The sequence below is a fragment of the Arthrobacter sp. TWP1-1 genome, from assembly GCF_049897845.1.
Classification (GTDB): Bacteria; Actinomycetota; Actinomycetes; order Actinomycetales; family Micrococcaceae; genus Specibacter.
Map to the genome: position 1 here is coordinate 115344 of NZ_JAFCXC010000006.1, position 57671 is coordinate 173014.

The 57671-nt window shown below is 56.3% G+C and carries 50 protein-coding genes and 4 pseudogenes (2 of these 54 cut by a window edge); 23 read left to right on the plus strand and 31 right to left on the minus strand.

The features are described 5' to 3' along the window. The 4 genes from ACP7B9_RS12280 to ACP7B9_RS12295 all read left to right on the plus strand — a co-directional run. Window positions 1-1180: the 3' portion of a nucleotide sugar dehydrogenase gene (locus ACP7B9_RS12280; RefSeq protein ID WP_425863750.1), read on the plus strand. Its footprint begins 230 nt before the window's first position; 1180 of the gene's 1410 nt are visible here — the last part of the coding sequence; the start codon falls outside the window, past its left edge; the stop codon is at window positions 1178-1180. A gap of 40 nt (window positions 1181-1220) precedes the next feature. Next, on the plus strand, window positions 1221-2228 hold the full coding sequence (locus tag ACP7B9_RS12285) for a GDP-mannose 4,6-dehydratase (RefSeq protein WP_425863752.1): 1008 nt from the start codon (window positions 1221-1223) through the stop codon (window positions 2226-2228). 107 nt (window positions 2229-2335) lie between these two features. Then, on the plus strand, window positions 2336-4276 hold the full coding sequence (locus ACP7B9_RS12290; protein WP_425863754.1) for an S-layer homology domain-containing protein: 1941 nt from the start codon (window positions 2336-2338) through the stop codon (window positions 4274-4276). A 308-nt stretch (window positions 4277-4584) separates the two neighbouring features. Further along, window positions 4585-5208 (plus strand): hypothetical protein, encoded by a 624-nt coding sequence (locus tag ACP7B9_RS12295; RefSeq protein WP_425863756.1) that lies wholly within the window; start codon window positions 4585-4587, stop codon window positions 5206-5208. A 6-nt stretch (window positions 5209-5214) separates the two neighbouring features. Here the strand turns inward: ACP7B9_RS12295 and ACP7B9_RS12300 are convergent, their stop codons facing one another. Continuing rightward, a complete protein-coding gene (locus tag ACP7B9_RS12300; protein WP_425863757.1) occupies window positions 5215-6312 on the minus strand; it encodes a chitinase in 1098 nt (365 codons plus the stop codon). 505 nt (window positions 6313-6817) lie between these two features. On the opposite strand from ACP7B9_RS12300, the gene ACP7B9_RS12305 reads away from it, so the two are divergent. Both ACP7B9_RS12305 and ACP7B9_RS12310 read left to right on the plus strand, forming a co-directional pair. Beyond that, on the plus strand, window positions 6818-8173 hold the full coding sequence (locus ACP7B9_RS12305; protein ID WP_425863759.1) for a polysaccharide deacetylase family protein: 1356 nt from the start codon (window positions 6818-6820) through the stop codon (window positions 8171-8173). A gap of 179 nt (window positions 8174-8352) precedes the next feature. Next, on the plus strand, window positions 8353-9597 hold the full coding sequence (locus ACP7B9_RS12310) for a glycosyltransferase (RefSeq protein ID WP_425863761.1): 1245 nt from the start codon (window positions 8353-8355) through the stop codon (window positions 9595-9597). 45 nt (window positions 9598-9642) lie between these two features. On the opposite strand, the gene ACP7B9_RS12315 is transcribed toward ACP7B9_RS12310, so the two are convergent. Beyond that, complete coding sequence (locus tag ACP7B9_RS12315) at window positions 9643-10590, minus strand: hypothetical protein (RefSeq protein ID WP_425863763.1); 948 nt, start codon at window positions 10588-10590, stop codon at window positions 9643-9645. 488 nt (window positions 10591-11078) lie between these two features. Then, on the minus strand, window positions 11079-11225 hold the full coding sequence (locus tag ACP7B9_RS12320) for a hypothetical protein (RefSeq protein ID WP_425863765.1): 147 nt from the start codon (window positions 11223-11225) through the stop codon (window positions 11079-11081). Window positions 11226-11445: 220 nt separating this feature from the next. Here ACP7B9_RS12320 and ACP7B9_RS12325 point away from each other — a divergent pair, with 220 nt between their 5' ends. The 4 genes from ACP7B9_RS12325 to sufU all read left to right on the plus strand — a co-directional run bounded on the left by ACP7B9_RS12325 (window position 11446) and on the right by sufU (window position 15909). Continuing rightward, window positions 11446-12927 carry a polysaccharide pyruvyl transferase family protein gene (locus tag ACP7B9_RS12325; protein ID WP_425863767.1) on the plus strand — a complete coding sequence of 494 codons (1482 nt, stop codon included), beginning with the start codon at window positions 11446-11448 and terminating at the stop codon, window positions 12925-12927. Further along, the gene (locus tag ACP7B9_RS12330) at window positions 12924-13949 is read left to right on the plus strand and encodes a glycosyltransferase family 2 protein (RefSeq protein ID WP_425863768.1); all 1026 of its coding nucleotides are present in this window, start codon (window positions 12924-12926) and stop codon (window positions 13947-13949) included. The genes ACP7B9_RS12325 and ACP7B9_RS12330 overlap by 4 nt, the downstream gene beginning before the upstream one ends. Before the next feature lie 182 nt (window positions 13950-14131). Next, on the plus strand, window positions 14132-15451 hold the full coding sequence (locus ACP7B9_RS12335) for a cysteine desulfurase (RefSeq protein ID WP_425863770.1): 1320 nt from the start codon (window positions 14132-14134) through the stop codon (window positions 15449-15451). Next, the gene (sufU, locus tag ACP7B9_RS12340; RefSeq protein WP_425863772.1) at window positions 15448-15909 is read left to right on the plus strand and encodes a Fe-S cluster assembly sulfur transfer protein SufU; all 462 of its coding nucleotides are present in this window, start codon (window positions 15448-15450) and stop codon (window positions 15907-15909) included. The genes ACP7B9_RS12335 and sufU overlap by 4 nt, the downstream gene beginning before the upstream one ends. 87 nt (window positions 15910-15996) lie before the next feature. Here sufU and ACP7B9_RS12345 read toward each other — a convergent pair whose 3' ends face one another. From ACP7B9_RS12345 to ACP7B9_RS12365, 5 genes are all read right to left on the minus strand, one after another. Next, the gene (locus ACP7B9_RS12345) at window positions 15997-16620 is read right to left on the minus strand and encodes an LPXTG cell wall anchor domain-containing protein (RefSeq protein ID WP_425863773.1); all 624 of its coding nucleotides are present in this window, start codon (window positions 16618-16620) and stop codon (window positions 15997-15999) included. A gap of 195 nt (window positions 16621-16815) precedes the next feature. Then, entirely contained in the window at window positions 16816-18699 is a 1884-nt protein-coding gene (locus ACP7B9_RS12350) for a DUF4012 domain-containing protein (protein ID WP_425863774.1), read from the minus strand. A gap of 5 nt (window positions 18700-18704) precedes the next feature. Continuing rightward, the gene (locus ACP7B9_RS12355) at window positions 18705-20018 is read right to left on the minus strand and encodes a UDP-glucose dehydrogenase family protein (protein ID WP_425863776.1); all 1314 of its coding nucleotides are present in this window, start codon (window positions 20016-20018) and stop codon (window positions 18705-18707) included. A 67-nt stretch (window positions 20019-20085) separates the two neighbouring features. Beyond that, a complete protein-coding gene (locus tag ACP7B9_RS12360) occupies window positions 20086-21528 on the minus strand; it encodes a sugar transferase (protein WP_425863778.1) in 1443 nt (480 codons plus the stop codon). 20 nt (window positions 21529-21548) lie between these two features. After that, window positions 21549-23021: a polysaccharide biosynthesis tyrosine autokinase gene (locus tag ACP7B9_RS12365; protein WP_425863779.1), complete on the minus strand. Its 1473-nt coding sequence runs from the start codon at window positions 23019-23021 to the stop codon at window positions 21549-21551. Window positions 23022-23697: 676 nt separating this feature from the next. Between ACP7B9_RS12365 and ACP7B9_RS12370 the strand changes: the two genes are divergently transcribed. Further along, window positions 23698-24000 (plus strand): transposase, encoded by a 303-nt coding sequence (locus tag ACP7B9_RS12370; protein ID WP_425863781.1) that lies wholly within the window; start codon window positions 23698-23700, stop codon window positions 23998-24000. Between the two features lie 261 nt (window positions 24001-24261). On the opposite strand, the gene ACP7B9_RS12375 is transcribed toward ACP7B9_RS12370, so the two are convergent. The 5 genes and pseudogenes from ACP7B9_RS12375 to ACP7B9_RS12395 form a co-directional block, all read right to left on the minus strand. Next, window positions 24262-25383 (minus strand): glycosyltransferase family 4 protein, encoded by a 1122-nt coding sequence (locus ACP7B9_RS12375; RefSeq protein ID WP_425863783.1) that lies wholly within the window; start codon window positions 25381-25383, stop codon window positions 24262-24264. Beyond that, window positions 25383-26756: a lipopolysaccharide biosynthesis protein gene (locus tag ACP7B9_RS12380; RefSeq protein ID WP_425863785.1), complete on the minus strand. Its 1374-nt coding sequence runs from the start codon at window positions 26754-26756 to the stop codon at window positions 25383-25385. Before ACP7B9_RS12380 ends, ACP7B9_RS12375 begins: the two co-directional genes overlap by 1 nt. A 5-nt stretch (window positions 26757-26761) precedes the next feature. After that, a complete protein-coding gene (locus tag ACP7B9_RS12385; protein ID WP_425863787.1) occupies window positions 26762-27682 on the minus strand; it encodes a glycosyltransferase family 2 protein in 921 nt (306 codons plus the stop codon). Next, the gene (locus ACP7B9_RS12390) at window positions 27669-28985 is read right to left on the minus strand and encodes an O-antigen ligase family protein (protein WP_425863789.1); all 1317 of its coding nucleotides are present in this window, start codon (window positions 28983-28985) and stop codon (window positions 27669-27671) included. Before ACP7B9_RS12390 ends, ACP7B9_RS12385 begins: the two co-directional genes overlap by 14 nt. Before the next feature lie 1672 nt (window positions 28986-30657). Continuing rightward, window positions 30658-31250, minus strand: a pseudogene (locus ACP7B9_RS12395) (IS110 family transposase); the annotation flags it as partial. Window positions 31251-31701: 451 nt separating this feature from the next. Between ACP7B9_RS12395 and ACP7B9_RS12400 the strand changes: the two are divergent. From ACP7B9_RS12400 to ACP7B9_RS12415, 4 genes and pseudogenes are all read left to right on the plus strand, one after another. Continuing rightward, window positions 31702-32725, plus strand: a pseudogene (locus ACP7B9_RS12400) (IS110 family transposase). 59 nt (window positions 32726-32784) lie between these two features. Beyond that, a complete protein-coding gene (locus ACP7B9_RS12405) occupies window positions 32785-33201 on the plus strand; it encodes a hypothetical protein (protein ID WP_425863791.1) in 417 nt (138 codons plus the stop codon). A gap of 633 nt (window positions 33202-33834) precedes the next feature. Next, window positions 33835-34917, plus strand: a complete 1083-nt coding sequence (locus ACP7B9_RS12410) for a glycosyltransferase (RefSeq protein WP_425863877.1) — start codon at window positions 33835-33837, stop codon at window positions 34915-34917. Beyond that, the gene (locus ACP7B9_RS12415) at window positions 34917-35843 is read left to right on the plus strand and encodes an NAD-dependent epimerase/dehydratase family protein (RefSeq protein WP_425863793.1); all 927 of its coding nucleotides are present in this window, start codon (window positions 34917-34919) and stop codon (window positions 35841-35843) included. Before ACP7B9_RS12410 ends, ACP7B9_RS12415 begins: the two co-directional genes overlap by 1 nt. 16 nt (window positions 35844-35859) lie before the next feature. Here the strand turns inward: ACP7B9_RS12415 and ACP7B9_RS12420 are convergent, their stop codons facing one another. The 11 genes and pseudogenes from ACP7B9_RS12420 to ACP7B9_RS12470 all read right to left on the minus strand — a co-directional run bounded on the left by ACP7B9_RS12420 (window position 35860) and on the right by ACP7B9_RS12470 (window position 41889). Continuing rightward, on the minus strand, window positions 35860-36264 hold the full coding sequence (locus tag ACP7B9_RS12420) for a hypothetical protein (RefSeq protein WP_425863795.1): 405 nt from the start codon (window positions 36262-36264) through the stop codon (window positions 35860-35862). 432 nt (window positions 36265-36696) lie between these two features. Then, complete coding sequence (locus ACP7B9_RS12425) at window positions 36697-36999, minus strand: transposase (protein WP_425863797.1); 303 nt, start codon at window positions 36997-36999, stop codon at window positions 36697-36699. Window positions 37000-37059: 60 nt separating this feature from the next. After that, a complete protein-coding gene (locus ACP7B9_RS12430; protein ID WP_425863799.1) occupies window positions 37060-37362 on the minus strand; it encodes a transposase in 303 nt (100 codons plus the stop codon). 168 nt (window positions 37363-37530) lie between these two features. Continuing rightward, window positions 37531-37782 (minus strand): transposase, encoded by a 252-nt coding sequence (locus ACP7B9_RS12435; RefSeq protein WP_425863800.1) that lies wholly within the window; start codon window positions 37780-37782, stop codon window positions 37531-37533. Further along, entirely contained in the window at window positions 37766-38200 is a 435-nt protein-coding gene (locus ACP7B9_RS12440; RefSeq protein WP_425863802.1) for a hypothetical protein, read from the minus strand. The genes ACP7B9_RS12435 and ACP7B9_RS12440 overlap by 17 nt, the downstream gene beginning before the upstream one ends. Before the next feature lie 456 nt (window positions 38201-38656). Then, window positions 38657-39280 carry a low molecular weight phosphatase family protein gene (locus ACP7B9_RS12445; protein WP_425863804.1) on the minus strand — a complete coding sequence of 208 codons (624 nt, stop codon included), beginning with the start codon at window positions 39278-39280 and terminating at the stop codon, window positions 38657-38659. A 9-nt stretch (window positions 39281-39289) separates the two neighbouring features. Further along, window positions 39290-39754, minus strand: a complete 465-nt coding sequence (locus ACP7B9_RS12450) for a VanZ family protein (RefSeq protein ID WP_425863805.1) — start codon at window positions 39752-39754, stop codon at window positions 39290-39292. Between the two features lie 5 nt (window positions 39755-39759). Beyond that, window positions 39760-39966, minus strand: coding sequence for a hypothetical protein (locus ACP7B9_RS12455; RefSeq protein WP_425863807.1), 207 nt, complete (start codon window positions 39964-39966; stop codon window positions 39760-39762). Next, the gene (locus ACP7B9_RS12460) at window positions 39954-40106 is read right to left on the minus strand and encodes a hypothetical protein (protein ID WP_425863808.1); all 153 of its coding nucleotides are present in this window, start codon (window positions 40104-40106) and stop codon (window positions 39954-39956) included. Before ACP7B9_RS12460 ends, ACP7B9_RS12455 begins: the two co-directional genes overlap by 13 nt. A gap of 186 nt (window positions 40107-40292) precedes the next feature. After that, window positions 40293-40703: pseudogene (gene manB / locus ACP7B9_RS12465) on the minus strand (phosphomannomutase/phosphoglucomutase); the annotation flags it as partial. Between the two features lie 40 nt (window positions 40704-40743). Continuing rightward, a complete protein-coding gene (locus ACP7B9_RS12470) occupies window positions 40744-41889 on the minus strand; it encodes a mannose-1-phosphate guanylyltransferase (RefSeq protein ID WP_425863810.1) in 1146 nt (381 codons plus the stop codon). A gap of 1691 nt (window positions 41890-43580) precedes the next feature. Here ACP7B9_RS12470 and ACP7B9_RS12475 point away from each other — a divergent pair. Then, entirely contained in the window at window positions 43581-43808 is a 228-nt protein-coding gene (locus ACP7B9_RS12475) for a hypothetical protein (protein ID WP_425863811.1), read from the plus strand. 208 nt (window positions 43809-44016) lie between these two features. Here ACP7B9_RS12475 and ACP7B9_RS12480 read toward each other — a convergent pair whose 3' ends face one another. Next, window positions 44017-44214 carry a hypothetical protein gene (locus tag ACP7B9_RS12480; protein WP_425863812.1) on the minus strand — a complete coding sequence of 66 codons (198 nt, stop codon included), beginning with the start codon at window positions 44212-44214 and terminating at the stop codon, window positions 44017-44019. A gap of 483 nt (window positions 44215-44697) precedes the next feature. On the opposite strand from ACP7B9_RS12480, the gene ACP7B9_RS12485 reads away from it, so the two are divergent. Next, window positions 44698-45699, plus strand: coding sequence for an acyltransferase family protein (locus ACP7B9_RS12485; protein ID WP_425863879.1), 1002 nt, complete (start codon window positions 44698-44700; stop codon window positions 45697-45699). A 379-nt stretch (window positions 45700-46078) separates the two neighbouring features. On the opposite strand, the gene ACP7B9_RS12490 is transcribed toward ACP7B9_RS12485, so the two are convergent. Then, window positions 46079-46312, minus strand: coding sequence for a hypothetical protein (locus tag ACP7B9_RS12490; RefSeq protein WP_425863814.1), 234 nt, complete (start codon window positions 46310-46312; stop codon window positions 46079-46081). Between the two features lie 1828 nt (window positions 46313-48140). Beyond that, window positions 48141-48278 carry a hypothetical protein gene (locus ACP7B9_RS12495; protein ID WP_425863816.1) on the minus strand — a complete coding sequence of 46 codons (138 nt, stop codon included), beginning with the start codon at window positions 48276-48278 and terminating at the stop codon, window positions 48141-48143. 445 nt (window positions 48279-48723) lie between these two features. Here ACP7B9_RS12495 and ACP7B9_RS12500 point away from each other — a divergent pair. Then, window positions 48724-49572 (plus strand): annotated as a pseudogene (locus ACP7B9_RS12500) (S-layer homology domain-containing protein); the annotation flags it as partial. Window positions 49573-49754: 182 nt separating this feature from the next. Here ACP7B9_RS12500 and ACP7B9_RS12505 read toward each other — a convergent pair. From ACP7B9_RS12505 to galU, 4 genes are all read right to left on the minus strand, one after another. Further along, window positions 49755-50123, minus strand: coding sequence for a hypothetical protein (locus tag ACP7B9_RS12505; protein ID WP_425863818.1), 369 nt, complete (start codon window positions 50121-50123; stop codon window positions 49755-49757). 242 nt (window positions 50124-50365) lie between these two features. Continuing rightward, a complete protein-coding gene (locus ACP7B9_RS12510) occupies window positions 50366-52081 on the minus strand; it encodes a sensor histidine kinase (RefSeq protein WP_425863820.1) in 1716 nt (571 codons plus the stop codon). Window positions 52082-52202: 121 nt separating this feature from the next. Next, the gene (gene nhaA, locus ACP7B9_RS12515; RefSeq protein ID WP_425863822.1) at window positions 52203-53501 is read right to left on the minus strand and encodes a Na+/H+ antiporter NhaA; all 1299 of its coding nucleotides are present in this window, start codon (window positions 53499-53501) and stop codon (window positions 52203-52205) included. Window positions 53502-53598: 97 nt separating this feature from the next. Further along, on the minus strand, window positions 53599-54528 hold the full coding sequence (gene galU, locus ACP7B9_RS12520) for a UTP--glucose-1-phosphate uridylyltransferase GalU (RefSeq protein ID WP_425863823.1): 930 nt from the start codon (window positions 54526-54528) through the stop codon (window positions 53599-53601). 327 nt (window positions 54529-54855) lie between these two features. Between galU and ACP7B9_RS12525 the strand changes: the two genes are divergently transcribed. The 5 genes from ACP7B9_RS12525 to ACP7B9_RS12545 all read left to right on the plus strand — a co-directional run. Continuing rightward, window positions 54856-55398, plus strand: coding sequence for an alternate-type signal peptide domain-containing protein (locus ACP7B9_RS12525; RefSeq protein WP_425863825.1), 543 nt, complete (start codon window positions 54856-54858; stop codon window positions 55396-55398). A gap of 76 nt (window positions 55399-55474) precedes the next feature. Further along, window positions 55475-56068, plus strand: a complete 594-nt coding sequence (locus ACP7B9_RS12530; RefSeq protein WP_425863826.1) for a hypothetical protein — start codon at window positions 55475-55477, stop codon at window positions 56066-56068. An 11-nt stretch (window positions 56069-56079) separates the two neighbouring features. Beyond that, entirely contained in the window at window positions 56080-56691 is a 612-nt protein-coding gene (locus ACP7B9_RS12535) for a signal peptidase I (protein ID WP_425863828.1), read from the plus strand. Then, window positions 56688-57524 (plus strand): hypothetical protein, encoded by an 837-nt coding sequence (locus ACP7B9_RS12540; RefSeq protein WP_425863829.1) that lies wholly within the window; start codon window positions 56688-56690, stop codon window positions 57522-57524. Before ACP7B9_RS12535 ends, ACP7B9_RS12540 begins: the two co-directional genes overlap by 4 nt. Next, a protein-coding gene (locus tag ACP7B9_RS12545; RefSeq protein ID WP_425863831.1) for a hypothetical protein crosses the window boundary here: on the plus strand, window positions 57521-57671 show its start. Its footprint extends 824 nt past the window's final position; the window shows 151 of its 975 coding nt (coding positions 1-151); it begins with the start codon at window positions 57521-57523; its stop codon lies off the right edge, out of view. Before ACP7B9_RS12540 ends, ACP7B9_RS12545 begins: the two co-directional genes overlap by 4 nt.

Genomic DNA, 57671 nt, shown 5'->3' on the forward strand with positions numbered 1-57671 from the left:
GCGCGTGGTAGGTCTGGATGTTTCAGAGCGGCGGTTGACAACCATCCGTAACCAGCAGGCCGACCTGCTGGATTCGGACAAGGTCCGGCTGAGCGAAGCCCTGACTGATCCGAATTTTGTCATCAGCTCTGATCTGTCCCTCGTGTCCCAGGCAGCCGCAGTGGTTGTCTGTGTTCCCACCCCGGTGGACCCGTATCTGATCCCGGATCTGAGCATTCTCCGTTCGGCTTGTGCCGCAGTAGTGGAACACGCCGTTGCCGGGCAGCTGCTCATGCTGACCTCCACTACCTATGTTGGTTCCACTCGTGACATGCTGGCGCAGCCATTGGCCGAGCGCGGTCTGATCGCAGGAAGCAACATCTTCGTGGCATTCTCTCCGGAACGAATCAACCCAGGCGTGGACTCCTTCTCCCATGAAGATGTGCCCCGCGTTGTTGGTGGCGTCACCGAAAGCTGCGGGAAGGTGGCCGAAGCCCTGCTCAAGACGGTGACCAAGTCCGTCTATGTTGTCCCCTCGGCGGATGCCGCGGAAATGACGAAGCTCGTGGAAAACACTTTCCGTGCTGTCAACATTGCGTTGGCCAACGAATTCGCTGACATCTGCCAGGCATTGAACATCGAGGTCATCGACGTCATCAACGCCGCCTCGACCAAGCCTTACGGGTTCATGCGCTTCACGCCCGGACCCGGCGTCGGCGGACATTGCATTCCTTGCGACCCGCACTACCTCTTGTGGCAGCTGCGTAAGTCAAGGATGGTCAGCCCCGTGATCGAGAGCGCCATGGCCGGCATCGCCAGCAGGCCCCACCACGTTGTGGAGCGGACCCGCCGGATTCTTTCTGACCGCGATCACCGGGTCAGCTTTGCGAGGATCTTGATCGTGGGAGTGGCCTACAAGCCCGACGTCGAGGACCTCCGTGAGTCTCCAGCCTTGGAAATCATTGCAGCCCTCGCTGCCGAGGACGCCGATGTGGCCTACGTGGACCACTGGTGCCCAACGGCTCCCGATGGCAAGGGTGGCGTTTTGGTCTCGGTGGAGAACCCGGCTGAGTGGCAGCCGGACGTGGTGATCGTGCACACCCGGCACACCGGCGTCGACCTGAAGTGGCTTGAGGACGTGCCAGTTGTCCTGGACACCACCTACCAGCTGCCGCCGGCAAAGAACATCGTCAGGCTTTAGAAATGCCCGGGCCATCCATAACTGTAGGGAAGGACTTGAGATGAAAACAGCAATTACCGGCGGGGCAGGGTTCATAGGTGGCCATTTGGTTGAGCACCTGTTGGCCCAAGGCGACGAGGTATCCGTTTTGGACAACTTTTCCACTGGTCGGATCGAAAACCTTCAGGGCGTGTTGGAACACCCCAGGTTTCATCTGACCGAGGGAAATATCTTGGACAAGGTGGCCGTGGAGAATTTGGTGCAGGGTGCCGACAGGGTCTTTCACTTGGCAGCCGCAGTTGGTGTGACGCTGATTGTGGATCACCCCTTGGAGAGCTTGCGTACCAACATCCATGGCACCGAAGTGGTTCTGGACGCGGCGCTCAATTCGGGGGCGAGCCTGCTGTTGGCGTCCACGAGTGAAATCTACGGAAAGAACGTCTCCGACAGCCTCGATGAAGAGTCAGATCGCATTCTCGGGTCAGCGTTGAAGTCCCGTTGGACCTACGCGGCGGCTAAGGGAATCGATGAGGCGTTTGCCTATTCCTACTGGCGTGAATTTGGATTGCGGGTTGCCATTGTGCGCCTGTTCAACACGGTGGGACCGCGCCAAACGGGCCGATACGGCATGGTGGTTCCGCGGTTGATCAAGCAGGCCCTGGCCGGCGAACCGCTGACCGTTTACGGGGACGGCTTGCAGACCCGGTGTTTCTCCTTCGTTGGAGACATCGTGCCGGCCATCACCCGGATCTCGGCGGAACCAAGCGCCTATGGCAACGCCTTCAACCTCGGCGGATCCTACGAAATCTCCATCCTGTCCCTGGCCCAGCGAATTGTTGAGCTGTTGGACAGCCCCAGTGAGATCATCTTTGTCCCATATGCCGAGGCCTATGCCGAAGGCTTTGAGGACATGCGCCGCCGAGTCCCGAACAATTCCAAGTCACGGGCATTGGTTGGCTTTGATCCCCAAACCACCCTGGATCAGATCATCCTCAGCGTGGCCGATGAGCAGCGTAGCTCGACGGTCCCAGAACCGGCAAAGAGAAAAGCGGAGGTGGTCTCGAATTAGTTTCGTCCCTGGAAAGACAGCGGCGGGGGACTGTCGCACAAGGATTTCCACCATTTCAAGAATCGACAAAAACCGTGAACATAGAGCCAGAAAGAAAGGGCAAGGCTATGGTCTCCAATGCATCACCCACCCGAGAAACCAAGACCTCTAACTTCCACAAAAGTCGCGTAATCGTCGCTGGATTGACGTTGGCGCTCACCGCTTCCACGATCGGCTTCGTGGCACCTGCCGCACAAGCCGCCGTCCCCAGCACCGTCACCCTCACCTTCGATGATGCCAACCTGGATCAGTTGGGGGCCGCAACATTCATCAACAACCTGGGCATGAAGGGCACGTTCTTCACCCCGTCAGGTTACATTGGGTCACCGAACTACATGAGCGTTTCTCAGGTTCAGGCCCTCCAAGCCGCTGGGAATGAGATTGGCGGCCACTCGGTTACGCACCCGGACCTCACCACCATGAATGTCGATGAAGTCACTCGACAGGTCTGCACTGACAGGGTCAACCTGGCAAACATGGGCCTGGACATCCAGAACTTCGCCTACCCCTTCGCGTCAGAGAACGCTGCGGTGGAATCAATCGTTCAGCAGTGTGGCTACAACTCCGCACGTGGCTTGGGCGATGTCAGGAGCAAGTCAGCGGAATCTGCAACGTTCCCGTTCTTTGAAACCATTCCGCCAGCGAACGCCTATGTGACGGGTGCACCGGATCAGGTGGACAACACCTGGACTCTGCTGGATCTGCAGAACCTGGTCACGAACGCAAACGCTAATGGCGGCGGCTGGGTTCAGTACACCTTCCACCACATTGGTGACGGCATTGATCCCGGGTCAGGCGTTGCTGATCCGCTCACTGTTTCCACGGCGCTCTTCCAGGAATTCTCTACCTGGCTTGCCGGACAGGTCACGGCCGGAACCGTTGTTGTCAAGACGGTCAAGGGAGTCATCGGCGGCACTACCAAGCCGCTGCTCGCAGGTCCGGCCGCACCAGCTGCGACAACCCTCGGAAACCTGATTCAGAATCCCAGCATGGAAACACCTGGCCCGAACGATTCACCGTATCCAAACTGCTGGGCTCCCGGGTCCTACGGCGCGAACACACCGGTCTACACGGCGGTTTCACCAGGTCACGGTGGAACGGCAACGGCTGCACGGCAGATTGGGCTTTCCAACTACGTCAGTGGTGACGCGAAATTCCTTCAGCAGATGGATCTGGGGCAGTGCGCACCGAGTGCTACACCCGGAAAAACCTACTTGGCCAAGGCCTGGTACAAGGCCAGCGGTCTTACCCAGTTTGAGGCTTACTACCGCACGGGTCTAGGCAACTGGGTCTACTGGACGGCCAGCCCAATGTTCGCGGCATCATCCACAGAATGGGCACAGGCCAGCTGGATCAGTGAGCCCGTTCCTGCAGGAGCCACGGCTATCTCGATCGGTCTGAACATCTTGGCAAATGGAACGCTCATCACCGATGACTATGAACTGTATGACACAGCAACGGTGAGAAGCTTCACGGACGTCCCCGCAACAGCGAACTTCTACAAGGAAGTCAGCTGGGCATCCAATAACCTGATCACCACCGGTTACCTGGATGGCACCTTCCGGCCGCTGCAAAACATCGACCGCAACGCCATGGCCGCCTTTATGTACCGCCTGGCCGGCAGCCCCGCCTATACGCCACCTGCAGTCTCACACTTCAAGGACGTTCCGCCCACTGGGCCGTTCTACAAGGAAGTGAACTGGCTGTACGACCAAGGAATCACGACGGGTTACGCGGATGGGACATTCCGCCCGTTTGATTCCGTCAACCGTGATGCGGTGGCAGCCTTCCTCTACCGGATGAACGGCAAGCCAGCCGTTCCCGCCAACGCTCCAACGTTCGTGGATGTTAGAACCACCACCCCGTTCTACAACGAGATCAGGTGGCTGGCCGCTACGGGAATCACCACAGGCTATCCCGGCAATCTGTACAAGCCGATACAGCCCATCGCCCGTGATGCCATGGCAGCATTCGTATACCGCTACAACCAGAATTTCCCGAAGGGTTAGCGGAAATTCACCAAAATAACAGCTGCGGGGTTGGTGTGGGGGAGTAGGATTCCCTCACACCAAGCCCGCAGTTTTTTGGCACTAAGGTCGCTTTGAAAATAGCTCCGGTTGACAACTTTTAGGACAGGAAGCAAGTGAATGCCACGATTTCCCGGCCAGCCGTCACGCCCCAACAGACACGGCGGCGGCCTTATCGAAGGCAGTTGGCAGGGCTCCTTGCCTGCGGTCTGGCGCTCCTGATGACGTCGGCTTGCTCTCGAGATTCCGAATTTGCCCAGGGCGGCAACTATCCGTGGCACCGAAACATTGTGGCTACCACGTTCTGGGTTGGCGAGGTCTTCGATCCCACGGCTGCCGACGGCAGTCAGGTGTATTCAACCTATGACGACGATTGGGAAGCCAGTTACGGCGGCTGTGACGGCGTTCTAACCCCCGAGTGCAGCACTGAGCCTAGGACGGCCGGCAATGGCTACATGCCCTCCTCGATGACGCCGAAAGAGAATCCTTTTTATCTGGATTTACCGTACGACGACGTCAACGATCCTGTGGCTTTTGCCGAACGTTCCACGGTGATCCCGTGGGCAAACGAGCCAGGTTATGCCGGCCAGGAAACGAATAAGAATTTTAGTTACATGAAAAACCGTTGGGTCAAGCTCGTGATGAATGATCGAGTTTGCTTTGGCCAGGTAGAAGACGCTGGCCCTGGGCAATATCATGACGCCAAGTATGTTTTTGGATCCAATAATGCACGGCCGGCCAACAAGGCCTTCAACCGTGCAGGCATGGATGTTTCACCGGCCATCAATGGGTGCCTGGGCTTCAGTGAGCTGGACGGGCAGGATGACAAGCTCAGCTGGCAGTTTGTGGATGAGGCTGATGTGCCTGCTGGTCCCTGGCTGACCATCGTAACTACCAGCCAGGTCAACAACTAAAGGCCTTTACTTGAACCTGTCCGTGAATGGTTCACCAAGGATGTTGCTGAAGACCCCGTTGTCCTGAGTGACTCCACTGCAGGTGTGCGGGGCGATGACGGGGTTTAGGGTTGCCGTGGCGCACTGGATGTCCCGGTTGTTGGACCACTGGGACATCCGCCCAACGTTCTTGGATTGGGCAAATTCCGCGAATTGGGTGGCGTCCTGCACAGTGAAAACGTCGGCGGTAATTTCGTTGGTGCCAATCATGGGCGTCAAACCAATTTTGGCCCATACGGCCGCATCATCGAGCCCAAGTCCGGCGCGCTGGTAGATGATGCCCAATTGGGAGTGCGCCGCAACCGCCGCAGCCTCCGACGCCTGGAGCATACTCTGACCGGCAATCCTGCTGGCACCGTAGTTCATGGTCATGATATTCACCCCGGCCAGATCCACTCCCTCGCTGAGCATTTGTTCGATCTCTGCCACGCCTTCATCGGTGAGGCCACGGGGGGAGACGGGCAGGGTAAGCCAGACATCCAACGGCTTGCCTCGATCGGCCCGGTCCTTTTGTATCTGGGCCACTGCCTGGGCCCGCCGTGCGCCAGCAACGGAATCTTGAAGATTATCGCCCTCTATATCAAAGTCCACCGTTGAGACCTCGTAACGGTCGATCACCCTTTGGTAGGCGTTTTGCAGGGATGGGAGGTCAATGCAGGATGTGGCAAGTTCCGTGCTGGCTGCCCCGCCAAACGATATGGCCGCGCGCCCGCCGTTCTTGCGTAACTTTGCGATCTTGGCATCCAAATCGAGCAATGTGCCGGCCTGATCAAGGCTGTAGTGCGTACCCCAATGAGGTTCACACGGATTGGCTGGATCCGCCACGATGAAGGAAAGCAGCACGTTTTTGGTATGTGCGGAAGTGGGCGTTTCGAAGGCCAGAGGCGGCGCCAAAGTGACATCAACGTAACCGGCAAACCAGGGTTTTGTTTCAATTTCCCGGTTTCGCAAAACAAAAATGCCGACAACCACCAGCACCGCGATAAGCAGAAAGCTGGTTACAGCCACAATACGCCGCACGTCCGGAGTCGATATTGCAGCCCGGAGATGCTTTCCGCTTGTCAATGCGTCTCCTAAGGTCTCAGCTGTGGCCTGCGTATTTGCGCATAAAGTCACGGCCTCTAATCGCGAAACCGACGACGCTTACGCAATTGTAGCGGTCTGCGAGGTGCGTCCCATGCCTGAATTTACAATATGTAATTCCCGAGTGTCGAAATACGTCTGGACAAGTAGTCACACGGATATTTAAAAGTCTTACGCGCAGCGGTCCGGACATTTGCGGGAAAAACAGGTAGTAGCTACTCGTGTTCGGCGCGCAGCGGCTTCATAGACTGAATTATCGGTGAATCCATTGGATGTACCGAGCCAGCAGGTCTCACATCAACGCGTGAATTGCAGACACGGGCCAACTGTTCGAGGAAGGCAGTTGGCGGAGAGTATCAAGGCGGGATAACCGGGGGCTAGGGTGGATCCAAGAGTTGAACGTGGCAGCAATGATCGTGGCAACACAAAACGTGGCACCACAAAGCACGGCATTGCGCGCGTCAAACCATCCAGGCGCAGGAATAGATTGCCCGTAGCTGCAATCGTTGCGATCGGGCTCTGCTTTACAGGAGCGGTAGCGCTGACGGCCTCCGACGATCCCGAACCATCCAACGCACAGCCGCAGAACACAGTGAACATCGTGACGAGGGCGCCAACGCTGTCAAACGTTAGCCTGACCTTTGATTCCGGAACAGCTGCACAAATGACACTGGCGCGAACAGTCATCAAATATGGGCTGCACGGGACGTTCTTTATCAACAGCGGGTTTGTTGGTGCAAAAGATTACATGACCCGGAACGACCTGCAGGAACTCGCCAACGCTGGCCAGGAAATAGGTGGCCACACTGTCACCTTGGCCGATTTGTCCGCCGTGACTGCTGATGAAGCCGTACGCCAAGTGTGCGATGACCGGGTCAACTTGAATGAGTGGGGATTCAAGGTCAGCTCATTCTCTTACCCATTTGGAAAGCTCACCCCGGAAGCCCAAAAGATTGTGATGGACTGCGGCTTCAATAGTGCCCGAAGTACCGGCACATTGTTGGGAAAATTTGGCTGTGATGGTTGTGCCACCGCCGAGACCGTCATTCCAAAGGATGTGTTTGCAACCCGGGCAACGGCGAACATTGACGGTCAATGGACGTTGGCAGAGATGCAGGCCGCAGTCACTGACAGCGAGGCCACAGGAAGCTGGCTTCAACTAGTATTTGGTGTCACGGATGAGAATCCTGACAAACAGCCCATCAAAGCAGAGGTGTTTGACGCGTTTTGCGCCTGGTTGGACGAGCGGACGGCCCAAGGCACATCGGTACGCACGGTGCACGAGATGATCGGGAAAAAGGCGGCTCCAGTAGTCGCCGGCCCCGTGAAAGCTCCGGCACCTCAGGGCGTGAATGCACTGCAAAATCCTGATCTGGAAACGCCAGGGGCCTGGAATCTTCCCAAGTGCTGGCAGTCTTCCTCCTACGGGAAGAACACCCCAACATTTAGCAAGCTCTCGCCTGGCCCCACTGGGAGTACTGGCGCAAATTTGCAGGTGACAAATTATGAATCAGGTGATGCGAAGGTTTTGCAGAAACTGGACTTGGGCGAATGCGCACCCAGCGTCATTGTTGGGCACACTTATTCGCTAGGTGCGTCGCTGATTTCCACCGAGCGGACGCAGATTGAACTCTACATTCGGGACAAGGTGGGCAAATGGACGTATTGGACAGCCAGCCCCTACTATCCTGCCGGCACCGACCCGATTCGCTACGAGTGGGTTACCCCGCCAATTCCTGAAGGGGCCGTGGCGCTGAGCTTTGGCTTCAATCTTTTTTCCAATGGAGTGATCGTCACCGATGACTACACCATGTTTGACTCCACAGGGGAGAACGCCCAGTGATCATCGTTTATATAATTCTGGTTCTTGGTGTGAGCACAATTTTCTGGTCCTGCATGGGGTTGTTGCGGGCCTTTCTGGAACGGTCAACGGGGCTGGCCGATTGGCTCGGAGCCGTTTTGGCCCGAATGCCTTTCCGTCGGAAAGGACCACGGGGGGAACATGAAAGAGACCGGCACCCAATGCTGGAACGGTGGGCTCAGAACGCCGATCCCATGCACCGGGCCGCCACCACGCGGATCGTGCCCTCGCGGGTGGCTGTCATCATCGCAGCCCACAACGAGGCGTTGGTCATCGGCGATACCATCAGAACCGTCTCCATGCTTGTCCCGCACCGGAACATTCATATCATCTCCGACAAATCCACCGACGCCACGGCAGCAATTGCCAGGGGAGTAGGCGTGAATGTGCTTGAGCTTGACCCCAATCAGGGCAAGGCCGGGGCCCTGGCCGCCGGGATAAAACACTTCAAGCTCTGCGATCGCTTTGACGCGGTGATGCTGCTCGACGCCGACACGCAACCCGCGGCCGACTATCTGGAAACCGGTCTGCCACTCTTTGACGATCCAGACGTGGCGGCAGTGGCCGGGCGGGCAAAGTCCATCATGGATCCGCCGGCGCCCACCTGGTTTGGGCGGTTTCTGGTGTATTACCGTGAACGGCTCTATGTGGCAGTGCAGCTGATGCTCAAGTACGGGCAGGCGGCGCGGATGGCAAATGTGGTTTCCATAGTTCCCGGATTTGCCAGCATGTACCGCACCAGCGCCTTGCGGCACATCGACATCCTCGCCCCGGGCCTGGTCATCGAAGACTTCAACATGACCTTTGAAATCCATGCAAAACAACTTGGCAGGATTGCGTTTCATCCGCAGGCGGCAACGGCATACACCCAGGACCCGGACACCTTTAGGGACTACAGCAAGCAGGTTTCACGCTGGATCCTGGGATTTTGGCAGACGGTACGCCGCCACAAGGTGCGCTTTAGCCGTTTTTGGCTGGTGATGGGGCTGCACATCTTGGAACTGGTGTTCAGCAGCATCTTCTTTGTTATCTTGATTCCACTCTTCTTGTTATCCCTGATTAGTGCGTTGATGGTGTCCCAGGGCGACCTGTCGCCGGAAGCGGTGTTCCTGTCAGGGCTGCTACGTCCTCGGGATCTGCTGATTGGCGTATTCATACCCGACTTCATCTTGACCATCTTGGCAACGATCTCTGTGCGGAAACCCCTGTACCTGCTCATGGCGCCCTTTTTCCCCTTCATGCGGATAGTGGACGCCTACATCTGTTTGCGGGCGCTGCCGAAAGCTTTTTCCTCAAAATCAACGGGTGTTTGGGTTAGCCCCCAACGGCGGGCCCAGAGCGTAACGGCCACAGGACCGGCGTCGGCCACGGACACTCTTAAAGGAAAAACCCCAACGGGTGCATGAAACCACGCGCCCATTGGGGTTTTAACTAATGAAGTGTTGCAGTGCCTACCAGCTCACACCGGAGGTTGTAACAACGTTCAGCCAAGGACCGGCCGGAACGCTGGCCTTGTCCACGAACTGCCATGAAACATGATCGGAATCGCCATCAAGAGAGGCAAAGCCCAAGCAGCCGTTGAGAGCGGGGGAAACATCCATCCCTGCACCCTGGCTGGAGTCGCCGGAGAACTGGGTGTTCGCCGGGCGGGCATCAGCAGCTCCAAAGACGTAGTTGGAATCGTGGTACAGCGAACCGGAAGACGGTCCGGCGTCTTCGATCTGGCCGTAGCAGGTGTTGCCATTGGGGCCGGTGATCTTAACCCAGCTGTTCTTCATGTAGCTGTAGTTGGAATCGGCACAGTGGTTGACACCCGTGGCAGCGTTGTCCGCTGCAGCCCACGGGATGACCTGGCAACGTTCCTTGAACGCCGTGCTGTCGTTGATGTCGTCGTACGGCAGGTCAAGATAGAACGGGTTTTGAAGCGGTGTGGGCTGGCTCTTCGGGAAGTAACCATTGGAAGCGTCGCGCTGTTCGGTCTTGCACGCAAAGTTGGTGCCAGTACCGGAGCTCACTCCATCGCAGCCGCCGTAGATGCTGCCAGGGCAACCATCTGCGGAATCAGGAGTGGTACCCAAGTTGACGCCCGTGTGAGCCAAAGCCCACTGGCCGTCATAGGTGGAACAAACCTGAGAGCCATCAGCGAGGGAGGCGTTGAAGATTTCGCCAACCCAGAACGTGGTGCTGACAATGTTGGTGTGCATCGGGTATGAGGATGCACCGGAACCGCCAGCGTTCACCACGGGTGCTGCCACAACAGGAGCAGGTGCAGGAGCAGGTGCGGCAACTACCGGAGCTGCGGGAACTACTGGAGCCGCTGTCGGAGCCGGTGCCTTTGTAGGAGTCGCTGTTTTGGTAGGTGTTGCTTTGGCAGTGGCCTTCGGAGTGGACTTAGCCACAGTAGATGGCTTCCAAGTCTTCTTCGAGGGAGAGCACTTATCCTGATGTGGCCGCTGCTGGCAAGAATATGTGTTGGATGCTGCGTTGACTGATGAAGCGCCGGTGACGGAAATGGCGATGGCTCCCCCAAGAGCCAAAACGACGCCGAGAATTATTAGGTGGGTAAGATATTTCATAAAAATATGAACAAAATTCTGTAGGGGACATTGTCTTATGTGGCGCCCGGGTTAACGGGCTGAGACCACAAAAAATGCAATGGCACCAAGTGGTGCCAATGCATATGAGACACATCGTCGTTGGGACCCTGACGGGCCAAATTGCTGCTCGATTTCTCCCCAGAAGTTGCGAACAGCGCCAAGCGACTCCTACATACGTTACACGAACGTTACCCGATTAGCTCCCTCGGCGGCGGGGAACCGTGGGCTTGGGTGCGCATATGGCACTAATCCAAGCCGTCAAATTCAGCCTCAAATTCAGGCCACGGGCGCTAGATCCCGGTGACACCTAGGAACAATAAGACACCGATGAAAACGGCAAAAATTATCTCCGCAACATAGGTGGGCCACACGAGCGTCCGCTGGCGTCTGTGACTGCCGTGAAATACACGTTCAAAGTTGAGCTGGTTTGCATCCATGCAATGATGCTAAGACGGACAAGTGTCCGCGCCTAGCGTGGCTGGCACTGGACATGTCCGGTATGACACCCCATTTATGCGCACAATTACTCGTAATCCGGCGTCATTGTAGCGGGCCGCTACTGTAATGGTGATGCGGCCCACCAATCCTTGGGATAATTGGTAGTTTTGAAGTCAATGGTGCACGCACCATGTGAACCGCGGGATAGGGAGCAAGTTCTTGAAGGTAGTAGTCTTGGCCGACATTGGCCAGCACGTTTACCACGTTGGCGATGAAGCGATGGGCCATGCCGCGGCGCAAGAATTGGGTAACCGGGGCGTCGACGTTGTCATGCTTTCGCGCAATCCCGCCCAGTCTCGAGAGCTGTTCGGCACACAATCCGCACCCACCATTACCTTCCCGTGGCCGCCGTTGGAACGTGAAAGGTATTTGGATGAGATTTCCCGGGTTCTGCAGGGGGAGCGCGGAGCGCTGCCGCCGGAAGACCAGGTATGGGATCTGATCCGCCTGATTGAAGGCTCCGACGCCGTCTTGATCTGCGGCGGGGGCAATATGAATTCCAGTTACGGGTGGTTGCTCTATGAGCGAGCCGCAGTAGGCGTGGTGGCGGCACACTTCAACAAACCACTTGTCATTTCCGGTCAAACCTTGGGCCCCACACTGACAGCCCATGACGGGCTCGTGTTGTCATCCCTGTTGGAATCGGCCCGATTGGTGGGAGTCAGGGAAAACGCATCTCACCAGTTAGCGCTCGAAGGCGGGCTGCCGCCGCAGCAGTTGGTGGCTGGCCTAGATGATGCTGCCTTCTTCGCCAACGCAAATTCCAAGGCCGACGCCGGACGTGCCCCGTACATGGCCGTCACCTTCTCACCCGGTACCGGGATCTTGCCGGCAGATGAATATTTCAAGAAGGTTGCCGCGGTTCTTGATGAACTTTCCGAAGTCTCAGGACTCGGCGTGGTGTTCATTCCACATATGGCAGACACGGAGTCGCGTGATCAGGACCTGTGGGCACACCGGCTGATCGCTGACGCCATGCGCACCGACACCCACAAGATTGAGCAGCTCGAGCTGCTAGAAGCCGACGAGGCAGCTGCCATCACCGTTGGCGCTAGCTTGGTGATCACCTCCCGCTACCACCCAGTCGTTTTTGCCACTGGTGCCGGCATCCCCGTGGTTTCGCTGAGCCCCGACCAGTATTCTGACGTCCGGCTCTCCGGCGCCCTCCGGAACTGGGGGCTTGAGCCTTTCAACCTGCCCGTCACCTCGCTGCTCAACGGAGACTTCCGGACCGCGGCCCTGGCCGCTTGGGAGCAACGCGCGGCGATAGCCGGGCATCTGCACAGCTTGGGGGAGCAGAGGCGAGCCGAGGCACAGAACTGGTGGGATGGCGCGGTACGAGCACTGGGGGGCGAGCGCTCGCAGACTCCGGCAAATATTTCGCCAGCACCTCCCTATGAAGGCGCCACAAGCTGGAGTGCTGACGCGGATGCCGTGCGGCGGGTGATCAATCCCTTGGGGAAGCGGGCGGCCATTGCAGAGCTGGAATTGCAACGGGAACAAGATTTGCGCCGGGTGGCCGGCAACGAGGCGGCGGCTGCCCGGGAGGAACTGCAGCGTTTGCTGGGATCGAAGGCGTTCCGCGTGGCCTCCAACGCATGGAAAATTACAGGAAAATTGACTCGGAGGGAGCCCTCGTGACAGGTGCACCAGAGAACACTGAAGTGACCACGGCGGAGCATGCTCACGCGGCAACGGTGGCTGTTGTGATGCGGACAAAGAATCGCACGCTCCTCCTTGAGCGCGGTATTCAGGACGTCCTGAAACAGGAGTATCGCGACTGGGCCTTGGTGATCGTCAACGATGGCGGCGAACAGGCTCCCGTTGATGCGCTGGTGGCGAAGTACGCAGCGCAGGGCAAGGGGCGGATTCACGCGCGCCACCATGCGGAATCGTTGGGTATGGAGGCGGCTTCCAATGCGGGTATTCGTGCCACTGAGTCAACGTTCATTGTCATTCATGACGATGATGACCAGTGGAGTTCTGACTTCTTGGCGACCACTGTGGCTGATCTGGACGCTTCCGGTGCTGAGGGCGTGATGGTCCGGACGGAGATTGTCTACGAGAAGGTGGTGGGTGATCGCATTGAGGTGCTGGGCCGGGAACCTTTTTCCCCCGAAGTTGCGGGGATAACCCTCTTCGACCTGCTGCGATTCAACCGCGGAGTCCCCATTTCCTTCCTGTACAGGCGCAGTGTTCATGCCCAGATTGGGTACTATGACGAATCGTTGGCCGCGGTGGGGGATTGGGAATTCCACCTGCGTTTCGCCACGCACTTCTTCATTGATTTCATTGACGGTGAGCCCCGGGCATTCTGGAACCAGCGCCCGGACGCGACGGGGGACTTGGGCAACAGCTTCATCGCCCGCGTGGACGAGCATCACATCTACGACCTCCAAGTCAGGGAACGCTACCTGAAGGAATACGCGGATAAGTATGGTGTGGGCGCTCTTCTCTACCTGACCAAGATCCAGGACCGCCAATCCCATGAATTCAACCAGCGTCATGATCATCTTGACCGGAAAATGCAGGAATTGCTGGACGTTGTGCACGGGCAGAATGAGCGCCTTGAGCGGCTCGAGGAGGCCATCAGCGATGCCAGTCTTGTCAGCCTGCTGCGACGGCGCTACCGGCGTTTCAAGGACCGCGTAACCGGCAAGTAGCGGCGCAGCCGCTGGTCGAGCTTGTCGAGACCAAGGACCTGCCGAGACCCCGGAGTTAGCCCAACCTGAGATGCCCTCTGCGCCGAACAGTGACACAATTAGGTGAGATGGGTATGACGTATTCAGTTATGTCCTCCGGGGGACGGATAACGTCCCTGCTGCGCTAACCGAGGAGCACAATTTTGGTGACAGGATCCACTCAGCACGATCACCACGTCCCCCTGACGGATACTGAAGTTTTGCGCATTCGCAATGATTTCCCCATCCTGGGTACGGAAGTGAACGGGAAGCCGCTGGTCTACCTTGACTCCGGCGCCACCTCGCAGAATCCGTTCAGCGTCATGGAAGCCGAGCAGGAGTACTACGAGCAGCGCAATTCCGCCGTGCACCGAGGCGCGCACACACTGGCCGTGGAGGCTACCGATGCTTTCGAGGATGCCCGCGAGACCGTCGCAGCTTTCATCGGTGCCCAAAGCAATGAGCTGGTATGGATTCAAAACGCCACCGCCGGCCTGAACCTGATCGCCTACGCCTTTGGCAACGCCAGCACCGGTAAGGTCTCCGAGGCCGCCAAACGCTTTGCCCTCACGGCCGACGATGAAATTCTGGTCACCGAGATGGAGCACCACGCAAACTTGATCCCTTGGCAGGAACTGTGCCGCCGCACTGGGGCAACCCTACGGTTCATTCCCGTCCACGATGACGGCACCCTGGACATGGCGGCGGCCGCGTCGCTGCTGAACGAGCACACCAAGGTGTTGGCCTTCACGCACGTTTCCAATGTCACGGGCGTCATCAATCCGGCCGCCGAGCTGACGGCGATGGGCCACAGCGTTGGCGCCCTGGTCGTTCTGGATGCCTGCCAGTCCGCCCCGCACCTGCCCCTGGATGTGAAGGCCCTGGACGTTGACTTCGCGGTCTTCTCCGGTCATAAGATGCTGGCACCGACAGGTATCGGCGGCCTCTACGGGCGCGCCGAACTCCTGGACGCCATGCCGCCATTCCTTACAGGCGGATCCATGATCACCACTGTGACGATGGAAGAGGCCGGGTACCTGCCGGCACCGCAACGCTTTGAGGCAGGAACGCAGCCGATCTCTCAGGCAGTGGCCCTGGCCACCGCCGCGAACTACCTGAGTGAGACCGGCATGGACCGGGTCCATGCTTGGGAAGAATTCCTTGGCCAGCGTCTGGTTGCTGGGTTGGAGGCCATTGATGGCATCCGCGTTCTGGGTCCGGCCGCCGGGGTTCCCCGTGCAGGGCTGGCCGCCTTCGAGGTGGCAGGCGTTCACGCGCACGACGTCGGCCAGTACCTTGACGCCGCAGGCATCGCCGTTCGTGTGGGTCACCACTGCGCCCAGCCGCTGCACCGCCGGCTTGGGCTGAGCGCCTCCACACGCGCAAGTACCTATCTTTACAACACAACGGCCGATGTTGACGCGTTCCTGGCTGTGGTGGCCGAGATCCGTGGTTACTTTGGCGTGGACGGGACACAGGCATGAGCGCACTCGATTCGCTGTACCAACAAATCATTCTGGAAGAGTCTAAGGCCCGCCGGGGCGCTGACCTGCCTGCCGAGCAGCTTGAAGGAAAGGATCTACCCGAGAACGTGGGGCAGTGCCACCAGCTCAATCCCGTGTGCGGAGATGAGATCACGCTGCGCATTGAAACGGCAGAGGATAAGGTTTCCGGTATTCACTGGGCGGGGGATGGGTGCGCCATTTCCATGGCCTCGGCCTCGATCCTCAGCGACATGCTGGTGGGATTGGACCGGGCCGAGGTGGAAGCGCTCATAGGCAATTTCCGCGAGGTGATGCGGTCCCGCGGGAAGCTGCAGGCAGATGAAGAAATTCTTGGCGATGCGGCCGCACTCTCTGGCGTGTCCAAGTTCCCGGCTCGCGTCAAGTGCGCCATGCTGGCTTGGGTAGCGGCCGAGGACGCGCTGAACCAGACGGCCTAAACTAAGCCATCAAGTCAAAAAGGAAGCCCGGAGCCATTGGCTCCGGGCTTCCTTCACACCGGGCAGACCCGGCGTTGAATGTTCTAGTTATGCGTTCTGGGCGTTGCGGCTGCGGCGGCGTGAAACCACTACAGTGCTGACACCGGCAGCAAGTGCGCCCGCGCCAACAATGGACCAGACCAGAACACCGGCGTCAAGACCGGTGTTGGCCAATCCGCCAGCTTCTACGCCTGCGCCGGCAACGTTGTTACCGGTTCCGGCGCCTGCACCAGCATCAAGGCTGGTGACAACCTTGACAACCTGGCTGACAGAAACCTGTGAAGTGCGGCCGGTAGCCGTCAGGGTGTAAGTGCCCTTCTGGTCCAGGGTAACCGGAACAGAGAAGGAACCATCAGCCGCGGCTGTGGCGGTGAGGCTCACGGGAGCTACAGCCTTGATGATGAGCGGCTTGGACATTGAAACGCCGCCACCAATGGAGCCAATGGCTCCGCCGGCTACGGTACTGGTCTGGGTAACCGTGATGTCAATGGTCTCACCTGGGGTGAAGCCAACGCCAGCGAAGGTTACGGCCTGGCCGGGTACCACGGTGGTGTTAGAGACAGTTGAGCTAGGAGCTCCGGCGGGGTACTCGGGTGCAGCCTGAGCTGCAACCGTTCCCGCGGAAAAGGTTAGGATACCGGCAAGTGCCAGGGTAGCGAGTGTTTTTTTCATAGAGGTTCCCCACTTAGAGTTCTTGCGAAAATGGCTAGGTCCCCCGTTGAACGTGGAAGCCATGATGATGATGAGACCTCTTGAGAGTATCAGCACTTATCGGGGGTTACCAAGTTCGTTTGGATTAACACAAAATCTTAACCTGGGCGTTAAGAACTGTTTACATAATGGACATATTTCGGGCCGTGGATTTGCCTACGGGGTGGCTGTTGTGCAGCCTTTCGGTGCCTGCGTGGCGAGAATCACATCCTTGGTTTCTTGCACCGTTGGCGTGACGTCCAGCTGGGCCGGACTTGACTGAACCACCTTGGCAAAATCCAGCTCTACGGTAGTTGTTTGTCCTGGGGCCAACTCCACACGGATTACTCCGACGGGGCGGTCCTCATGAGTAAAGGATCCCGCCGGTGTTGCCTTTCCATCCACGCGGGCAGCTTGTGTGCGCGCCTGAGCGGGGCCGTAGGCAATGACGTTTGTGGCCACATGGCCTGGTGTGACGCCGAATGCGCCGTCACCGGTTACATATTTCGGCAAGGACGTGGCTGCATCGGCAGGAGCCGTATTGGTCAATGTGATGCGTGCCGTGTACTGACTGTAACCGTCGGAGGAGCAGTGCTGAATCAGCTGCACCGTTCTTTTGACGTAGTAGTCCATTTTGGCGCCCGTGCCGTCATTGAAGTACACCCCAAAGGCGGCCGGTGCAACGCTGGGACCAGAAATTGCGCCACCAATGCGCTGGGAAACCAAGAGACTTTGCTCGTCCACGCGAGCTGACCAAATCTTAATCCGGCTTTCCTCCACTCCCTTGCCCAACGCAGCAAGGAGTTTTTCCCCCGAGGTTTTTCCGGAGGAAACTTCCGTGAAGATGGTCTTGGCCACTTCGGCGAAGTAGGCGTCCTGCAGCGCTGGAACCTCAATATTGGCGTAAACGTCTGAAAGCAGCGCCTGAACAAGATTGTTGCTGGTCAGTGTTGTAGGCAGGGTGCCAATTTCTACGCCCTCGGGAATAGCGGAACCAACATCAACGGGCCCGGTGGCTTCTAGAACCATAGCCAGGGCTGATGGATCAAGAGTGATGACCCCATCGATGACATCACCCGGGTGCCGCTGCTGCCACATGGTGCGTGCAGTGTTGGCTGCAGTGGGGAAATCAGGCGTCATATTGACATTTTGCATGTAGCTGCCAAGCCGGTTGGTATAGATGGATTCCTGCGCAGCATCAACTTTTAGTGCAGGGACAAAGGCGCCCATTGCTGAGGCAGAGTCCTGGGAGGTGAGCTGAATTTTGCCCTTTTCGGTGTGAAGAACTGCCAACGCTCCGGGAATTCCACCCGTGGCGCGCACTTCCGCGCTGTTCTGGATCAACAACAGGTAATTGCGGGCATCGCCGCCGCCCAGCATCGCCGGCAACAACTGGACGGTGTTTGACGCAACATTGAGGGTGCCGCGCAAATCGCCAAGTTGTTGTTCAGCAGCTGCCAACGGTTCCGCGATCTGCGGAACCAATTTGCTCTTGTCAATCGCCGTCAGTCGATCGTAGGAGAGCTGGACCGTGTTGGCAGCACTGACCACACTGGGTGCGGTAGATGTGATGGCATCCAGCCCCACCGCTCCGTCAGTCGGCGTTAGAGATTTCCAGTCGAGTGATTCGAATGCTCCCAGAAGTGGCTTGGCAGCAAGCTGGACAACATCATCCGCAGTCACGGTGATTGTGGTTGCGGCTGCAAAGTTTGGCCCGATCCAGGGAATCGAACCAGCAGCCTTCCAGACAGGATCCGTGCCTGCTGATTTGGCGGCGACTGTGTGGCTTGAAAGTGTTTCCACTGTGGCCGCCGCCCCAGCTTGGTCATTGGCGGCGAGCTGCTTCTTGAGTTGAGGCAGCAGTTCGGTTGTTGACTGCAGGTTGTCCTTGATGGCCGCAGACTGAACTCCCAGCCATGCAGCGGCCCCGCCAAAGACGAGCACCAAGAATGCAGCACTCAGGCCGCCCCAAAGCAATCGGCGCCTGATTCTGGCACGTCGGGGCGTTTGTTGTGTTCGGCGTTGACGATTCTCGGCTGCCGAGTCAGGAGTTTCAGTCATATTACTCAGGGCCGTCCAACTCCGCGGTACGTCCAACCGGCTGCACGCCATTTCTGGGGATCCAATGCGTTACGTCCATCCAGGATCCGGGCATTACCCACTAGATCCCGAGTTTCGTGCGGATCGAGATGGCGATATTCTTTCCATTCGGTCAGTAGGAGTACGGCATCCGCATTTCGAAGGGCTGCTTCGGTGTTGGCCTCGTAGTTGAGTTCGGGGAAGCGCCGTGCTGCGTTGCTAATGGACTCCGGGTCAGTCACCGTCACCACAGCGCCCTGGAGTTGCAGTTGGGCCGCAATGCTAAGTGCGGGGGAATCCCTCACATCGTCACTGTCGGGCTTGAAGGCAGCTCCCAACACTGTGATGCGCTGGCCCATGAGCGCGCCTCCGCACAATTCACGCGTGAGTTCAACGGTACGCGTGCGGCGTCGCATATTAATGGCATCCACCTCTCTCAGGAAGGTTAGGGCCTGATCAGCGCCTAATTCTCCGGCGCGCGCCATGAATGCGCGGATGTCCTTAGGTAAACATCCGCCACCAAACCCAATACCGGCATTGAGGAATTTCCGTCCAATGCGATCATCGAGGCCAATGGCGTCGGCGAGTATGGTGACGTCAGCACCAGCCGCCTCACATACCTCCGCCATGGCATTGATGAAGGAGATCTTGGTAGCCAAGAATGAATTTGCTGCAGCCTTAACTAGCTCGGCCGTGGCGTAGTCAGCAACCAAACGGCGAGTCCCCATTCCTAGGGGTGTCGCGTAGACCTCATCTAGTGCCGCTACAGCGGCATGATCCTCGGAACCGTCGGGAACGCCGTAGACAAAGCGGTCCGGTGTGAGTGTGTCCTTGACGGCATGCCCCTCGCGCAGGAACTCGGGATTCCAGGCAAGGTTGGCTTCCGGCTGTTGCTGCACTACTAACTCGGCAAGACGCGCTGCAGTGCCAACCGGGACAGTTGATTTTCCAACCACCACATCCCCTGGATTCAGGTAGGGAAGCAGTGCAAGTGTTGCGGCATCGACGTATGTCATGTCTGCTGCGTTTTCACCCTTCTTCTGGGGTGTTCCAACACAGACAAAGTGAACTGTGCTGCCCTGTGCCGCTGACATGTCGGTAGTGAACGTCAACCTGCCTGTTGCTTGAACTTCAAGCAACAGTTCTTCCAGGCCAGGTTCGAAGAAGGGGGCCCTGCCTGCTGCTAAGTTCGCAATCTTCCGTTCGTCGACGTCGATTCCTACCACATCATGGCCAAGCTTGGCCATGCACGCCGCGTGAACTGCGCCAAGATAACCACAACCAATTACAGATATTTGCATTGCATGACCTTTCAAAGTCAAAGACTTGAATAGAGAGAACTTAGGGATGGCAGCAGGGTTCGATGATCTAGACGGCGCCTTGACTAGCGAGAACGGCTTTCGCTGTTTTGAAGAGAATGCCAATGTCAGTAATTAGGGACCAATTCTCCACATAGTACAAATCGAGCCGAATACTCTCCTCCCAAGTGAGATTGGAACGTCCGCTCACTTGCCAGAGCCCGCTCATTCCAGGTTGGACGTAAAGCCTGCGCTTGGCGGCGTCGTCATACAAGGCGACCTCACCGTCACGCTGAGGGCGAGGCCCAACGAGACTCATATTTCCCAGAAGAACATTGAACAGTTGTGGAAGTTCATCTAGGGAGTACTTACGCAGGACTCTGCCGACCGGAGTGATTCGGGGATCATTCTCAACTTTGAATAGTGGTTTATCTGCGGTCCCTTGGGCATCGAGTAGACCGGCTAGCTGGGCGTCGGCATTCACAATCATGGAACGAAACTTAACCATATTAAAAGTTCTTCCGCGAACCCCTACACGTTCCTGTGTGTAGAAAATTGGTCCTGGGCTGGACGCCTTCGTCAACAAGGCTAGCACTGCAAATAGTGGGGAGAGGAAGATGACCAGCAGTCCAGCTCCGACTAGGTCAAAAGCTCGTTTGGCGACCCGTTTTCCACCCTCCAGCTTGGGCGTGGTGACGTGTATTAGTGGTAAGCCGGCTACCTGTTGGGTATGAATGCGCGGTCCCGCAATATCCGTGAGTGCTGGAGCAACTATCATGCCGATGTTGGCTGCGGCTAAGTCCCAGCCCAATTGACGGATCGTCTTGGGCGGAAGGTGAATGCCGGCAGTTATTGCCACGGCGTCTGCGTCGCAATTGCGAACGGCATCTAGAATCCCGGCAGCAGTGGGGTCACCGCCATAAATGGGGAGGTCGGGCACTTCATCCAAGACGCGATCTGCGCTGCCTTGAAGGTAGGCGCCAATGGGGGTGTAGCCGGCTTGTGGGGAGCGTCGCAACGATTCTGCAAGGTGGCCAACAGCTCGCGGACCGCCGACAAGCAGAAGGCTGAAATTATGCGAGCCTTTTGCGCGGGCCACGGCCAGATGCTGCCTCAGGATCCAACGCCCGGCAATGAGGCCGATGGCACCGATTGGGAAGGCGATTCCTACATAGCCACGAGCCAGATCCATTTGAAACGCGTAGGACACAATGGCTAGGGCACCAAAGAGCCAAAGACTGGCTGCCAATACTCGTTTGAATTCGTCCGGGCCGGAGCCCATGATGCGGGGCTCGCGGCTTCCCCATGCATGCAACATGAGCCACCAAGCACAAGGGAGAAAAACAGTTACGAGTATATAAGGCGTTCCTCCAGGCAAACTGTGGTCTTCGAGGCCGAACCGGATAACGTGGGCCCCAACCACAGCCCAAATCACAATTACTGCGTCAATAAGCATCATTCGAAACACATAGTTGCGTCGCCAGTCCGTGTACTTCAATTGCTTCCCCCACATAGTGATGATTAGTTGATGAATCAGGCGCTGCGACGAGAAGTTCTGCCACGCAGGATGTCGTCAAAAGCGTCTTCAACGGGCGGTTCATTGACCTCGTCCGCAACACGCGACCTTCTCGCTGGCTGCTGAGTGGTCTGCGTGTTGGCGGCATACCCGTAGTAGCTGTAGGAATAAGCGTCGGGACCCTTGACAGGCAGTCTGTTTAGGACCACGCCGAGTATGTCCGCGTCCACCAGTTCTAGTGTTGCAATAGCCCTCTCCACTTGGGGCCGCTTAGCGGTGTGGCAACCAACCACCAGTACAACGCCACCAACTTGTTGGGCCAAAACAGCGGCATCCGTAACGGGGAGGAGGGGCGGTGCATCGATGACAACCGAGTCAAATGCCTGCTCCAGCCGTAGGATCAACTGTTTCATTTCAGCAGAGCCAAGAAGTTCGCTTGGATTAGGTGGAATGCGTCCTGAGGTCAGGACATGGAGTTCATTCTGTCCCCAAGGCTGCATAAGGTCTTGTACATCAGCCTGACCAATGAGCGCAGTGGTGAGTCCCGCATGGCTCTCCAAGCCCAAATACGTGGCCACCATTGGGCGGCGAAGATCGGCATCAATGAGCGCAACTGACTGGCCCGATTCTGCCATTGCGATGGCAAGATTGGTGGCAGTAGTACTTTTTCCTTCACCCGGCAGTGATGAAGTGACCAGAACGGTTTTGCTCTTGTGGCTAACATGTGCGAACTGAAGATTGGTTCGGAGCTGCCGGAATGCTTCTGCGCGCGGACCATGAACGGAGGCAGCATTTACCAGGGGATTCTTGGTGGCATCAGAGTCGAATGCGATTCCACCGAGGACCGGCGCTTGCGTGATCTGCGTCAAGTCGCGTTCGCTCCGGACCCGTGTATCCAATGTCGTGCGAAGCAACGCGGCTGCTACACCTAGGGCCAATCCAACAACGAGCCCCAATGCCAAGTTGATCTTGGTATTGGGTGCAGAGGGGGCAACCGGTGCTATGGCAGGTGTGACCACTGAAACGCGTACAGGTGAGAGGCCGCCCGCTGCTGGTGCTTCCAGATTGTCCACGGCCTTGATGAGACTATTTACCACACCTTGTGCGATCGCAGCCGCCTGCACCGGTGAGTCGTCCTCAACCGAGATTGTTATGAGTACGGTTTTCAGGTCCGAGGAAGCTAAGACTTTAGAAGCGAGTTGCTGCGGCGTTTCTGTCAGCCCGAGTGTATCGATCACCGGTTGCAGCACTGCAGGTGTGGTTGCTGTCTCAACGTACGAGGAAACCCGGGCCTGGATGAAACTGTTACCCGTTTGTAGATCTTGTACCGACCCCGAGTTCTGAGTCGCCACAAAGAGTTGTGTCTCTGCCGCGTAGATGGGTTTCATCAGCACCGAAGCAAGCCCCCCAACCAACAACCCGATCAGTGTCAGAGCAACAATTGTTATCCAGTGGCGCCGCATAATAAGCAGGTAGTCCCGTATTTCCAAGAGCAAGTTCCCCCGTAAGGTATAGCGTTCACATTTGTTGTCAGGGCAGACCTGATCTAACTCTATGCATTTTCACTTGTAATCATACCGGGTCACAGAATCCGACGAGACATGGAGACTGCCGGCGTACTGGGGTCAGCGCCCGCTGACCTCGACAGTTCCAGAGGCTCTGTATCCGGTGGATGGCATCTTACCCGTCCTATTGTTAAGCGTCGCAGCGGATGACCGTGTGTAGTCGTGCTGCCTAGCGACATGGCGTGGTGAGTTGGATTCCCCTGGTGGCCTAGTGACGTTCTTCGTTGGCGGCGTGAGCCTGACGATGAACCCTTGGTCGGGGACTTTTTGTTTCCAGATATCAAGACGAACGAGACCGGTGCTAGTTTTGAAGCCGCAACAGGTTCTCGTTGACGCGAAACGAGTCGCTCGGTTGCATAAAGGCAGCCACGATCTGGTCGCCGTCGAATCAAAGATCTCTGGCCGTGAACTTGTTTGCTGGGTGTGCCGTGGTCGGCTCAATCCGCGGGGTGGAGCGTGTGATCCGGTGCGGGGTACCGGTGGTGAACCGCCATTGTTGCTTCTACGAGCTGGCGACACACTCTCAGATAATGCGTGCGCAAGGATGGAGAAAGTCTTCACCACGGACGATCCGATCGGGAAACTCAAGGCAGCCTGAGAGGTGAAAGAACAAGTGAGATTCTTGTTGCGCACCGGCTCCTTAGAAGATGCCGAGCTGGCCAAGGAACGCCTCGAAGAGTTGGTACAAGAATCGAAGCAACCGGAGACGACCAGGCTCTGGCGGACTATTTGCCGCTGGTGGAAGGAAATCGAGATTCTCATCGTTACCGGTGCCACTACAGGAAAAGTCGAGGTGAACAGCACCAGTATCAAGCACATCAAACGAACTGCTCGTGGCAACCGCAACCCAAACAAGTACACATCAGTTATTTTCTTGAGAAATGCCGCCCGAACGACGGTATGACACTCACCCAGGAATCCAAATCCCCACGAACCACCAAGAGCCCTCAAAACCCGCTACCCCAGCACCGACCTCCTCCTCTGATACAAAATTAAGAACCACGCCCAGCACCGCACAGCAATTACTTCACCCTGTCCCGAGCCCGTCACCGACAACCGCCACAAAGCCAACAGCAAAAATTTCACTCCCAAACGCAACAATAAGTACCGTCTGCCGACGGTCATCCCTGATCCAGGGGAAATCACGGCTCAGTAAAGTTTGAGGCTAATCTTGATCCTGGAGTCTCCGTCGACCGTATGTCAGTTGTGCCGTCTTCTCCCATGTACAGCGGTTAGCCCACGAAAGCGCATTGAGACCCATTTGCTGGCGTTGGTCGTTGTCGGTGAGGAGTAGTGTGAGTGCGTCGGCCGTTTCAGTCGGATTGTCAGGCTCAACCAAAATACCAGTGATGCCATCAAGAACAACAGCAGGTATTGCATCCACTCGGGCGGCTACTACTGGGATTGCCCTACTAGCGGCCTCAAGGTAGACAAGACCAAACCCCTCCACGCGCCGAGGGTCTTCACGTCCAAGAAGGCAGAAGACGTCTGCAGCACCATAAGCGGTAGCCAATGCTTCGTCGGAAACCTTGCCCATGAACTTGATTCTTACTCTCGAGTTAGCGGCCGAGGTGGAAACCCGCTGGAAATATGCATCGTTACCAGGACCGACGAAGACCAGCTGTACTTGCGCAGCGACGTTCAGAGGGAGCATCGCCATGGCGTCCACAACCACATCCTGTGCTTTTCTGCGCTCGAATCGGGCCACACATAGAATGACGGGTTCGTTCGGGTTCAAGTCGAGAGCCTCCTTGCATTCAGCTTTGGACTGGTCCGTGTGAAACTCCTCTGGTCGCACTCCAAGTGGCGTAACCATGTCGACATCTCGTCCCAAACGCGATCTAACCAAACTTGCTGTATAAGCGCTGTTTGCGATCAGCCGACATCCTCGAAAGAATATCCGTTGCAACAAATTCTTTAAAGCACCTGCACCTTTTACGTCAGTGCCGTGGCATGTCACTACGAATCTTGAAGGATTCGTCAGAGGAAGTGCGATGCGTGAAATTACAAGTGCTCGATAGTCAGTCGCGTGTATAACGCTGGCTTTCTGTGCCTTGAATGAACTCCTAACCGCACGGATCGCCCGGAACATAGCAAAGGGTTCGAAATTCTGCGGTGTATTGAATCTCGTGACCTGGGCGTCGGAAACAGCGATTCCATGTGTAGGCGCTACGACTCTGACGTCCCAACCAAGCTTTCCAGCAGCGTGCACCAGTTCCGACCCATAGCGTCCGATGCCACCGGCAAAGGGAGCGTATTCGGTGGCGACTAACAAAATACTATTCACTATTTGGTATTCCTCTGGCGAAGATAGGTTGTTATTGTGTGTGTTAATGCGACTGGTCCGAGGATCCAGCTTTGAGCCTGCGATTTCCGCCAAAGCACGAGTGCCATAATTATTGCGCATAATGCTGTACCGCTACCGGACGCGAGACCCACGAGTGCAATGTCACCCGTTCTAGCAGCTACGATCATGGCAGCCAGTGTAAGCGCGGCTGCGGAAACTTGAATCCACATGATTATGATTTGTCGACCGTCACGCAGGAGAATAGTTCCAGCAAGACCCATGGCGATACTTACGAGCTGTCCTAGCATTAGCCAGATTGATGCGGCGGAAGCCGCGGCATATTGCTCGCCAAAAAGCCAACCGAAAAAATCAGATGCCCAGAACCCGGCGAGTAGGGCAATAGGAGCGACCAATACAAATAGCATCGTCATGACAGCACGAGCAATCACGAGCTGCTCGCTGGAATCCTTGGAACTCTCCGGTCTAACTGACAGTATCGGCATTACGGCAACGTTGAGCATTGTCTTAAGATTACCTAAGAGGTTGCTAGTGCGACTGATTAGAGCGAAAGATGCCAGGGTGAGCGCATTGAAATGGGCTGCGACAATTAGTGTATCTGCATAACTCAGCACGACTAGTGCAACGTTTGCTATTGAGAGAGGCAAGCCGGATTTGACTAGCGTCCAAAGATGTTCTGGCCGTTCAGGTGGATGAGCTGTAAGATGCGCGTGGCTTTTCATCAGGCGGCGTATAAAATGCACGCCAATGAAAAGTGAAATGGCGGTGGAGCCGACCAAAACTAGAAGCAGAAATTCAATAGAAATGTGGACCTGAAACTGGAAATGCGCAATACAAGTTATCAGCAGGACGAGCAGCCTAGGTAGAGCAGGTCCAGCCACAGTCGAGAAATCGGCCCGTCCCCAAGTGCGCGGTAAATCTGCGAGCATAATTCTAGCGTTCTCCAGCGCCACCAAAAATCCAACTAAAATCGCCACACCCGGGTCAACAATAGAGAGGAACGGGCCGACGGCGGCAGCGACTCCAGCCGCCAAGCCTCCGGCAAGGGAAGAAAATAGCGTGACGGTCGCGATCGCCCTAAATCTATTGGATAAATGAGCTTGATCGGAATTAACAAGAATGATGACGCCAAGGCGTTCCAATCCGAGGGAAAATAATGCTGGAGTCATCGTTGCAATCGTGAGGACGACTAAATAGTCTGCCAACGCAGTTCCCCCGAGGATTCTGGCGAAGACTATGTTTGAGATGAATAGTGCCCCCTGACTGGTTGCCGCACTAGATCCGGTCCAGATAAGGTTGAATACGAGGCCGCGACGACCCGTACTGATTTTTGCACTCTGGTTTCGGTGGCTCATTTAGGCTAAGCCTTGACCATTCCCGCTTTTGCGGTTTCTGATATCGCCCTGTATTGGTCGGAGGAGGGGTCTATGCACTTACTGAAGCGAGGCGTCCGTTTCACGCTTTGTGAGCGTAATAGTGAGTACCCGAGTCTTGCCGTAGCCGTAAAGTAGCCCTGAATACCCAAAGTTAACCGTCCGGCAGCTATATAGTTGAGACGGGCCATCTGACGTGCTGATCTTATGGTTGAATACTGCTTATCGAAGAATGTGCCGGTGCGTTTAATATGTATACCCAAAGTATCGCTCAGATTCACGACGCGGTATCCAGCGATAGCCATTCTGAGCCAAAGATCGAAGTCGATCCGTGCCTTAAGTAGGGAGTTGAAACCTCCCAATTCCACTGCAACTTGTCGTCGGTAAGTAGCGCAGCTGTGACAAATCGGAAAACCACTTGCCATCGCGCGACGCATATTTTCGTCGGACGTTGGTGGTGAAACCTCGAATATCGATGCAGCGTCGCTACTGTTGCTCAGATGCACTTCGAAGTATGCGGAGCCGACTACACCCAAAGAAGGGTCCGCGACCAATGCCTCAACCTGCTTAGAAATACGGTTTGGAAGCATAAAATCGTCCGAATCAAGATTGGCTATGAATTCGCTTCCTTTAGCAGCATCGAGGGCAAAATTTAGAGCGCGGACACGCCCAAGTCGGCCCGTTGAATAGACTTCAATTAACCGACTGCCAAGTGACTCTATAACGCCCTGTGTGTTATCGGTTGAACCGTCATTCACTACGATAATTTTGAGTGGCCCTGCGTAGTCTTGCAGGAGAGCGCTTTTTAGAGACTTATAAATTGTACTCTCAGCGTTGTATGCGGTCATTATAACTGCGACTGCAGGCAGGTGCTGGGTTAGCGTGGAGGGGGGATTAAGAGATGTCACGGCGGCCTTTCGATTGAATTACAACAGCCTGAGGTAAGTGAGATGTGAGCTTCGATGCAACCATCAGGCTAGGATCCCCATGGCCGCCACCGTGTAACTCTACATGACGCGATAGGCGTCCGACGGCAATCATTAGGCACAGCAATGCGCCGCGCTTGAATGTAGTGTCCTCTGAGATTGCAATTACGAGGTAGACAACTAATGTTCCAATTGCATAGAGGACGTCAGTACGTGTGGCGTGCACATTTAATCTTCTGATTCTGTGGATTATTAAGGGAACTGACCATAGCGCCACAGTAAAAAGAGTAACTCCCAACCATCCCAGACCTAAGTAGACTGGAATGTAGCCGTTGTGCGCGGTGTGAACGGTGGGCCCTGCAACCATCTGAATGGCAGACTGCATTGCCGATCCCGAATATAGTTGAGCTGCGAAGCCTCCGCCGAACCAGGGCTCGAGTTCGCCCCAAGTTAGTAACACCTGCCAAATATCCGTGCGTCTCGTAAGGGTCGCGTCCTTGCCGAGCAGCGCCAAAAGTTGGCCGCCGACGAGCCAAACCGTTCCTACTAGGACTAAGACTCCGGCTATGAATGCAAGAGGTCTGCCATGCTTCAATCGGTGGGTTCGCAACTTCGGAAAATAGATGCGTGATGCCATGAGTTGAATTGCGAGTGCCGCCAGCGCGGCCACCAGCGCTCCTTGTGACCGCGAAAGGAGCAAGACTAGACCGAGCAGAACAATTCTGACGATACGGCCCTTACGGCGGCCATAGGTGACGACGTGCAGAAGGGCAAAGGCCGCAAATATTCCTAGCTCATTCTTGGAACTCATCAGGCCATGCCAGCCATCGTCGCTGGCATTATTTCCAAGTTCCGGCACCAGAATTCCGGAAATTAGGCAGGCCACCGCAATCGAAACGAAAGCGAGTTGAACTGTCCTCGATGAAGAACGATCGCCCCCTAAGCGTCCGAGCCACAGGCCAATCACAAGTTCGGCAAATGCAACGGCCAGTGCTCCCGTAGTCTGCTTGGGTGAATCACTCCATGCAATACTGATTGTGCCGTAGAGAAAAAAGACTGCAATAAAGGGAAAGCATTTAGTGGCTTGTAGTGGGCGCGATGAGCTCAGCGCAAGCATGGCACTTACAATTACCAACCCATAAAGTACGAAATTTTGGGTAGCAAATCCAGAGTGTGCATAGAGCATCGCCATAATCGTTAGCGCAGCACCGAATAACGATACGTGTTGGGTTCGATTACTGACAGGAAACGCTCCAGGTGGTCTGGAATTCGATTTGATATTCACGACACGGCCTTACAGGTGGCGAGCACAGCGTTAACTTGCCTCGTTTCATTTGTTATTTCCCCAACTCTTCGCTGAACGGCCATGGTTGATGTGTCATGTTTGCCTGCGAAGCAGTAGGTATCAATGAGTGTTGGTGCCTTGTTAACGGATTTATACTTGGGGACTCCGTAGCCCGGGCGTGACTGAACGTGCCGAACCAGAATAGGGACGTCCGGCGTCAGGTCGTCCAAACCGCTAGTCTGAAATCCCTCACACCGTGCCGTAGGGACATTTAAATCGGCTGAAACGCGTTGTTCCAACAACTCCACTGAGATGAGCCAATCGGTTAGGATTACGTTGTTGTCGTCGATTTTTCTGCTGCGGCGATCATATCCATAACCGATCCAATCGGACTGTCGATCATGCTTCCGTCCCCGGGAGGCGACGCTACTAATCGGCGCGACTAGGATCGGATCGTCCTTCGGAACGTTTCTACCAACTATCGTGTTACAGGACCGACTTTGAACCCTAGACGTATTGATCATCCCCTTTGAGGATGAGGCGTTAGAGACGACGAAAGTCGGAACAGACTTACTAAGGTCCTTAGCCCCGGGAAGCTCTTCCGCGGAGCCCACGGCGAAAGCTCTTGTAATGTGCGCCAGCATTCGCTCATCTACCCAAAACAGCATTCGACGTATCCATCCACTTCGTCCTTGGAACGCGAAAGCGTTTGGCGGGTAGTCGGCAGTCGATCCGGGTAGGACTCGAGCAAATAGGGCTGCCCAGCTGAATTCTGCGTGGACAATGGCTGCCTCTGCGGAGGCCCTAATCCTCCGCAGAGCCCCTATCCGGAGTGGGGCCCCGCAAGAGAGGAGGTGCACAGAGGTCCTATCCGAAGTACCATCGTTCCCTTCAGGCCAGGGAACGATGTGTTTGACCGCGACGGCGTTCTGCGCGATGGAGCGAATGACGGTAGGGTCACCGCCCACAACGCACTCGGTTACGTGGAGAATAGTTGCCAACGAGAATGACTGCCTTTCGAAGCAAACACGTGCTGCAGGGTGAATTGGAGAAGTAGATTCGTGTTGAGCCATGCATACAAGGAACGAAATCGAGGTCAGTGCTTAGAACCCTTAAGAAAGGTCAGTGCTTAGAACCCTTAAGAAATCGTGGCAATTTCGAACTTTGCTCGAACTTTGTTCGAACTTTGCTCGATATCGGCCGTGAGGTGGATACAAGTAGGACCAACGGTGCTTCTCTGAAATTCTAAAATAGGGAACTCTCACAAAATTTGCCAATAACTATCACTTACGTAGCAAATGGATATCGTGGCTTCTATCCTCGCTTGGCAATCTCTACTCCCCTCATAGACCTCTTGGCTGGTCTTAGGTACTCGGATAGGAATAAGCCGTGTCGTGCGTGCCCAGCGTACTGCCATATTCTTTTCCATTGTTGTCCTGTAAATGTCCGGCAAAGATATCCGCAAAGCGTAATGCGTTAACTGCCCCACATCGATCCTTTACGCGTTCCTCCGACTGGACAAAAATTACGACCAGTCTACAGTGTAGAGCGCGCATCGCATCACCTGGAGGGGACCAGCCGTGATGTGATTCTCCACACTAGAATCGGAATCTTGGTACTCCGGTGTTGAACGTCGACCCGTCTATGTTTGTCAAGCGTTGCTCGGTCCCATACGCGCGATGGAAAGCGACATTTCTTCAGCTCGTTGACGCCAAAGAGCTGTCGCTGCAATCTGCGCCTCACTCAGAGGCTTCCGAGCATCGATACCTAGGTCAATGGTCCGTAAGAGAGCAGTGAGTGCGTTGACGTTGGCTGTCCGCTCATGCGTCATCTGTTCTTTTGCGGCCACCAAAATATGGAGGGCAGCACTATTTCCGAAGTCCTGTCGTGGATTGCGTATATTTTTTCTTAAAGTCGTAGCGGGGCCGCAGCAATAGCTTCGGCATCCAACGGATCTGACTTCCCTGCACGGCGCCGGGCAGGAGCATATATCCGCGGCGCTTCCACCACTCGTTACCCGGTCCTTGAAGCAGCGCCGGCCAGCAAAGCACCGTAACTGCCAACTCCTTCAGTGACCCAGAGCGTATCTGCGTCGCCTTGAGTGCGACGCGCTCCCCAGGCGATCGCACGCTTTCTTCCTGAGGATGTATTCGGGAAGGCTTCGGGGCCAAGTTGCTCACCGTTGGCTGCAGTCACAGCATAAGTATGGGTACGGGCGTGGGTATCTACACCAAAGACGAACTGACATAGGTGCGCGACAGTGGACGCCTAAACTGGTTCCTTTCTCGTAGGCGTTCAGAAAAATCATGCCGTAGTCCGGCCGCGGCATGTTGAAGGTCACTCGCGAGGCATTCCTGTGATGAGCCACGGGCACAATGTCTGGGCAATCTTCTTATCAAGCCTTCGAAGCGGACAAGGCGGGCACTAGCCATTCCCGGCGTGACGGGACAATTCGGATCCAAGGCCCACGTTGGGCCGAGCGGGTGCCGAGCCACCGTCAAGAAAGGACAACCAGTACCTACCCGGCCACCCAGTCACAGACCAGCCACATCAATACTCACAGGGGGTGTTGCCACCGAGATTGGGATGGCAGCGAGGTCATTGCGGATTAGGGCGCGGCGCCAAAACATGGGCGCCTGTCATAACGTGGATGTAAGACTTTGCTACCGACGGTTGGTCGGCCTTGAACAAGAACTAGTTCAAAGGAGCACTAGCCATGATCACTAATGACGTCCGAATATTCCTGGGCCTAGATGTCGGTAAAACCGACCACTGGGCCTGTGCCTTCACCAGAGACGGCACGAAAATCTGGAACACAACCCTTCCCAACGACGAATCTAAGCTCACCACCGTCTATCAACAGATGAGTGCCAAAGGCACTGTTCTCGTCGTCGTGGACCAAACCGCGACCATCGGCGCCTTAGCTGTCGCTGTGGCACAGCACCTTGGTATCCCGGCTGCCTACCTGCCAAGGTTATCGATGCGACGGATCGCGGACATGTATCCGGGAACCGCGAAAACCGGTGAAAAAGACGCGTTCATCATCGCGGACGCGGCTCGCACCATGCCTCACACCCTTCGCAGCATCGAGATTGCTGATGAGGATGAAGCCACGTTAGGCGTGCTCACCGGTTTCGATCTGGACTTGGCACGCCAGATCACGCAAACGAGCAATCGAATCCGCGGGCTCTTTACCCAAATCCACCCGCCTCTGGAACGCGCTCTTGGCCCTTGGCTCGACCACGACGCTGTTCTTGACGTCCTTGCTTCCTAACCAACCAACTCATCTGGCTGCATGCTCAGCGCCTTGATGCAGGCAACCACCTAGAGAAAATGGTGGAGGCCCACCCTCTTTAGCCGGTCCAGACTTCCTTGTCAGGGGTCGCCGTCAGGACCGCAGCGATCATCATCGCCGAGATATTCGGCAAGATTTTTAGCAGCGCCAGATCCTTAGCCTCGTACGCAGGTTTGGCGCCAACCACGCGCCAGTCGGGCACCTCGATCAAATCCGAACGCGTCAGCCACTCAGGGAACAAACGCCTGAAACGCGCACTTTTCCTCTCGGCCTTCGCTTCGATCAGATTCGACCCCACCAGCCGTGCCTACCACGACCGGAAACGCGCCAAGGAAAACGCCACAATCAAGCCTTGATCGCACTAGCTCACCGCCGACTCACGGTCCTGTTCGCCATGCTTCGAGACGGTTCACTTTTCGATCTTCCCGAGCTAAAAGCTGCTTGAAAAAACACATAGAGGCACCCTAAGAAGCCGGCGTGGTAAAAGAGTCATTGACATGAGCGTTGAACAGGCAGACAGGAGCAGGTATGACGACGGTAGTGGGCGGCCCCGGGCAGACCGAGGCGGCATTGCCGATAAGCGAAATGCCCTACCCGGATTGTTCTGCAAGGCTGCGTCCCCACGGGCATGCCCGGACTGTCACCGTGCTGGGCCTGAGCGATGAACGGCTGACCGTGCGGCCACGGCGCGCCGGCCGCGCCCAAGTTTTGTTGCCGGCCACATTGTCCACGCGCCGGACCGACACCCTCGAGGTCATCGGTACCCACATGGGCCGGCTCCTCACGACGCTGCGCCGCTGGTTACGCTGGGTACGGCAATCGCACGCCCACTGGCTGTACGAGCAGGCAGTCCGGCACGCGTTCCGCGTCAACCCCGACAGCGTAGTCCGCTTCAAACAGTGGCCGAGCCTGCTCGGCTAGAGCTTGAATATATTGACCGGCACCGCACTGGCCTTCCGGCAACACGTGGACGCCGAGCTCCCGCCCTGAACACTGATCGGGCTCTTCACACGAGGTAACCTGCAAAGTCCGCCACTACGCACCTGAAAAAGCGACGAGACCATGAATTGCTGTGGCCAGAAACAGGCGTCACCATGACGACGCAACTAATTGCTATCTCCTCGCGCCTGGCAGTATGCCGGCCACCGCGCCACGATGACGACTAAACCTGCCAATACCATCGGCGTTCAACGCGGCACCGCCATCGTCAAATAGGGCGCCCGAAAACACCCTCCGCTACCGAGCTGACTTGCTCTGTCACTGTAGTAGCGCTCCAGCCTGACACATAGGGTGCCGAACATTCGGCTAGGCTTTGATAACGATCAACAGACTGTTGCACCATTACCTTCCAGGCGCGAGAGATAAACGATTTGGGTCATCGTTGAACGTAAGAAAATGAGATTAATCGAATGAGTTAGGGTCGTGAACCCATAGGTCATGCCCGACTGCACGAAAACTAAGGTGCCGACAACATGGACTCGGCGCAAAAACATTGAGGAACAGGCTGCTTGCAAGATGGAACGACCAATGCGCATACTTCACGTGACGGAATCGATGGCGGCAGGGACGGCAACCCTCTTGCAGTCAATCTCCAGGAGGCAAATTGACGAGGGAGCTCACGTCTCGGTCTTCTACCTGTCTAGGCCTGAATCGCCTTCTCCTGCAGAACTTAGACAGCATTTCAACAAAAACACACGTTTGAAGTCATTCACCGTTGGGCATTCCAAATTCAAAAATTATATTGCCTTGGTGAAAGCATTATTTCAGGCCGAAAATAGTGATCTATTTGATGTTATACATCTACATTCAGCAAAAGCCGGAATAATTGGTCGAATTGTACATCTCTTTTCTTCAAGAAGTACAAAGATTTTTTACTCTCCACACGGATTCGCATTCCTGAGAGAGGATCTCCCAAGCGTAATGCGAGGCATTATTAGGCATATCGAATCATTACTCTCCTTGATAGGTGACGGACTAATATTAACTTGCAAGAGTGAAAAGCGCATAGCTGACGACGCTCTAATATCTAAACACACTTTTATCATGAATACGGGCGTTGACGAGCATTCAATTGTGCAACATGGAAACTCGACCGGCGGATTGAGTCGCGATAGTGAGAAAGGGAATCGACGACCACGTGTCGGAATTGTGGCAAGAGTTACCTACCAGAAAGCGCCCTGGAAATTTCGGGCCGTGGCAGATTCGTTGGCTAAAGAGGCTGACTTTATCTGGATCGGAGGCGGGGATCGCGACAAAGAACTGCTCTGGTTGGGTGACAACAAACCGACCGGATGGCTATCACCAAGTGATTTAAAAAAAGCAATGACAGATCTCGATATATTCTTATTCCCTACTCTTTGGGAAGGTATGCCTTTGGCGCTCATACAGGCACAAGCAGCGGGCATCCCCGCCGTAGTTTCAAATATTGTTGGGAATTGCGATGTGGTGGTCGATGGTGAGACTGGATATATTTGCGATTCGGATGACGACCTGATCGAACGAACACAAAGGCTAATTCGAGATTCGGAGTTGAGAAATAAAATGTCAAAGGCTTCGCAAGAACGGGCAATAACAAATCTTACTGATCGAAATCTCGGGACTCAGTCCATGGCCATTTATCTAGGAGCATCGGAATAATGATGAAGAAGTCTTTGATAATAGGGGGAAATGGATTTATTGGTTCTCATTTAGCTGATAAACTAGTAGAGATGGGTAGGGAAGTTACAGTATTCGATCGGTTTTCTCACGGGATCCGTAATTTTATTTCGCCAGATATTCGTACGCATGCAGGTGATTTTCTTAATGTTGACGATCTTCGTAGTGCGGTTGCAGGAAAAGATGAAGTTTTCCATTTTCTTTCAGTTACGACTCCGGCAACGGCCTACAACGATCCCTTACTTGACATCAGGGTAAATACCGCCCAATCTGTCGCACTTTTTGACGCGTGCGTGCGCGCGAATGTTCCTGATGTTTACTTTGCGTCATCTGGAGGAGCGGTCTACGGAGAGACGCCGCATGCTACATTGCGCGAAGAAAATCAGACGAACCCCAAATCTCCTTATGCTATTTCCAAGTTATCACTCGAGCATTATCTAGAATATTTTCGCGTTACCAAAGGGTTGAATTATCGCATATTTAGGATTTCGAATCCGTACGGGCCCCGACAGAATCCAGTTAAGCCACAAGGGTTGATTCCCATTGTCTTGCGACGCATTTTATCGGGACAGTCCGTAGTCCAGTTCGGAGATGGCTCGATGGTTCGCGACTATTTGTACGTAGAAGATTTGGTCGACATGATTTCTTCGAGCTTGGAGGTGAAGGGAAATTATCAAACCTATAATCTTGGAAGCGGTATTGGAACGTCGGTCTCGGAGATATTTGGTATTATCCGTCAGATTACCGGTATTGAGTTTCCCATCGAATATCGCGAGATGCCACCGACGTATGTTCATCGTGCTGTTTTAGATATGACTCGATTTCAGGATGATTTTGCGACGAAAACTAAGATTTCTCTGAATCAAGGTATCCACAAAACATGGGAATCGATTCAAATTCCTAATTAACGCTTAATGAGGTAGTCTAATGCGTGCTCTGCCCTGAGAAACTTCCAGCAATTATCAGAATCAATAGCTTGAAAAGTAAAACAGAGTTGCATGCGGATAAAGGTATGATGGTGTGCCGAAGATTCAGGGCTCCGGTCGGCGATGTAATGCCTTTAGTATCGGGTCTTATTTTGATGGCGTATTTGAGGATTACCTTTGTGCCGACGTAGCGGATTTCGGTGGCTGTGAGGTGTTGACAGAGCTCGTCGATGGCCTGGGTTTTGGCTTTGGTGGTTAGCGGGTCCAAGGTGATAATCAGGTGGCCGGGTTCGAAGGGGTCTATGTCATCGGACTGGTTGAAGGCCTGGCGCAGCAGGGCGGGGGATTTGTCGTCGACGCATTTGTAGCCGGCGTTGGTGCGAATCTCTCGGGTGATGGTCATCGCGTGTTGGTCGAGGACCTGGGCCTGAGGCATCAGTGGCCTTCCGTCCGTCGTGGTGATTTCTGGTTTCGTGTCCTTGAACAAAGGTGGCTCGTAGCCCTGTTGGGATGGATGTTCTGACACATTCATCGATGACAGGACTACGAGCCTTGAACGAGCTTACTTTGGTGCACCCTGGTGCTGTCACCACGATCTTCAATCTGGACGATTACCGAGTCCTGAAAACCCAGACATAGAGTTTTGGCCAACGAAGAATCTGAATTAAGACCACTGGTGAATTCGTGTGCCCGGGGCGGAATTTTCAAGTTAAGCGGTACCGCGGTGAGTCAGACAACGGAGAGCCGCTTTGAGCTTCCCGGTCGGATCGTCGGTGGTGAAGACTTTCTCGGCTCTCCTCGGTTCGTGGTGAATTCCATTGTTGTCATGGATGATTCACCGCTGTTCGGGCGGCGCTCCTGAGCATAATACGTGCTGTGTAGTCGGCGCTATTGACGAATCCACGACCGGTGCGTTTGATGTGTTTGATGTGCTGGCGTTGTTGGCTTCTACTTTTCCTGTGGTGGCGCCGGTGACGATGAGAACTTCGATCTCTTTCCACCACCGGCACATGGTCCGCCACAGCGTGGTCGTCTCGGGCTGATTGGATTCCTGCTCGAGATGTTCAAGGTCTTCCTTCGCCAGCTCGGCATCCTCCAAAGATCCGGTGCGCAGTAGCGTCCGGACTTGTTCTTTCACGTCCCAAGCCGCTTTGAGGGCTCTTGGTGGTTCGTGGGGATTTGGATTCCTGGGTGAGTGTCATACCGTCGTTCGGGCGGCATTTCTCAAGAAAATAACTGATGTGTACTTGTTTGGGTTGCCGTTGCCACGAGCAGTTCGTTTGATGTGCTTGATACTGGTGCTGTTCACCTCGACTTTTCCTGTAGTGGCACCGGTAACGATGAGAATCTCGATTTCCTTCCACCAGCGGCAAATAGTCCGCCAGAGCCTGGTCGTCTCCGGTTGCTTCGATTCTTGTACCAACTCTTCGAGGCGTTCCTTGGCCAGCTCGGCATCTTCTAAGGAGCCGGTGCGCAACAAGAATCTCACTTGTTCTTTCACCTCTCAGGCTGCCTTGAGTTTCCCGATCGGATCGTCCGTGGTGAAGACTTTCTCCATCCTTGCGCACGCATTATCTGAGAGTGTGTCGCCAGCTCGTAGAAGCAACAATGGGTGTGCCCAAGCTGGATCCACGGCCCGTCCGCGCCGGCCATGAACCTGGTGAGAGAGTTATTGGCGAACCTCGGTCTCAGCCTGGTTCGCCAGAGAGACCAGGTGGAAGTGATCCACCGCCACCGCTGTTCTAGGCAGCCACATCCGTAGTGCTATGCGGAAGGCAGCTGAGGGGTCAATGGCCATTACGTGCACTCCGAGACGCCAGTCCAATGGTCGTTGGATCAACCACGCCCCAACGCCTGTGTGGTCGCGGCCGCCTACAACGCCCAGGACTTGACCGCAATCGAGGTCAACGATGGTTGTCATCTCTTGTCTCGAATCGTTGCCACGCCTTGGTATCTGGGTCTTTGAAGTAGCGAACGGAGCGGAAGCGGTGCTCATCAATGCCGAGCATCCGTGGCCTCACAGCATCGACGTCTGGGAACTTGAGCAGGCAAGCTTCGTTCACTGCAGCCCTGACCATCCACCAAGAGACAGCGAACCCGGCCGCGGTCTCTGACAAGGCCTGGCCTGAGCGGATCACTGCATCCACCAAATGATCGTGGAGCCTGCCCGTAGAGCGCGCCCTAGTAGGAACTTGGCTGGTGGATTCAAAGAACGACAGCCGCTCACACGCCAACTCGTGGCAGTACCAGCGGTACTTTCGCCACAACACCTCAATCTTCCCGGCGACGGGAATGTCGCGGATCCGTTGGAAGCGGCGTTCCTTCCTGCGTGTAGCCACCACTCCACAGCTAGGACAGCCCTTTGGTTACTCGCTTTTAACAATGACTTGGCGGCAGCCATCAGCGGTCACGACCGTAGATATGACGCGGTAGTCGGGCAGATTGAAAAGCATGGTGGCAGCATCAACCGCCATGACGGTAGGCTCGTGGTCCTGTTCAGGTTGAACGCGTAGATAACACTCATCCCAGCAGGGCCACGGGCCCTTTGTATAGCTAAATCAAGAACTCAAATCACCACAAACCACGAAGAGCCGGTTAGCCCCATCAGCCGGATTCCCCCGGCAAGGGCCATCACGGTGTTGTATGCGGCCGTCCTGATCGCGTGGGTAATCAGCTTTACTTGAGAATCGAGGACACGCAGTCCGGGAGCGAGTTCACTTAATGGCAAGCGTGCCGGGATATCCCCGGCACGTTGCATCGATATTTTCGTACCCGGCATCGTAGCGTAACCAATATCAGTGGTGACCGGTTCCACTAGCGTTGTGCTGCCGGGGGCGGAGCGCTTGAGTATTCTGGCGTTCCCAGTCGAGTAGTACTTGAACGGCGGGCGTGATTTGTTGGCGCATTTGTTCATATACATCGTCAGAGCGGCGGTAGGGGTCGACCACGTCGTCGTCTTCGGGATTGTGGCCCTGCAGGCTGCGGGCACGCAAGGCCAGCGGGATCGCGGTGGACCACCTGTGGGCAACGACTGCACCCCGTGGTGTCGGCACTTGCGGTAGAATCCTGGCCAGTTCGCGCAGCGTGAAGGTTTTTCGCAGTAGCGCTGGACGGAGTTCAACGATGCGGCTTCTGTGCTTTCTCGTCAAAGCAAGAACCAGGTCCTGAGTGTCTAAGATTTCTGGAGTTAGCTGACGTGCAGCAAATCCTTCCGCCGAAGCTCCGAGGACACGGACAAATCCTTCAATGTGCGGTTCCATGGCAGAGCCCAGCAGGGCGCCGGTACCGGCACTCTCTACAATGTAGGCGCCGGGTGTAATTAGGTCGAGGCCTTGCTGGAGGAGCCGTTCCACCATGGGGGAGCGGCAGATGTTGCCGGTGCAGACGGTCAGGATCCTGAAGGGAGGAGTGACGCTCATGAGATCACGTTACAGTGCATCGTCCAGATTCCTGCATCTGGGGCGCTGAGGGTCGGGCAGACGCAACCGATACAGCCGGTGGACCACGTAGTAAAGGGCCGCGCCAATTCCGGCACCGATGGTGTTGGCTAGGACGTCAAGTCCTGTCGCGTACCTTTCGGGCAGGAACAGACATTGGCTCAATTCAATCAGGCAGGAAGCCAGAGCCCCGATAATGACGCCCAGCCCCACGTTCTTGAACCAAGTGGCTGCGATGTAACCCGTGGGAATGAACATGGCGATGTTGGATGCGAACTCTACTTTGTTGTAACCGATGTAGATGGGCATGCCGTGCTGATGGAGCCAATCAAGGATCATGTGCAGCTGCCCGCTGGCGGGGCGGTCCACGGGGGTGGGCCAGAAAACTACTAGGACCACTCCGACGAGGTAGACGAGGGTAGCTGCATTGGCGATTTGGTGGTGTGGCTTGTTCATATGACTCAGTCTTGTTGGTAAACCTCCGGAATGCCGTCGCCGTTGTCATCACGCGCTTCCAGCTTTGCCAGTCTACGGTAGTGTCGGTTGTGGCTGCGCAGCACGACGGTGGCAAGCAGTGCTGCGATGATCGAACCAGCCAGGATGGCCATCTTCGCGTGGCTGTAGTGCGGGGCGCTTCCAAAACGGAGTTCGCTGATCAGCGGGGACACAGCGAAGCCCACCCCTGCCAGCAACGCAAGCCGATGACATCGATCCGGGCCAGTCCGGCATCGAGCTCTGCCTTGGCAGTTTTGGTGAACAGCCGGGTTTCGCCGAAGACGCCGATGAACTTGCCTGCCATCATGGCCAAGCCGGCAGGAAAACCACGCTAAACCGGCCTACGGGTAGTCAATCACACACAGATAAGTTCGGGCACGGCGTGGGAGGTCATGAGGTTGTGGATCACGGTGGGGCGTTCCTCGCCGGTGGCTTTGGCACGTGCGATCTCGCGGAGGGCTACGAGCGCGGTGCCGGGGGCGGTGGCGCGAAGGGTGTGGTTCAGGTAGGACTGGGCGAGGTCGCGGATCTCGGTGAGCCCGGTCTCGGAGGAGAGGGGGACGGCGCCGGCCTTGGTCATTTTCATGCCGTTGTATTCGGCCGGGTTGTGGCTAGCGGTGAAGACCACGCCTGCGGCGTTGAGGATTCCGGAGGCGAAGTAGAGTTCATCGGTGGAGATCAAGCTCAGGAGTTTCACGTTCGCGCCGCGGCTCGAGGCGCCAGCGGCGAAGGCTTGGGAGAACTCGGGGGAGGAGGGGCGCATGTCGCCGCCTACCAGTACCGTCTGCCCTTTCAGTCCCAAGACCTCTACAAATGCAGCACCCACGGCTTGCACCGAGGCTGAGGTGATGGATGTACCCACGATCCCGCGAACATCGTAGGCCTTGAAAGAGTCGGACAAATTAGCGATCTAGTCTTGCTGTTTAGCCATAATTTCTATGCTTTAGATTCTAGAGGACGTCGGTGTTGCCTTGGGCTTTGAGGCCGTCGACGGCCTTTTTGACCAGCTGTGAATGTGCCAGCGTCGTGATCAGGAGGGCGTCGGGGGTGTCGACGACCACGACGTCTTGGATCCCCACGAGGGCGATCACGCGTTTGGTGTCGGAGACAACGATCCCGGTGCTGTCTTCGGTGAAGACGCGGGCCCCGTCACCGATGACCTTCACGTTCTTACTTTCCGTGGCGCTGCTCAGCCGTGCGATCGCGGCGAAGTCTCCAACATCATCCCAGCTGAAGTCCGCCGGAATCACGGCAACATCACCAGCATCGGCGGCCGGTTCGGCCACCGCGTAATCAATGGCGATCTTGGGCAGGGTCGGCCAGACACGATTCTTCACCGCAACCCGCTCAGGAGTATCCCAAGCCAGAGCAATCTCCATCAGGCCTTCATAGAGTGTGGGCTCGTTGGCTTTCAAGTGCTGAAGCATCAATTCCACCGGGGCCACGAACATTCCGGCGTTCCAGCTGTATTCACCGCTAGCAAAATACTGCTCGGCGATTTCCTCGTTGGGCTTTTCCACGAACTTCGCCACGGCATGGGCACGCGGGGCACCAGCAACCACCAACGGCTCACCGATACGGATGTACCCGAACCCGGTAGAGGCATGGGTTGGCTTGATACCAATCGTGACGATCTTCCCCGTTGCCGCCGTGTAGATAGCCTCACGCACGGCCTCTTGGAACTTCTCCACCGGGCTGATGACCTGATCCGCGGCAAAGGAACCCATAATCGCGGACGGATCCCGAGTAAAGAGGATCGCCGCAGCCAAACCAATGGCCGCACCGGAATCCTTAGGTTCAGTCTCCAACACCAGGTTCTCATCAGCGATCTCCGGCAACTGACGACACACAGCCTCGCGGTGCGCATCCCCCGTCACCAAAAGGGTACGGCTGCCACTGAGAGGTTCAAGCCGGTCATACGTGGCACGAATCAAGGTACTGCCACTACCGGTGAGGTCATGCAGGAACTTCGGGGCAGCAGCACGGGACAACGGCCACAACCGCGTACCAACTCCACCAGCCGGGATCACAGCATAAAACCTGTCCAAAGGATCCAATGTGGGCGCAGCTGTGCCGCCGAAAATTTGAGTGTTCATGATTACACCATACTTTGCATTTTTGCAGGTAAGGTAATGCCCTGAAATCAATATACCCTTGTGTGGTTTATTGCTGTTTTCCTACTGAATTATTTTGCTAATACTTGCAAGTAACATTTCCGCATAACGCAGCGGATCTCGATCAGGCAGCACTAAATAGGGAGATTTGAATCAACGCTGCGTCATCCGTGAACAAATGAGACACGCGTGGGGCCCGGGAAAGTCAAGTCACAAGCTAGCCAGGACCGGTATGCGAAATGTCGAGAATGTGAATTCTGGTATAACAGTATCGACGAAGAAGGTTCAAGCGCAGGGTGCAACACACCGGCCGAGTTAGTGCTGCCTAGGTTAAAGTACCTGAGTATGTTTGCGTTCCCACGCGATGAGTACTTGGATAGCTGGGGTGACTTCACGGCGCATCGGCTCGTAGACGTAATCAGAGCGGCCGTAAGGATCCACAACATCATCGTCATTGGGATCGTGACCGCGCAGGCTGCGAGCTCTGAGCGGGAGGGGGATTACGCGCCCCGACCCATCATGCCGCTACATCTGCACCTCGTTGAGTTAGGATATCCAGCAGGATTCTGGCCAGTTCGCGGAGTGTAAAGGTCTTCTGAAGGAGAGAGCGGGCGAAGCTCAACTATGCGCATTCTGTAGGCCCTTGTTGGGGTGCCCCTATGTGTTTTTTCAAGCAGCTTTTAGCTCGGGAAAATCGTAAAGTGAACCGTCTCGAAGCATGGCAAATGGGACTGTGAGTCGGCGGTGAGCGAGTGCCATCAAGTAGGACAAGGTCCTGTTCGTTCAATGAATCGGGGGTTAGCTGGCGTGCAGCAAAGCCTTCCGCGGTGGCCCGAGTACACGCACTAATCCAGCGATATGGGTTCCATAGGTGAACCGACCGAGGCGCCGGTGCTGGCACTCTCGACTTGGTAGGCGCCCGGTGTAAGCAGGTCACGCCCTTGCTGGAGGAGGCGCTCGACCACGTGGGAGCGGCACATGTTAGCCGAGCATAACGTCAGGGTTCTGAAGGGACGAGTGACGCTCATGAGATCGCGCTACAGGTCATTCGTCTGATTCCCCGAAAATTGCTTGCAACTGGCTCGGTCAGTTCGACATGCGGGACGTTTCAGAATCAATTCTCAAACTGTGGGTACATCCATAAATGACCGCACCGACGCCAGCGACGATGGTATTTGCTAAGGCATCCATTTCGGTCGCGAATCGATCCGGCAGAAATTTCGCCTGGCCAAGTTCGATCAGTCAGGAAGTCAAGAGGCCAATTACGATATCTGGCCAGATATTCCCAAACCAGGCGGAAGAAATGCAGCCCATCGGAATGTACATGGCGACGTTGGCCGGGAATTCCACTTAGCCGGCCGTTGAACCTAGGCATGCCGTGGTTATGCAGCCAGTTCAGGATCGTGAGGAGCTGCCCGCTCGCTGGGCGACCTACGAGCGCCCGCGAGGTACACGACGGCGGCATCCAGGGATATTCGAAGGTGGGTCTTGTTCATCCGGCTCAGCCTGGTTGGTAAACAATCTGGATGCCGGCGCCGTGGCAATCACGATCCTGCTGCTCTGCGAGTCTACGGTAGTGCCGGATGCTGCTGTAAAACACCACTTATCCGATGTGCCCCGGATTACTGACCCTCTTAATATGGCGCCTACGCAGACGCGGGCTTAGTGAGGAGTTGACGCCGGGCGAGCGTGCATCCATCAGCATTGGCGGTGACATCTGTTTGGCGGGCGGCAGTGAGTGCATTAATCAGGCGCAGGCGCAGGACCTTGCCGTCGCCCAGCTCATCGCCAGCATAGTTTTGGATCTTGCGCTGATCGCTGTTCGCTGGCTCAGTGCAACTCTTGGAACCATCGACGTGGTAGTGCCAGCGCCAATCGGCGGAGTGGTCCGGCGCCGGTAAATGCGTGCATTCAGTTTAACGGCGTTCCGTAGTCCGCTTGCTGAACATGCTCGCCGGGGCAGAGTCGCAGCGGCCGGCTGATAAGTAGGGGCGGGTTGCGGACATTGGGTCTTCCTCAACATACGTATGACACGTAGCAAATGAAGCAGCTGAACCTGGTGATCTAGCCAGAAGGAATTAACCGGTCACTCAGGGGCTGTCCGTCCGTCTAGGACTCCGGTTTCTCTGGTGTAGCCTCGGTGTCGTCATCTTCGCCAAGAAAGGCCAGCATGGCGGATGCGGCTTCCGCGCTGGCTGTCCAGTCGCCACGCTTGACGCGAACGAGCAGCCCACGGGCGCGCTGCTCGTCCGTGGGCCAGCCGTATTTCATGCCGTGGCGCTGAACTGTCCGTGCCGAAGCACCCACGTGGCAGCGACTTCCAGCACGCTGCCACAGGCTTTGAGTGAGTCGGCCGCAGTGGTCTCTAGCTGGTGCTGCACTCCAGCTTAGAGTCGAAGCCCTGCTTTGATCCGATCGACTTCGGATGGGTCCGGGATTCCCCTTGGTTGAGGTGCCATGGTGGGAGCTTATCGAGCGGAGCCGCAGCAAAGTTCGCTACTTCTCCGAAGTTCACGGCCCTATACCGGTCTTTTCTATCCCTTCGGCGGGACATTGCGGCATCGCCTTGGTTGCCCTTCGATTGGTAATTCGACAGCCATGTCGTCGCCGCCGCAATCAGAACTGCCAATCACAGGCATAGTGAAGGTTTTTCCGGGATCTGTTCTGGTTCGGTCATCGAAGATTCCTTTCAGGTCTTACGTAGCCCTTGGGCTGCCATAGACTTAGAGCAACTTTGCTTGCTCATATTAGGGGGAATTCTTGGCCAATAGGTTAGCTCATCGGACAGCAGTGAGGCCCAGATCCGGGGCAATAGACGCGGTCCGAGTTCTAGGCATAATTGCGGTAGTTGCCGGACACGTCTTCGAAAACCCCGTTGTCCGCATGGCCTTGTACTCGTGGCACGTACCCATCTTTTTTTTCCTCACAGGGTACTTCTGGACTGCCGGCCGAACGTTGGCAATGGAATTCTCCAAGCGTTCGATGACGTTACTGATTCCCTACGTCATTTGGTTGGTCCTTATTGCGGCACCATTTGTGGCTTCCCTGATTTTGAAGGGCGAATTTGGGATTGGTGAGGCCATGAGATTAGTACTTGGGGGCTCATACGTGGGCCGCCCGTTCTCAGCGTTCTGGTTCGTTACGGCTCTGTTCGTCGCGACACTGTTGTTCAGATTGCTCGAAAGAGTCCAAAAGTTCTACCAGTGGGTGATTCCAGTCGTAGCTTTGGCGGTGACATATGGATATAGCGAGTCCGTCGCAGCTATCCCCTTTTCGGCTGGAGTGGCTCTTCCGTGCCTGATCTTCATGCTGGCAGGCTTTACATTAAAGGGGCATCGGGAGCTGGTCCGTCGACCTCTAATGACGGGCGCTACCATGATTTTCCTTGCAACGCTGCTGATCCTGACGAGGCTGTCAGCTCCACTGGACCTCAAACAGGCAGATTTCGGTACCCCCATCCTCAGTGTCTTGGTTGCTATTCTCGTGAGCGCAGGACTTGTTCTTGTCGCCGAATCATTAGTGCCCCGACTTGGACTGAAAACGAATGCATGGGCAACCCGAATAGCCCTCGGAGGCTTTATGGTTATTCTCACCCACAGCTTTTTCATTTGGATCCTCAACTTCCTGGCCCTTGATAACTGGAGCGTTTTCGCCATTTCCACTGCACTGCCGTGGGCGGCCGCGTTGCTGCTACTTTTGACACCAATTTCCCCATTGCTTCTTGGGGTTCCCACAGCGAAATGGAGAAGGACGACGCCTGGCGTGCTGTCCGAATCGCCCCCTATGGCATAGATTGTCGCCATTACACCTGTGCGCCGACGACAGTCGCGCCTGTGTCTGACAGTGGTGACGTGGATTTGATGCGGAGCTTTCCGGTTTTTGTCTACCCAGAGGTAGTTGGAGCCGAGTCGGAATGTTCCGTTGTCCATGTCCCATCAACTTGGCAGTGATCTCCGGGGTCAAGCCCAAGGGGTGTTGGCCTCTTTTCGTGCAAGTTGCACATCTGGAGTGGCATCGCCAGGACCAAAATCGATTGGTCCCCCGGCGAGGATTTTGGTACGCGAGTTCGTGTCTCCGGCAACTACTCGGCCGGACAGTGCACGGTTTGAGAACGCGCCGCACTCAACTAGGAGTTCAACGTTGGATCGCAGCGTTCCCTCAGCTGCCCGGCCTAGCTCAATATCGAGGGGGTGGTTCCGTTGCCCCATGACTGGCTACCGTCTGAGTTCATTGGCCAGCGCAGTTCCGATTCGCCTGTGACGCGGGATGAATACGTGCAGTTGCTGGTTGCTGTGCGGCGGCAGTTCAATGTATCGTCAAGGAGCAACGTCGATGCGATGGCGCGCCACAGGGCAATGTCGTGCGCTACTGCTACATTGCCCCAGTTCTTCGTGCCGTGGCCCACGAAGCAGAATCTGCTTAGAATATCCCCCGGAAGTTTTTTGTGCGGTAAGCGTGGGTAGTTGCCGAGTCAACGAAAGTTGCCCGTCCCTGTACCCGATGATCTGGAACGGCCGCCTATTGGGATTGGCCACATTTTATGTCCATCAATGACCGCCAACGAAGAGCCTGATATTTGTGCCATCGGCGTTGGCATTGGGGCCTAGATCGAATGTATTGCGCCCTAGGGGCGTTCCAAGAGATTCGCAGTGCATCCGGAGCGAGGTTTGCCAGAAGTTGCCGTCAACGTCCATGCGGGTGGTATTGTGAACCTGCATGAGGCTCACCGCGGATACCGAGGAGTCTGCGCCAGCATTGACTTTGAAACCAACATCGCCGGGCGGCGGGCGTTCGATATGAATAAGACCCCAGTCGCAGTTTCGGAACAATTCCCGCCCGGCGGATGTATGGCGTATCTCGATTCTGTGAGGCAGTAGTCCACCAGAAGCCGGTCAATGTCTGATGCTTCGGTCCACTCCGTCTCATCGTGTAGCAGGATGCCCGTGCCGACCGAGCGGATTACCAAGTCGCGGGCCACCGCACCGTCCATCGTGAAGCCGGTGAACACTACTGGCCGTGTGGACTGTGTGCCACCGTCTCAAATGAAAGCCGCTAATTAGGGGCTGGGAACGGGCCTCCCCTGTCGCTTGGCAACAAGCACTGACTTCTGTTGCACGGCCATCGTCAAAAATCTGACCTGCATTTACCAGAGTCAATACGATGGTGGGACGGCCACAGACTCCAGCTGGTGCCGGGCTGGGCCGGTTTCTTGATTCTCCCAGATTGAAGTACCGATCCATTCTGGAAGACGCCACCTAGTTGGCGGCATTAGCCTCGCCGCGCCTCAACCGGGCCACGCTAGTGGCTTCGGAGCGCAATCTAGTGAAAGTGCCAACTCAACGGCAGCAACTACCACCACACTAGTTGCTTGGGCAGACCCGTATTTGCCCACTTTGTTATGGACGAGGTGCGCCGAAGCCCTAGCGGAGGCTTCATGTGAGGACTGCGACAAGCATCCAAACTATTGCCACACGGGCCACTACGCCAAGCATCAAATACTTCCGATACCCGGGATGGACGGCAACCGGGAGATTCTTGTGCCTGCCACTCATCTGAAAACCTGCTCTCTAGTGTTGGCCCGCGCTTATTGCCAGCGGTCCTTACTTGCGACACTAAGTTGAATAGGACGGCGTAACTAGGGTGGGAGCCACTGGTCTTTTTCAGTGCGGCACTCAGTTCGTGGCGCTGGCCTACTTGGATGGATTGATGGGCCTCGAATCGTCCTGCGCAGGTTTCCACGTCTGGAATGGAATATCGCGGGCGACAATGAGCCCTACGACGCGGTGATCGCCGAGGAAGATCCGACGGCGAAAGCGGGGCGGGGAAGTGCAACTACGACTGAACACCTAGCTACTCTGGCTGACAATATTAGCAGTAAGTTTAATTCTTCAAGCATTCAGGAGTCTCGGAAGCGTCACTTTCTAAAATATATGTGGTAATTCAATAGAATTGCCCAACAAAATAATTCTGGATGAACCGGCAAAATGCCCGTTCATCCATACGTGCTTGGGGGCTATCATTCGTCGTTTACTGTCTTCTATCATCGCGGGGGCTATCGCGCTAGTCCTTGTGACTTCATCCGTTGTACCTGCGATGGCTGTGGCGGATGTTACGCCGCCGACGCTTAATAGTGTGGTGATGGAGTCTCCCGGTGTCGTTGGCCCTGGTGATGTTGTGACTTTTTCTTGGTCCGTCTCGGATGCCTCTGCAATTAGCTTCGTTGAGTTTTGGGCCTACGGGCCGTCGCGGAAGACTAAGAGAATCATTGCCCCGTCCGCCGTTTCGAAGGTCGGGAACGTCAGCACCGGTCGTTCTTCGATGACTGTTGATGCGTTGACGTGGCCCACTGGAGACTGGGCTGTTGAATTCATTGCCTATTCTGATGCGTTTGATAATAGAGGCGATTCTCGTTATGACGGATCAAAGCTGGACTTGACGTCGATGACATTCACAGTAGTCGAGACCCGACAGATGACCATTGTCGCTCCGACACTTGTGGTTTTCACGGATAAGGATGGCACGAAGGATGATACGTTCACGATTCCGTCGGTGGAGGGTGTGGATTATCTGGTGGACGGGAAGGTGGTTTCTGCTGGTACGTACCCCGGTGTTGGGGCCGTGACGGTGACCGCGAAGGCCCAGACGGATTACGTCTTGGCCGACGGATCCGAGGCTTCCTGGACCGCGATGTNNNATCTGGTGGACGGGAAGGTGGTTTCTGCTGGTACGTACCCCGGTGTTGGGGCCGTGACGGTGACCGCGAAGGCCCAGACGGATTACGTCTTGGCCGACGGATCCGAGGCTTCCTGGACCGCGATGTTCAAGGCCAGCCCGTTCCAAGCGACTCCTGCGGCTGTGGTTTTCACGGATAAGGATGGCACGAAGGATGATACGTTCACGATTCCGTCGGTGGAGGGTGTGGATTATCTGGTGGACGGGAAGGTGGTTTCTGCTGGTACGTACCCCGGTGTTGGGGCCGTGACGGTGACCGCGAAGGCCCAGACGGATTACGTCTTGGCCGACGGATCCGAGGCTTCCTGGACCGCCAAATTCAGTGTCAAGGAAGCGGCGTTTGTTGCTCCGGCAGTTTCCCCGTTTGGGGATGTGGCGACGAGTCAGCCGTTCTACAAGGAGATGTCCTGGCTTGCCGCCGAAGGTATTTCAACCGGCTGGGTTGAAGCCAATGGAACCAAGACGTACCGGCCGTGGCAGCCGATTAACCGGGATGCCATGGCCGCATTCCTCTACCGTANNNNAAGGAGATGTCCTGGCTTGCCGCCGAAGGTATTTCAACCGGCTGGGTTGAAGCCAATGGAACCAAGACGTACCGGCCGTGGCAGCCGATTAACCGGGATGCCATGGCCGCATTCCTCTACCGTATGGCAGGGTCACCGGCGTTTGTTGCTCCGGCAGTTTCCCCGTTTAGGGATGTGGCGACGAGTCAGCCGTTCTACAAGGAGATGTCCTGGCTTGCCGCCGAAGGTATTTCAACCGGCTGGGTTGAAGCCAATGGAACCAAGACGTACCGGCCGTGGCAGCCGATTAACCGGGATGCCATGGCCGCATTCCTCTACCGCATGGCCGATAAGAAACTATAGGGGAAGGAACTCCATATCTAATTACTCAATTCCTCGACCCAATTCTTGTGTGAAATCGTTCATGACCTAGTTTTGGCATCCGAGTTGGTGTCATCAAGAATTGGAGAGAATCAGGGATGCTTAGTATCTCAGCCTAGGTACTAAGCATCCCTATCTGGCGTCCGGGGCGGCGGGCTACTTGAATGGACTACTGGTCCTTAGTGGTCTCAACAGGCTCGACCAGCGTGGGTCTCGACAAGGTCGACCAGGTCAGGCTGCGTTGACGTAAGTCGTAATCAATTGCCCTGCCGTCTGGTTGCCGCATCTTTGCAGGGCCAGGAGTTTCTTTACTGCTGCAGTGTGACGTCCGCATTCCAAGAGGTGGATGAGCTCAGAGGTGATCTGTCCTAGCCGGGCTGCCCCGACCATCAGGCTGGAACTGCGCAGGCTCAGCGCGGAGTCCATGGCGTCGTCAACGTGGCCGGACATTACAGCTTCTTGGATGCGTTCGAACCGTCCCGGCCACATCTCGATATAGCGGCACACAAAGTTCCGACACAAGGCCCGTTCACCGTGGAGGGACTCTTCAAGCGAATGCAATGTTGCCGTGCACACGAGGGGCAGTTGGGTAACACCCATGCTCTTCCTGCGCCTCCCGTCGTGAGTCTTTGCCTCAATAGGCCCTGCCAAGAGTTCAAGAGTATCGCCCCGGAGGGCTGATTTGGCGAGTTTTTTGCTTACCGGATGGCAACTTGCGCGAAGATTAAGTAAACGAACAAACCTCAGGTTTTTACCCCTAACCCTTTAGATAGGCCGGCGGCGATTTGATGCAAAAATCTTGAGCGTTTCTTGAGGATTAAAAGGCCCCATGGAGTGTCTTGTTATGGTGCGAGTTCGAGTTCGGGCTCGCCAGTGCGGCCAAGGCCGACGGTCTTGCTACCAGTGCCCAGACATCCGGGCAGGACGAAACGGATGGTGGTGCCAACGTTCCGTTCACTTTCCAAGGTAATGGTCCCGCCGTGCTTGGCAATAATGGTTTTGGAGATCATCAGGCCCAACCCGATTCCTGGGATGGACCTCTGGACGGCAGATCTGGACCGGAAGAATTTAGTGAAGACCTGGGCTTGCTCGCTGCTGTTCATGCCGATTCCTGTGTCCTTGACTTCGCACCACAGATCGGAGCCTTCGGCCCAAGTGCGGACGGTGACGGTACCGCCGTCGGGGGAGTACTTGACGGCATTGGAGATGAGGTTATCCAACACCTGCCCAACCCGCCGGGTATCGATGAGGGCCTCGAGTGATTCTTGAACTTGAGAGTTAAGCGTAACTTTGTTGCGCTCCGCCGTGGGAGCCGCAGAGGCCAAGCTTTCTGCGACCAGCCGGGAAACGTTTGTCCTGGTCAATTCAAGTGACATGGAATCGGTGGTGAGCAGATCCGCAACGAGCGAGCTCAACCGATCCACATTGCGGGAGGCGATGGTGAGGTAGGTGCGGACATCCGGGGGTAGCTGCTCTGAGTCCTCCAGAGCCATATCCAGATAGCCCTGGATGGAGGTCAACGGGGTTCGGAATTCATGGGAAACATTGGAGACGAAGTCGTTCTTGGCCGCAAGGGCAGCCATCATTTCGGTGATGTCGTGGAACGCAATCACCGCGCCGTGGAACGTTCCCTGCTCATCCCGCATCGGCCGGGCCGCCGTGGACACTGCCCGGGCCTTCTCTCCCGATCCGAGCCATACCTGATAGTTGGTGAACTCCTCACCGCGGATGGCGCGACGAACCGGACGTTCTTCAGCCGCCACCGGCGAGAGCGCATCCGCGGCAAAAACCAGCAGATCCTTTTCCTCGGGATCGGCAAAGTTTTCAGGGAGGGCGTAGGCGTGCAGTCTCTTTTGTGTAGCGTTCATCAGCATGTCATTGCCACCTGCGTCCACTACCACCAGGCCCACTGCAACGGTATCCACTACCGTTTCCAGGAGTCGCTCGCGCTGTTGGCTTGCCTCCAGGGCTGCCCGCAGCTGAACGTCTTTGGCCTCAAGCGCCTTGCGTTGCACGTTCATGGTCGTGGTTACTCCCACGACTGTGGTGGCGTACGCCAAGACAACAATGGGAAAGAGCAGCGGTTTGGCCAATTGTTCCAGTGTGAAACCACCTGGGGCGGTCATTAATGGAAGCCACACGATGAGCAAGGCTGCCACCACACTAACCGTGACGGATGTTCGCTTGGCGAGTCCGGATGAGGCTAGCCAAAAAACGGGAAAGAAGATCAGCAATCCCACGGCCGTGAGGAACTGTTGATTTCCTCCCCGGAACAGGCCAATCGCCACGAAGTCCAGATACGGGATGATGAGGACCACGTTCCGTGGAAGTCTTTCCCACGGGATGGCCAGAGTAGCGGCAAGCAATACGACATGCATAACCAGGGCAGCCAAAAACAGTGGTTGCTGGAACGACTGCGGGTAGATGGAGACCGCAATCAGGACTGCAACGACCATGATCAAAGACAGCGGAAGCTGCGTTAGGAAGACCCGCTTCCGCTCACCTCGCAGCCTGAAAAAGCGACCGCCGGACGACTTCGTGACTCCGGTGTGCGTCATGATAGGTTCCATCCTTCAAATGGCCAGCTAGGCAAGGGTGAAGCGACCCATCGCGACTCCCCTATCGGTATCGATGATGTCACACTGGCGGGAATCGCAGGCTCAGTGTTCCGCACGCACACTAACGCTGATACACGTCCGGGATGCCGTCGCCGTCGTCATCGAGGTCTTCCAACTCGGCAATGGTGCGGTAGTGGCGGTTTCTTGCGCGCAACACCACCGCCGCCAGGAGGGCCGCAATGACGGAGCCCGTCAAGATGGCCACCTTGGCGTGGCTGTAGTGAGGGCTGTCACCGCCGAAGCTCAACTCGCTGATCAGTAGTGAAACGGTGAAGCCCACGCCGGCCAACAGCGCGAGTCCCACTACATCGATCCAGGCTAGGCCGTCGTCGAGCTTTGCTTTGGTGGTCGTGGTGACCAGCCAGGTGGCACCAAAGACACCGATGAACTTGCCGGCCACTAACGCGACAACGATGCCTATGGCAACCGAGTCAGTGAATGCTGACTTGAGACCGGCCACGCCACCCAAGGCCACACCGGCGGAGAAGAATGCGAACAAGGGTACGGCCACTCCAGCAGAGATGGGCCGAACTAGGTGTTCCAGGTGTTCGGCCAAGCCCGGCCCGGCGTCCGGCCCGCCGCGTTTGGCCGAGCGGAGGACGGGTACGGCGAAGCCCAACAAGACCCCGGCCACCGTGGCGTGAATGCCCGATGCGTGCACCAAGGCCCACGTTGCAAAAGCCAGCGGAAGCAGCAGATACCAGGAGCTAATCCGCTTCTGCACCAACCAGGTGAACGCTAGGAGCGGCAAGGCGGCGATGGCGAGGAACCCCAGATGAAGATCGCCCGGATAGAAGACGGCAATGATGGCGATGGCAATCAAGTCATCCACCACAGCCAGGGTCAGTAGGAATGTCCGGAGGGCACTGGGCAGGTGGGTGCTGATGACAGCGAGTACGGCCAGTGCAAACGCAATGTCCGTGGCCGTGGGGATGGCCCAGCCGCGCAGGACCTCCGGGCCCGCCGTGAAATTGACGAGAGTAAAGAGGACTGCCGGAATGATCACCCCGCCCACGGCTGCGGCGACAGGAACAATGGCGCGTGCGGGATTGCGCAGGTCGCCGGCCACGAACTCGCGTTTGAGTTCCAGGCCAGCGACAAAAAAGAAGATGGCCAGCAGGCCGTCCGAAGCCCAGCCACCCAGGCTGAGGTTCAGATGCCAGGCTTCCGGACCAATCCGGAAATCTCGCAAGGCGAAGTAACCATCCGCCAAGGGGGAGTTGGCCCAGACTAGGGCCGCGACTGTTGCTATCAAGAGCAGTGCGCCGCCAACAGTTTCGGAGCGCAGAATCTGGCTGATGCGTAACGATTCGCCGTAGCTACCGCGAGTAAAGATTCGGCGTGGTGAGGGGAGTGGCATGGATCAGTGCCTGCTAACTGTGAGCATTGCTTCTAGGAACAATTGGGTTCGACAATAACATTGCCGACCAGACTTCCCGGCGCACCTAGTGACAAGTCTAGCGGCTTGCGGCCATGCTTTCGGAATCGACCTTCAGATCGGCTGTGAAATCGCCCAGCCAGTCGCGCAGGTCTTCGCCGAGCTCTTCGTTTTCGCAGGCAAGCGTGACCACTGCCTTGAGGTAGCTGAGCTTATCGCCGGTGTCGTAGCGCCGACCATGGAATACAACGCCGTAAACTCCACCGCCTTCGCCCTCCATGGTGGCAAGGGTCTGCAGGGCGTCGGTCAGTTGAATCTCATTGCCACGTCCCGGAGGGGTGTTTTCAAGAACCTCAAACACGGCCGGGTGCAGGACGTAGCGGCCAATGACCGCCAAGTTGGAGGGAGCCTCTTCAACTGAGGGCTTCTCCACGAGATGGTTGACGCGAACGTAGTTTTCGCCCTCAATAACTGTCATATCGGCACAGCCGTAAGCCGAAATCTTTTCCTGGGGAACCTCGATCAAGGCGATCACTGAACCGCCGGTGCGCTGCTGCACCTCGATCATGGTGGTGAGGAGTTCATCGCGCTCGTCGATTAGGTCATCTCCAAGGAGTACGGCAAACGGCGCATTTCCGACGTGGGTCTTGGCGCACAACACTGCGTGGCCCAGGCCCTTGGGGTCACCCTGACGGACGTAGTGGATTTCGCCCAGATCGGTGGCGTGCTGCACGGCGGCGAGGCGCTCGGTGTCACCCTTGGCCTCGAGCAGCTGCTCCACACCGGGCACACGGTCAAAGTGATCTTCCAAGGCGCGCTTGTTGCGACCGGTGATCATCAGGACATCGGTGAGCCCGGCACTGACGGCTTCCTGCACCACGTACTGGATAGCGGGCTTGTCCACTACCGGCAGCATTTCCTTAGGCATTGCCTTGGTTGCGGGAAGGAAGCGCGTCCCGAGACCTGCTGCAGGAATGACGGCTTTGAGTACGCGAGGCGAAGAGTTCATGCTCAAATATTAACTGATGATTCTCATAAGGCTGGCAGTGTGTTGCCTGTATGACGGGTGGAAACGGCTGTGACGGGGCCGGCGCGGGGCTTGAGGTGGGCCGGCGCAGGCCTGCGCCAGCCCGGCGTCGGACCTTCCCCCACTAACTCTTCTAGCCACCTTGAGGTGTTCTTGAGTCTTTGGGAAGGCGGGGAATTCTTGAGCCTAACTTGACTGAATCTTCCGGGTTTTTGTGGCAGTTTCTTGAGTTGGACTCGGCATTGTTGTTCTCAACGGCAGGAACACTTGCTGAGAAGAACACGAACAAGGGGTCTCACAATGAACAAGATGGCTAAAGGCGCAATTGCAACCGGTGTTGGCATCATCCTGCTGGCAGGTGGCGGCGGAACGTTGGCTACCTGGAACCAGACAGTCAACACTTCTATTGGATCGGTTGTATCCGGTGACTTGAACTTGAAGGCTTCCTCCACTACCCCGGCTGTGTGGACCAATGCTGCCGGCACGGTAATCCCGAACATCGCAGCCTACAAGGTTGTTCCGGGTGACGTACTGACCTTCAAGCAGAACCTAGACGTGACTCTGGTTGGTGACCTGGTGGCCGCCAATCTGACGGTTACGGGCCTCCCCACAGCCCAGACAGCAAACGAGGTGATTGTTGCCACAGTCCTGAAGGACGGCACTGCAACTCTTCCTGCGACTCTGACGCAGGCCAACGCCAACGGTCACACCATCACGGCGACCACTACGTTCACCTTTAATGCAGCTCTGGGATCCCTGGGTACACCTGTTGACGGCCGCCAAGCAGTCACCAAGAGCTACAGCCTCGACGGCATTGGCTACAAATTGGAGCAGCTGGCTCCTGTTGCCTAATTGTTAGTTTGGTAGACCCCGGTGGTGTGCCGTTACCTGCACGGCACACCACCACCCTTTCCCGACGGAAGCAGCCATGAACAGCACGCGCGCACTGAAAGCAACCGGCCTTGTGCTGATTGCCGTGGTGCTGGCACTGTTCACCGTCCAGGGAAGCTACGCACTCTGGAACAAGGCCGTCAGTTCCAACGCCGGAACTGTCCAGGCCGCCGATTTTCGGATAAGTCTCACAGATACCATCACCAGCCAAGTTACCGACATGACCTTGGCCAACGGGACCGCAGCGACGCTGTCCCTGAGCACCACACCGGCTGGCCTGATCATCCCAGGACAAAGTACTTACGCCGGTGTGCAAGTGGGAAACGTGACAAATGCAGGTGGAGATTTCACAGTTCGGGCAAGTACCTCCACGCCGATTATTAACAACAACGCAGGATCGCCGCTGGCCCCCTACCTGGTGGTCAAGGCCGTAGCCGCAACGTCACTGTCGCAGTGCAGCCAGGCATCACTTTATGCGGCAGCAACACCTTCCGGGACTTCCTCCATGGATATCGCCAAGGCCGGTACCGGAGTGTTCTGCTTCCAAATCTCACTGTCCGCAGACATGCCAGCCAGCCTTGCCGGGCAAACTGCCACGATCGCCATCCCGATCACCGCCACTCAACTCTAAGAGGGAACACCATGTCTGTCATCAGCCAAGCCCATGCCCCTGTTGAACCCAGCAGCGAGGAAGCTGCCACCGAACGCCGTCAGGGCGGGGCCGTGCGCATCATTGGCCGCGGAGTTGCCTATGTCCTGCTGCTCATCGCCGCTCTTGCTGCTTTGGTGATGATTGTTGTTCCCATGGCCACCGGGTCACAGACGTACACCGTGCTGACCAGTTCCATGGCTCCGAAATATGCTCCCGGAACCCTTTTGGTGGTCAAACCAACCCCGTTCGCCGAACTTCAAGTTGGCGACATCATCACGTATCAGATCGAATCGGGGAAGCCAGGCGTCATCTCCCACCGAATTGTCTCCGTGGGAGCAACCCAGGCAGGGGAACGGGTCCTCACCACCAAGGGCGACAACAATTCCCTCGAAGATGCAACCCCGGTTCAGGAGGCTCAGGTCAAGGGCAAGCTCTTCTATGCAGTCCCTTATGTGGGCTTTCTTGCCAACACCGTGAGTCAAGAACGCGACGTCATTATGCCCATCCTTGCCGCAGGATTCATTGGATTTGGTGCGCTGAGCATGATCAAGGGTGCCGTTGAGAAGAACCGCAAGAAGAAAACGGATCGACTCAGCAAATGACCCACAAAGTCCCGCTGCACGGCCGTGCGGGTTCCGTACGCATAGCCGTTTTGGCCTTGGTGGCAAGCATTGCCACGGGACTGCTGCTGGCAGGACCTGCCATAGGCGCCGAGAACAAGAATGAACTGCTTCAACTAAGCCGCGACGGTGTCAACTTTGCCACTGACGCAATGCCAACAATGTTTAGGAGCACAAAAGGTTATGTTCCAGGAGAATCACGGCGAGGACTCATTTGGGTCCGCAACGCCAGCAGCCAAACAGCCCACCTCTCCCTTGCAGTGCGGAACACCGGCACGGCAAGAACATCTGTCCTGCCAGGACATTTGCACTTGCGGGCCCAATCTCCAGGCCACAGCGCTACAGCCGTTACCTTTCCCGCCGCCGGGGGCTGCGCTCCGCTCATCGATGGTTGGACGCTGGCCGCTGGAGCCGTGCTCCCTCTGACCATGGATCTGGGCATGGCTGTGGAATCTCCCAACTCGACGCGGAAGCAAGCAGTCGACTTCACGTTGACATTTGTATTGCAGGAACAGGGGCCCGGACGGCTTATTGAGCCCTGCTCCGGGAGTTTGAACAATCGACCGGACGACGGCGTCCTGGCCTCCTTGGCCATTGATGGAGGAGCGGCCGGCGCGGCGACGGAGTGGGCTGATGGTTCTTATGCGGACCCCGAGGAATCGGGGAGCGAAGTCTTGCCGGAAGCTCCTCCCGTGTTCCGCCAGGTGCAAAGTAATGTGGAAGCCACTACTTACAACCCTTGGACTTGGATTGTGCTGGCCAGCGGATGCTTGTACATATTCGCCATATCTCGAAAACGGAGCACGACCAGATGAGTTCAGCAGGGCCACAGCAACCCGAGTCGAAGAAGGGTAACAGTTCTCGGCGTGCCGACCGCGGGCTGCGCAATGTGCCTGGATTCACCACGGCAGCGGTGGTCTTTGTCCTCATTGTTTTGATGGGTGCAGGCGGAGCAGCGATTG

Coding starts and splice junctions, on each gene's coding strand:
- ACP7B9_RS12540 (WP_425863829.1), top strand. CDS start 56,688: ATGACCCACAAAGTCCCGCTGCACGGCCGTGCGGGTTCCGTACGCATA.
- ACP7B9_RS12380 (WP_425863785.1), bottom strand. CDS start 26,756: ATGAGCCACCGAAACCAGAGTGCAAAAATCAGTACGGGTCGTCGCGGC.
- ACP7B9_RS12350 (WP_425863774.1), bottom strand. CDS start 18,699: ATGACTGAAACTCCTGACTCGGCAGCCGAGAATCGTCAACGCCGAACA.
- ACP7B9_RS12445 (WP_425863804.1), bottom strand. CDS start 39,280: ATGAGCGTCACTCCTCCCTTCAGGATCCTGACCGTCTGCACCGGCAAC.
- ACP7B9_RS12530 (WP_425863826.1), top strand. CDS start 55,475: ATGAACAGCACGCGCGCACTGAAAGCAACCGGCCTTGTGCTGATTGCC.
- ACP7B9_RS12410 (WP_425863877.1), top strand. CDS start 33,835: ATGGCGGCAGGGACGGCAACCCTCTTGCAGTCAATCTCCAGGAGGCAA.
- sufU (WP_425863772.1), top strand. CDS start 15,448: ATGAGCGCACTCGATTCGCTGTACCAACAAATCATTCTGGAAGAGTCT.
- ACP7B9_RS12345 (WP_425863773.1), bottom strand. CDS start 16,620: ATGAAAAAAACACTCGCTACCCTGGCACTTGCCGGTATCCTAACCTTT.
- ACP7B9_RS12415 (WP_425863793.1), top strand. CDS start 34,917: ATGATGAAGAAGTCTTTGATAATAGGGGGAAATGGATTTATTGGTTCT.
- ACP7B9_RS12470 (WP_425863810.1), bottom strand. CDS start 41,889: ATGAACACTCAAATTTTCGGCGGCACAGCTGCGCCCACATTGGATCCT.
- ACP7B9_RS12355 (WP_425863776.1), bottom strand. CDS start 20,018: ATGCAAATATCTGTAATTGGTTGTGGTTATCTTGGCGCAGTTCACGCG.
- ACP7B9_RS12320 (WP_425863765.1), bottom strand. CDS start 11,225: ATGGATGCAAACCAGCTCAACTTTGAACGTGTATTTCACGGCAGTCAC.
- ACP7B9_RS12510 (WP_425863820.1), bottom strand. CDS start 52,081: ATGACGCACACCGGAGTCACGAAGTCGTCCGGCGGTCGCTTTTTCAGG.
- ACP7B9_RS12360 (WP_425863778.1), bottom strand. CDS start 21,528: ATGTGGGGGAAGCAATTGAAGTACACGGACTGGCGACGCAACTATGTG.
- ACP7B9_RS12535 (WP_425863828.1), top strand. CDS start 56,080: ATGTCTGTCATCAGCCAAGCCCATGCCCCTGTTGAACCCAGCAGCGAG.
- ACP7B9_RS12525 (WP_425863825.1), top strand. CDS start 54,856: ATGGCTAAAGGCGCAATTGCAACCGGTGTTGGCATCATCCTGCTGGCA.
- ACP7B9_RS12505 (WP_425863818.1), bottom strand. CDS start 50,123: ATGGGTGTTACCCAACTGCCCCTCGTGTGCACGGCAACATTGCATTCG.
- ACP7B9_RS12495 (WP_425863816.1), bottom strand. CDS start 48,278: ATGAATTCAACAGCCCAGTCTCCAGTGGGCCACGTCAACGCATCAACA.
- ACP7B9_RS12450 (WP_425863805.1), bottom strand. CDS start 39,754: ATGAACAAGCCACACCACCAAATCGCCAATGCAGCTACCCTCGTCTAC.
- nhaA (WP_425863822.1), bottom strand. CDS start 53,501: ATGCCACTCCCCTCACCACGCCGAATCTTTACTCGCGGTAGCTACGGC.
- ACP7B9_RS12420 (WP_425863795.1), bottom strand. CDS start 36,264: ATGACCATCACCCGAGAGATTCGCACCAACGCCGGCTACAAATGCGTC.
- ACP7B9_RS12435 (WP_425863800.1), bottom strand. CDS start 37,782: ATGACAACCATCGTTGACCTCGATTGCGGTCAAGTCCTGGGCGTTGTA.
- ACP7B9_RS12290 (WP_425863754.1), top strand. CDS start 2,336: ATGGTCTCCAATGCATCACCCACCCGAGAAACCAAGACCTCTAACTTC.
- ACP7B9_RS12285 (WP_425863752.1), top strand. CDS start 1,221: ATGAAAACAGCAATTACCGGCGGGGCAGGGTTCATAGGTGGCCATTTG.
- ACP7B9_RS12310 (WP_425863761.1), top strand. CDS start 8,353: ATGCTGGAACGGTGGGCTCAGAACGCCGATCCCATGCACCGGGCCGCC.
- galU (WP_425863823.1), bottom strand. CDS start 54,528: ATGAACTCTTCGCCTCGCGTACTCAAAGCCGTCATTCCTGCAGCAGGT.